General features: G+C 58.5%; 56 protein-coding genes and 1 tRNA gene (2 of these 57 only partly in view). 29 read left to right on the forward strand and 28 right to left on the reverse strand.

What is annotated here, in order from left to right; all coding sequences use genetic code 11:
- The 8 genes from ACR0AD_RS05585 to ACR0AD_RS05620 all read left to right on the forward strand — a co-directional run.
- Positions 1 to 264: the end of a YceD family protein gene (locus ACR0AD_RS05585; protein ID WP_480480538.1), read on the forward strand. It extends 273 nt beyond the left edge of the window; the window shows 264 of its 537 coding nt (coding positions 274-537); its start codon lies beyond the left edge, outside the window; its stop codon occupies positions 262 to 264.
- A 205-nt stretch (positions 265 to 469) separates the two neighbouring features.
- A complete protein-coding gene (gene rpmF / locus ACR0AD_RS05590) occupies positions 470 to 676 on the forward strand; it encodes a 50S ribosomal protein L32 (RefSeq protein WP_008756996.1) in 207 nt (68 codons plus the stop codon).
- A gap of 24 nt (positions 677 to 700) precedes the next feature.
- Positions 701 to 1,789: a phosphate acyltransferase PlsX gene (gene plsX, locus ACR0AD_RS05595; RefSeq protein ID WP_209503675.1), complete on the forward strand. Its 1,089-nt coding sequence runs from the start codon at positions 701 to 703 to the stop codon at positions 1,787 to 1,789.
- Between the two features lie 22 nt (positions 1,790 to 1,811).
- The gene (locus ACR0AD_RS05600) at positions 1,812 to 2,783 is read left to right on the forward strand and encodes a beta-ketoacyl-ACP synthase III (protein ID WP_209503674.1); all 972 of its coding nucleotides are present in this window, start codon (positions 1,812 to 1,814) and stop codon (positions 2,781 to 2,783) included.
- 96 nt (positions 2,784 to 2,879) lie between these two features.
- Positions 2,880 to 3,182 carry an integration host factor subunit alpha gene (gene ihfA / locus ACR0AD_RS05605; protein ID WP_209503673.1) on the forward strand — a complete coding sequence of 101 codons (303 nt, stop codon included), beginning with the start codon at positions 2,880 to 2,882 and terminating at the stop codon, positions 3,180 to 3,182.
- Between the two features lie 17 nt (positions 3,183 to 3,199).
- Positions 3,200 to 3,805 carry a MerR family transcriptional regulator gene (locus ACR0AD_RS05610; protein WP_480485377.1) on the forward strand — a complete coding sequence of 202 codons (606 nt, stop codon included), beginning with the start codon at positions 3,200 to 3,202 and terminating at the stop codon, positions 3,803 to 3,805.
- Positions 3,806 to 3,866: 61 nt separating this feature from the next.
- Positions 3,867 to 3,943 (forward strand) — tRNA-Pro (locus tag ACR0AD_RS05615).
- A gap of 61 nt (positions 3,944 to 4,004) precedes the next feature.
- Positions 4,005 to 5,084, forward strand: a complete 1,080-nt coding sequence (locus tag ACR0AD_RS05620; RefSeq protein WP_480480530.1) for a 2'-deoxycytidine 5'-triphosphate deaminase — start codon at positions 4,005 to 4,007, stop codon at positions 5,082 to 5,084.
- Between the two features lie 93 nt (positions 5,085 to 5,177).
- Here the strand turns inward: ACR0AD_RS05620 and scpB are convergent, their stop codons facing one another.
- From scpB to ACR0AD_RS05650, 6 genes are all read right to left on the reverse strand, one after another.
- Positions 5,178 to 5,825, reverse strand: coding sequence for an SMC-Scp complex subunit ScpB (gene scpB, locus ACR0AD_RS05625; RefSeq protein WP_480480528.1), 648 nt, complete (start codon positions 5,823 to 5,825; stop codon positions 5,178 to 5,180).
- Positions 5,818 to 6,612, reverse strand: coding sequence for a segregation and condensation protein A (locus ACR0AD_RS05630; RefSeq protein ID WP_480480526.1), 795 nt, complete (start codon positions 6,610 to 6,612; stop codon positions 5,818 to 5,820). Before ACR0AD_RS05630 ends, scpB begins: the two co-directional genes overlap by 8 nt.
- Positions 6,602 to 7,609 (reverse strand): beta-N-acetylhexosaminidase, encoded by a 1,008-nt coding sequence (gene nagZ / locus ACR0AD_RS05635; protein WP_480480524.1) that lies wholly within the window; start codon positions 7,607 to 7,609, stop codon positions 6,602 to 6,604. The genes ACR0AD_RS05630 and nagZ overlap by 11 nt, the downstream gene beginning before the upstream one ends.
- Entirely contained in the window at positions 7,606 to 8,670 is a 1,065-nt protein-coding gene (locus tag ACR0AD_RS05640; RefSeq protein WP_480485375.1) for an SPOR domain-containing protein, read from the reverse strand. The genes nagZ and ACR0AD_RS05640 overlap by 4 nt, the downstream gene beginning before the upstream one ends.
- Positions 8,671 to 8,758: 88 nt before the next feature.
- Positions 8,759 to 10,504 carry an arginine--tRNA ligase gene (gene argS, locus ACR0AD_RS05645; RefSeq protein WP_480485373.1) on the reverse strand — a complete coding sequence of 582 codons (1,746 nt, stop codon included), beginning with the start codon at positions 10,502 to 10,504 and terminating at the stop codon, positions 8,759 to 8,761.
- Positions 10,505 to 10,756: 252 nt separating this feature from the next.
- Positions 10,757 to 11,896: a deoxyguanosinetriphosphate triphosphohydrolase gene (locus ACR0AD_RS05650; protein ID WP_480485371.1), complete on the reverse strand. Its 1,140-nt coding sequence runs from the start codon at positions 11,894 to 11,896 to the stop codon at positions 10,757 to 10,759.
- Positions 11,897 to 11,972: 76 nt separating this feature from the next.
- Between ACR0AD_RS05650 and ACR0AD_RS05655 the strand changes: the two genes are divergently transcribed.
- Positions 11,973 to 12,296 (forward strand): HesB/IscA family protein, encoded by a 324-nt coding sequence (locus ACR0AD_RS05655; RefSeq protein ID WP_480480516.1) that lies wholly within the window; start codon positions 11,973 to 11,975, stop codon positions 12,294 to 12,296.
- A 280-nt stretch (positions 12,297 to 12,576) separates the two neighbouring features.
- A complete protein-coding gene (xth, locus tag ACR0AD_RS05660) occupies positions 12,577 to 13,356 on the forward strand; it encodes an exodeoxyribonuclease III (protein ID WP_480485369.1) in 780 nt (259 codons plus the stop codon).
- 4 nt (positions 13,357 to 13,360) lie between these two features.
- Here xth and ACR0AD_RS05665 read toward each other — a convergent pair whose 3' ends face one another.
- A complete protein-coding gene (locus tag ACR0AD_RS05665) occupies positions 13,361 to 14,509 on the reverse strand; it encodes an FAD-dependent monooxygenase (protein WP_480485367.1) in 1,149 nt (382 codons plus the stop codon).
- Positions 14,510 to 14,580: 71 nt separating this feature from the next.
- On the reverse strand, positions 14,581 to 15,003 hold the full coding sequence (gene dksA, locus ACR0AD_RS05670; RefSeq protein ID WP_209504868.1) for an RNA polymerase-binding protein DksA: 423 nt from the start codon (positions 15,001 to 15,003) through the stop codon (positions 14,581 to 14,583).
- 381 nt (positions 15,004 to 15,384) lie between these two features.
- On the opposite strand from dksA, the gene ACR0AD_RS05675 reads away from it, so the two are divergent.
- The 7 genes from ACR0AD_RS05675 (at position 15,385) to ACR0AD_RS05705 (ending at position 21,005) form a co-directional block, all read left to right on the forward strand.
- Positions 15,385 to 16,230, forward strand: coding sequence for an AAA family ATPase (locus tag ACR0AD_RS05675; RefSeq protein ID WP_480485366.1), 846 nt, complete (start codon positions 15,385 to 15,387; stop codon positions 16,228 to 16,230).
- 109 nt (positions 16,231 to 16,339) lie between these two features.
- On the forward strand, positions 16,340 to 16,789 hold the full coding sequence (locus tag ACR0AD_RS05680) for an N-acetyltransferase family protein (protein ID WP_480485364.1): 450 nt from the start codon (positions 16,340 to 16,342) through the stop codon (positions 16,787 to 16,789).
- A complete protein-coding gene (locus ACR0AD_RS05685; RefSeq protein ID WP_480485362.1) occupies positions 16,786 to 18,153 on the forward strand; it encodes a DUF2927 domain-containing protein in 1,368 nt (455 codons plus the stop codon). The genes ACR0AD_RS05680 and ACR0AD_RS05685 overlap by 4 nt, the downstream gene beginning before the upstream one ends.
- Positions 18,154 to 18,160: 7 nt before the next feature.
- Positions 18,161 to 18,331 (forward strand): hypothetical protein, encoded by a 171-nt coding sequence (locus tag ACR0AD_RS05690; protein WP_209503658.1) that lies wholly within the window; start codon positions 18,161 to 18,163, stop codon positions 18,329 to 18,331.
- Positions 18,332 to 18,335: 4 nt separating this feature from the next.
- Positions 18,336 to 19,520 carry a vWA domain-containing protein gene (locus tag ACR0AD_RS05695; protein ID WP_480485360.1) on the forward strand — a complete coding sequence of 395 codons (1,185 nt, stop codon included), beginning with the start codon at positions 18,336 to 18,338 and terminating at the stop codon, positions 19,518 to 19,520.
- Positions 19,521 to 19,621: 101 nt separating this feature from the next.
- Positions 19,622 to 20,218, forward strand: coding sequence for an NAD(P)H-dependent oxidoreductase (locus tag ACR0AD_RS05700; RefSeq protein WP_480485358.1), 597 nt, complete (start codon positions 19,622 to 19,624; stop codon positions 20,216 to 20,218).
- 100 nt (positions 20,219 to 20,318) lie between these two features.
- Complete coding sequence (locus ACR0AD_RS05705; RefSeq protein WP_480485357.1) at positions 20,319 to 21,005, forward strand: M48 family metallopeptidase; 687 nt, start codon at positions 20,319 to 20,321, stop codon at positions 21,003 to 21,005.
- Positions 21,006 to 21,076: 71 nt separating this feature from the next.
- Here the strand turns inward: ACR0AD_RS05705 and ACR0AD_RS05710 are convergent, their stop codons facing one another.
- From ACR0AD_RS05710 to ACR0AD_RS05730, 5 genes are read right to left on the reverse strand one after another with little or no spacing between them, the layout of a single operon-like run.
- A complete protein-coding gene (locus ACR0AD_RS05710; RefSeq protein ID WP_480485356.1) occupies positions 21,077 to 21,619 on the reverse strand; it encodes an RSP_2648 family PIN domain-containing protein in 543 nt (180 codons plus the stop codon).
- Positions 21,616 to 22,818 carry an RSP_2647 family RNA methyltransferase gene (locus ACR0AD_RS05715; RefSeq protein WP_480480496.1) on the reverse strand — a complete coding sequence of 401 codons (1,203 nt, stop codon included), beginning with the start codon at positions 22,816 to 22,818 and terminating at the stop codon, positions 21,616 to 21,618. Before ACR0AD_RS05715 ends, ACR0AD_RS05710 begins: the two co-directional genes overlap by 4 nt.
- A gap of 38 nt (positions 22,819 to 22,856) precedes the next feature.
- Entirely contained in the window at positions 22,857 to 23,129 is a 273-nt protein-coding gene (locus ACR0AD_RS05720; protein ID WP_209503652.1) for a hypothetical protein, read from the reverse strand.
- Positions 23,113 to 25,908, reverse strand: coding sequence for a bifunctional [glutamine synthetase] adenylyltransferase/[glutamine synthetase]-adenylyl-L-tyrosine phosphorylase (locus ACR0AD_RS05725; RefSeq protein ID WP_480485354.1), 2,796 nt, complete (start codon positions 25,906 to 25,908; stop codon positions 23,113 to 23,115). Before ACR0AD_RS05725 ends, ACR0AD_RS05720 begins: the two co-directional genes overlap by 17 nt.
- Positions 25,909 to 25,957: 49 nt before the next feature.
- Positions 25,958 to 26,341, reverse strand: coding sequence for a nuclear transport factor 2 family protein (locus tag ACR0AD_RS05730; RefSeq protein ID WP_348540311.1), 384 nt, complete (start codon positions 26,339 to 26,341; stop codon positions 25,958 to 25,960).
- Between the two features lie 148 nt (positions 26,342 to 26,489).
- Here ACR0AD_RS05730 and ACR0AD_RS05735 point away from each other — a divergent pair, with 148 nt between their 5' ends.
- The 4 genes from ACR0AD_RS05735 (at position 26,490) to ACR0AD_RS05750 (ending at position 28,707) form a co-directional block, all read left to right on the forward strand.
- On the forward strand, positions 26,490 to 26,912 hold the full coding sequence (locus tag ACR0AD_RS05735) for a DUF2852 domain-containing protein (RefSeq protein WP_209503649.1): 423 nt from the start codon (positions 26,490 to 26,492) through the stop codon (positions 26,910 to 26,912).
- A 66-nt stretch (positions 26,913 to 26,978) separates the two neighbouring features.
- Positions 26,979 to 27,410, forward strand: coding sequence for an RDD family protein (locus tag ACR0AD_RS05740; protein ID WP_209596678.1), 432 nt, complete (start codon positions 26,979 to 26,981; stop codon positions 27,408 to 27,410).
- Positions 27,411 to 27,485: 75 nt separating this feature from the next.
- Positions 27,486 to 28,310, forward strand: a complete 825-nt coding sequence (locus ACR0AD_RS05745; protein WP_480485352.1) for an arginyltransferase — start codon at positions 27,486 to 27,488, stop codon at positions 28,308 to 28,310.
- A 7-nt stretch (positions 28,311 to 28,317) separates the two neighbouring features.
- Positions 28,318 to 28,707, forward strand: a complete 390-nt coding sequence (locus tag ACR0AD_RS05750) for a VOC family protein (protein ID WP_480485350.1) — start codon at positions 28,318 to 28,320, stop codon at positions 28,705 to 28,707.
- Between the two features lie 134 nt (positions 28,708 to 28,841).
- Here the strand turns inward: ACR0AD_RS05750 and ACR0AD_RS05755 are convergent, their stop codons facing one another.
- The 3 genes from ACR0AD_RS05755 to ACR0AD_RS05765 all read right to left on the reverse strand — a co-directional run bounded on the left by ACR0AD_RS05755 (position 28,842) and on the right by ACR0AD_RS05765 (position 33,345).
- Entirely contained in the window at positions 28,842 to 31,196 is a 2,355-nt protein-coding gene (locus ACR0AD_RS05755) for a TRAP transporter large permease (RefSeq protein WP_480485348.1), read from the reverse strand.
- 17 nt (positions 31,197 to 31,213) lie between these two features.
- Positions 31,214 to 32,140 carry a TRAP transporter small permease subunit gene (locus ACR0AD_RS05760; RefSeq protein WP_267363848.1) on the reverse strand — a complete coding sequence of 309 codons (927 nt, stop codon included), beginning with the start codon at positions 32,138 to 32,140 and terminating at the stop codon, positions 31,214 to 31,216.
- A 122-nt stretch (positions 32,141 to 32,262) separates the two neighbouring features.
- Entirely contained in the window at positions 32,263 to 33,345 is a 1,083-nt protein-coding gene (locus ACR0AD_RS05765; protein WP_480485346.1) for a TRAP transporter substrate-binding protein, read from the reverse strand.
- Positions 33,346 to 33,590: 245 nt separating this feature from the next.
- Here ACR0AD_RS05765 and ACR0AD_RS05770 point away from each other — a divergent pair, with 245 nt between their 5' ends.
- Entirely contained in the window at positions 33,591 to 35,024 is a 1,434-nt protein-coding gene (locus tag ACR0AD_RS05770; protein WP_209596684.1) for a cache domain-containing protein, read from the forward strand.
- Positions 35,021 to 35,668 carry a response regulator transcription factor gene (locus ACR0AD_RS05775; protein WP_267363844.1) on the forward strand — a complete coding sequence of 216 codons (648 nt, stop codon included), beginning with the start codon at positions 35,021 to 35,023 and terminating at the stop codon, positions 35,666 to 35,668. The genes ACR0AD_RS05770 and ACR0AD_RS05775 overlap by 4 nt, the downstream gene beginning before the upstream one ends.
- A gap of 104 nt (positions 35,669 to 35,772) precedes the next feature.
- Here ACR0AD_RS05775 and ACR0AD_RS05780 read toward each other — a convergent pair whose 3' ends face one another.
- Positions 35,773 to 36,618: a HalD/BesD family halogenase gene (locus ACR0AD_RS05780; RefSeq protein ID WP_480485344.1), complete on the reverse strand. Its 846-nt coding sequence runs from the start codon at positions 36,616 to 36,618 to the stop codon at positions 35,773 to 35,775.
- 420 nt (positions 36,619 to 37,038) lie between these two features.
- Between ACR0AD_RS05780 and ACR0AD_RS05785 the strand changes: the two genes are divergently transcribed.
- The 3 genes from ACR0AD_RS05785 to ACR0AD_RS05795 all read left to right on the forward strand — a co-directional run bounded on the left by ACR0AD_RS05785 (position 37,039) and on the right by ACR0AD_RS05795 (position 40,452).
- Entirely contained in the window at positions 37,039 to 38,790 is a 1,752-nt protein-coding gene (locus ACR0AD_RS05785; RefSeq protein ID WP_480485342.1) for an acetolactate synthase 3 large subunit, read from the forward strand.
- 68 nt (positions 38,791 to 38,858) lie between these two features.
- Positions 38,859 to 39,419, forward strand: a complete 561-nt coding sequence (gene ilvN, locus ACR0AD_RS05790) for an acetolactate synthase small subunit (RefSeq protein WP_209503637.1) — start codon at positions 38,859 to 38,861, stop codon at positions 39,417 to 39,419.
- A 313-nt stretch (positions 39,420 to 39,732) separates the two neighbouring features.
- Entirely contained in the window at positions 39,733 to 40,452 is a 720-nt protein-coding gene (locus tag ACR0AD_RS05795; RefSeq protein WP_480480478.1) for a helix-turn-helix domain-containing protein, read from the forward strand.
- A gap of 9 nt (positions 40,453 to 40,461) precedes the next feature.
- Here the strand turns inward: ACR0AD_RS05795 and ACR0AD_RS05800 are convergent, their stop codons facing one another.
- The 4 genes from ACR0AD_RS05800 to prfB all read right to left on the reverse strand — a co-directional run bounded on the left by ACR0AD_RS05800 (position 40,462) and on the right by prfB (position 44,606).
- Positions 40,462 to 41,247, reverse strand: coding sequence for a DUF2189 domain-containing protein (locus tag ACR0AD_RS05800; RefSeq protein WP_480485340.1), 786 nt, complete (start codon positions 41,245 to 41,247; stop codon positions 40,462 to 40,464).
- 22 nt (positions 41,248 to 41,269) lie between these two features.
- Positions 41,270 to 42,670: an amidase gene (locus ACR0AD_RS05805; protein WP_480485338.1), complete on the reverse strand. Its 1,401-nt coding sequence runs from the start codon at positions 42,668 to 42,670 to the stop codon at positions 41,270 to 41,272.
- Between the two features lie 102 nt (positions 42,671 to 42,772).
- Complete coding sequence (locus ACR0AD_RS05810; RefSeq protein ID WP_480485337.1) at positions 42,773 to 43,477, reverse strand: M50 family metallopeptidase; 705 nt, start codon at positions 43,475 to 43,477, stop codon at positions 42,773 to 42,775.
- Between the two features lies 1 nt (position 43,478).
- The gene (prfB, locus tag ACR0AD_RS05815; protein ID WP_267364019.1) at positions 43,479 to 44,606 is read right to left on the reverse strand and encodes a peptide chain release factor 2; all 1,128 of its coding nucleotides are present in this window, start codon (positions 44,604 to 44,606) and stop codon (positions 43,479 to 43,481) included.
- A gap of 77 nt (positions 44,607 to 44,683) precedes the next feature.
- On the opposite strand from prfB, the gene ACR0AD_RS05820 reads away from it, so the two are divergent.
- On the forward strand, positions 44,684 to 45,514 hold the full coding sequence (locus ACR0AD_RS05820) for an aminoglycoside phosphotransferase family protein (RefSeq protein ID WP_480485335.1): 831 nt from the start codon (positions 44,684 to 44,686) through the stop codon (positions 45,512 to 45,514).
- On the opposite strand, the gene ACR0AD_RS05825 is transcribed toward ACR0AD_RS05820, so the two are convergent.
- From ACR0AD_RS05825 to ACR0AD_RS05835, 3 genes are all read right to left on the reverse strand, one after another.
- The gene (locus ACR0AD_RS05825) at positions 45,508 to 47,997 is read right to left on the reverse strand and encodes a penicillin-binding protein 1A (protein WP_480485333.1); all 2,490 of its coding nucleotides are present in this window, start codon (positions 47,995 to 47,997) and stop codon (positions 45,508 to 45,510) included. The genes ACR0AD_RS05820 and ACR0AD_RS05825 overlap by 7 nt on opposite strands.
- Before the next feature lie 94 nt (positions 47,998 to 48,091).
- On the reverse strand, positions 48,092 to 49,312 hold the full coding sequence (locus ACR0AD_RS05830) for an N-acetylmuramoyl-L-alanine amidase (protein ID WP_480485332.1): 1,221 nt from the start codon (positions 49,310 to 49,312) through the stop codon (positions 48,092 to 48,094).
- Positions 49,313 to 49,378: 66 nt separating this feature from the next.
- A complete protein-coding gene (locus ACR0AD_RS05835) occupies positions 49,379 to 50,542 on the reverse strand; it encodes a pyridoxal phosphate-dependent aminotransferase (RefSeq protein WP_480485331.1) in 1,164 nt (387 codons plus the stop codon).
- Here ACR0AD_RS05835 and ACR0AD_RS05840 point away from each other — a divergent pair.
- Positions 50,541 to 51,923: a M48 family metalloprotease gene (locus ACR0AD_RS05840; protein WP_480480464.1), complete on the forward strand. Its 1,383-nt coding sequence runs from the start codon at positions 50,541 to 50,543 to the stop codon at positions 51,921 to 51,923. The two genes, ACR0AD_RS05835 and ACR0AD_RS05840, sit on opposite strands and share 2 nt — an antisense overlap.
- On the forward strand, positions 51,920 to 52,678 hold the full coding sequence (locus tag ACR0AD_RS05845) for a DsbA family protein (protein ID WP_480485329.1): 759 nt from the start codon (positions 51,920 to 51,922) through the stop codon (positions 52,676 to 52,678). Before ACR0AD_RS05840 ends, ACR0AD_RS05845 begins: the two co-directional genes overlap by 4 nt.
- Before the next feature lie 57 nt (positions 52,679 to 52,735).
- Here ACR0AD_RS05845 and ACR0AD_RS05850 read toward each other — a convergent pair whose 3' ends face one another.
- The 4 genes from ACR0AD_RS05850 to hemA all read right to left on the reverse strand — a co-directional run.
- Complete coding sequence (locus ACR0AD_RS05850; RefSeq protein ID WP_480480460.1) at positions 52,736 to 53,554, reverse strand: DUF2189 domain-containing protein; 819 nt, start codon at positions 53,552 to 53,554, stop codon at positions 52,736 to 52,738.
- Between the two features lie 165 nt (positions 53,555 to 53,719).
- On the reverse strand, positions 53,720 to 54,841 hold the full coding sequence (ispG, locus tag ACR0AD_RS05855; RefSeq protein WP_209503626.1) for a flavodoxin-dependent (E)-4-hydroxy-3-methylbut-2-enyl-diphosphate synthase: 1,122 nt from the start codon (positions 54,839 to 54,841) through the stop codon (positions 53,720 to 53,722).
- 71 nt (positions 54,842 to 54,912) lie between these two features.
- Entirely contained in the window at positions 54,913 to 56,118 is a 1,206-nt protein-coding gene (locus ACR0AD_RS05860) for a helix-turn-helix domain-containing protein (RefSeq protein WP_267364006.1), read from the reverse strand.
- Between the two features lie 129 nt (positions 56,119 to 56,247).
- Positions 56,248 to 56,687, reverse strand: the 3' end of a protein-coding gene (gene hemA / locus ACR0AD_RS05865; RefSeq protein ID WP_480485327.1) for a 5-aminolevulinate synthase. 784 nt of this gene lie beyond the right edge of the window; 440 of the gene's 1,224 nt are visible here — the last part of the coding sequence; the start codon falls outside the window, past its right edge; it ends in the stop codon at positions 56,248 to 56,250.

Genomic DNA, 56,687 nt, shown 5'->3' on the forward strand with positions numbered 1-56,687 from the left:
CTTGCGGATTGGGCGGACCCTGATGATCCAGAGTTCGAGATCCCGGAAGATGACGAATCTGAACCTTTGGGACCTGAAATCGATCCGGCCCTTGTCATGATCGAGACCCTGTCTCTGGCTCTGCCACAATATCCACGGAAAGACGGCGCGGAACTGGGTCAGGCTGCCTACACAGAACCGGGCAAACAGGCGATGACGGATGACGATGCCAAACCCTTTGCAGGGTTGGCAGGATTGCGCGACGTGCTAAAAAAAGACGAGTGACAGGTGCCGGATTTCCTGTCATAGCAGGCGGTCAGAAAAATCGCTTGAACATGCCGAGAATCGCAGTATTTTCGCGCGCTCATCGGATTTTGGGTTGGACATTGCGGGGCCCGTCGCCTAAACGCGCGTCAAACCACGATAAACGAACTACGAAACCCGGGTCGGCAGCGAATCTGCGGCCCCCAGTCAGACAAAGGTTGAGACCATGGCCGTCCAACAGAACAAAGTTTCCAAGTCGCGTCGCAACAACCGCCGCGCACACGACGCTCTGGTTGCTGCAAACCCGAACGAATGCCCGAACTGCGGCGAGCTGAAACGCCCGCACCACGTTTGTGCATCTTGCGGCCACTATGACGATCGCGAAGTCGTCGCGCAGGCCGACGAAATCGATCTGGACGAAGACGCAGCCTAAGCCTGATCGAGCGCAGGCCAAGGCATGAACGATCAGCCCACGCACGCCGGACGGATCACCATCTCGGTTGACGCAATGGGAGGGGACGCAGGTCCCGCTGTCGTCGTTGCAGGTCTGGCAAAATCGGCTGGCAAGAACCCGAATATCGGGTTCCTGCTGCACGGGCCCGAACAGGTATTGCGCAAGCTGGTTGCTAAACGACGTGTCCTTGAAGGGCGCGTCGTTTTTCGTGATTGCCCCGACGTTGTCACGATGGAGGACAAGCCCAGCCAGGTTGTGCGCAACGGCAAGCAGACCTCAATGTGGTCCGCGCTGGAAGCGGTTCGTCAGGGCGAAGCTCATGGCGCGGTGTCCTGCGGGAACACCGGTGCCCTGATGGCCCTGTCAATGATGCGTCTGCGCAAATTGCCGGGTGTGAACCGCCCCGCAATCGCGATCCTGTGGCCTTCGCGCAACCCGCAGGGGTTCAATGTGATGCTGGACGTGGGCGCCGATGTGCGCGCCGACGCCAAGGACTTGCTGCAATTCGCCCTGATGGGCGCGTCTTATGCGCGCAACGGCATGGCCCTGAACCGACCCCGGATCGGGCTGCTGAACGTTGGCACAGAAGAGCATAAAGGCCGCGCGGAACTGAAAGAAGCACACGCCTTGATCTCGGATTTCGCGGAACAGGCGAATTTCGAATTTGTTGGCTTTGTCGAAGGCAGCGACATTCCCGGTGACAAGGCAGATGTCATTGTTACCGATGGGTTTACCGGCAATGTCGCGATCAAAACGGGTGAAGGCACCGCCGGCCTGATCGGAGATCTTCTGCGTGAGGCGTTCAAATACTCTCCGTTGTCCCGATTGGCTTCGGTCCTGGCCATCACGTCGCTGCAGCGCCTGAAAAAGCGCATTGATCCGCGGCGCGTAAACGGTGGCGTGTTTCTGGGTCTGAACGGGACAGTTATTAAATCCCATGGCGGGGCAGATGCGACCGGAGTGTCGGCGGCGATCAAATTGGCCTTTACCCTGGCACAGTCCGGCTTTGCCGAAAAATTAGCTGCGCGGGTTGCATCCACGGCCCAGCTTGCACAAGATGCCGCGCAAGCTGCGCCGCAGACCGATAAATAACAAAAAAGGCAGTACCTCAAAAATGGCAGGCCGTTCAGTTGTAGTAGGTGTCGGGCATTATTTGCCGGAACGTATTGTTCCAAATTCCGAGTTCGAGAAAACGCTGGACACGACGGATGAATGGATCAGAACCCGGTCGGGGATCGAACGCCGTCACTTTGCCGCCGATGACGAAACGACGTCGGACCTGGCCACCAAAGCTGCCGAGGCTGCGCTGGCCGATGCGGGCCTGACAGCGGATGATATCGACGCGATTGTCCTGGCGACCTCGACGGCGGACCTGACCTTTCCTTCTGCCGCGACCATGGTTCAGGCCCGGCTGGGCATGACAAAGGGGTTTGCTTTCGACGTACAGGCTGTCTGCGCGGGATTCGTTTTCGCGCTCAGCAACGCAAATGCGTTGATCCTGTCCGGCCAAGCCAAACGCGTGCTGGTCATTGGTGCCGAAACCTTTTCCCGGATTATGGACTGGACCGACCGCTCGACTTGCGTTTTGTTCGGGGATGGCGCCGGCGCATTGGTGCTCGAAGCGCAGGACGGCGAAGGCACCGCTGCGGATCGCGGCATACTCGCAACCGATCTGAACTCGGATGGGCGCTACAAGGACCTGCTTTATGTCGATGGGGGTGTTTCGACCCAATCCACCGGGCATCTGCGGATGCAGGGCAATCAGGTCTTCCGACATGCCGTTGAAAAGCTTACCAAAACCGCTGAGACGGCCCTGAGCCGCGCCGGGCTGAGATGCGCTGACGTCGACTGGATTGTTCCTCATCAGGCCAATATTCGCATCATTCAGGGCACGGCCAAAAAGATGGGCCTGCCGATGGAAAACGTGGTTGTGACCGTTCAGGATCACGGCAACACCTCGGCTGCATCGATCCCATTGGCATTGTCGGTTGGTAAACAACGCGGGCAGATCAAACCCGGCGACCTGATCGTGACCGAAGCGATTGGCGGCGGTCTGGCTTGGGGCGCGGTGGTTCTGCGCTGGTAACCGGCGCAATCCAGCTTACACAGCTGCTTGCAATTCATTGATATTGACAGCGAATTTGCCATACCCATATGCTTTGACAGCAACAGGGGAAATGACATGGGCGACAATACACTGACTCGAATGGATCTGAGCGAGGCCGTCTTTCGCGAAGTCGGGCTTTCACGCAACGAAAGTGCGCAGCTGGTCGAAAGCGTTCTGAACCACATGTCCGACGCTCTGGTGCGCGGTGAGCAGGTGAAAATTTCGTCCTTCGGTACATTCAGTGTTCGCGACAAGACCGCGCGAGTCGGTCGCAACCCCAAAACCGGCGAAGAAGTTCCGATACAGCCCCGCCGCGTACTGACCTTTCGCCCGTCGCATCTTATGAAAGATCGCGTCGCCGTCGGGAATCGCAAGTAACCCAGGGTCACGCGGATATGAGCAAGTCTCCCGACGCGTTTCGCACGATCAGTGAAGTAGCGGATTGGCTTGGGGTTCAGGCCCATGTTTTGCGATTCTGGGAAAGCAGGTTCGCTCAGGTCAAACCGGTCAAACGCGCGGGCGGGCGCCGGTATTATCGCCCCAATGACATGCGTCTTTTGGGGGGCATCAAGAAACTGCTTCACGAAGACGGGACCACAATCAAGGGCGTACAGCGAATCCTGCGCGAGCAAGGCGTCGCACATGTCGCAGCACTGTCTCCGCCTCTGGACGAACCGGGTCCTGCCCTGATTGAACCCGTTCAAGGTACTGTGGTGCCGTTCGAACCCAAACCCGCTGCCGCCACCGAACAAATCCCTATGGATCTGGACGGACCGTCCGAGCAGCCGGCGAATGAATGCATGCAGGCCGACGCACTTCCCGCGGCTGTGTCAGAACAAGAACCAGAGTCTGACCTGAACACAGCGCCCCTGATGGGCGGAATTGCTTCGCTGGCGTGGAAGCGTGCCGAGTTTGACGACGAACTTCTGCGCCAAATTGCACCGATTGCAAAAGACCTGCGCCGCTGGCTGGATCGGGTCGAAACACAGGCGACGGGTTAGGAAAAAAGGCAGTGTTTTCCTCTTGCCCCTGCCGGGAAAATCTTTATGAACGGCCCAACGTCGGGCTATGGCGCAGCCTGGTAGCGCGTCCGTCTGGGGGACGGAAGGTCGCAGGTTCGAGTCCTGCTAGCCCGACCAAATCACACCGACGTTTATGGCACAAAGGCCAGATCCCGCTCTGGCACATGAGGGGATCGAGATGACAGGTGTTTGCGCGAACCAGCAAATCGAAGCGATGATCGCGCGCGGAGAGATTGCCGCCAACCCCGATGTTCTGCCAGCGCAAATTCAACCGGCCAGCCTTGATTTGCGTTTAGGAACAGTTGCTTACCGAGTGCGTGCCTCGTTCCTCGCGGGCGAAGGACAGACCGTTACGGATCGCTTGGCCGAGTTTGAAATGCACCGCATCGACATCTCGGACGGCGCTGTTCTGGAAAAGGGCTGCGTCTATCTGGTGCCTCTGATGGAATCGCTTGCCCTGCCCCGCGACATGACCGCCGTCGCCAATGCCAAAAGCTCGACCGGACGGCTTGACCTTCTGACCCGTACCATCACCGATGGTGGCACCGAGTTCGATCGCGTGCCCGCAGGCTACAAAGGCCCGCTGTACGCCGAGATCTGTCCACGTTCGTTTTCGGTTCTGGTCCGACCCGGTATGCGTCTAAACCAGATTCGTTTCCGTCAGGGTCAGGCCGTCTTGTCTGACGCCGAACTGACCGCCCTGCACGCCGAATCGCCGTTGGTGGACGGGCCTGCTGTGATTCATGATGGTCTTGGCTTTTCGGTCGATCTGCAACTGCCCGACACCGATCTGGTCGGCTATCGCGCCAAGCCCCATACCGGGGTAATCGATCTGGACCGAATTGGCGAATACGACCCCCAGGACTATTGGGAGGAAGTGCGCACCAAGGACGGTCGCATCATACTTGACCCCGGCGCATTCTATATCCTTGTCAGCCGCGAGGCGGTCCATATCCCGCCGATGTATGCCGCCGAAATGGCACCTTATCTGGCGATGGTTGGTGAATTCCGAGTGCATTATGCCGGGTTCTTCGATCCCGGCTTTGGCCATGCAGCCGCCGGGGGTGCCGGGTCACGTGGTGTGCTCGAGGTGCGATGCCACGAAGCGCCTTTCGTGCTGGAACACGGACAGGTGGTCGGGCGTCTTGTCTATGAGAAAATGGCTGAGATGCCCACGCAGCTATATGGTGCCGGGATTGCATCGAACTATCAGGGGCAAGGCCTGAAACTGTCCAAGCACTTCAAAGCGGCCGTCTGATCCTCAGAATTTCTTTCAACGGTGCATGCGTCGGATAACCCGCGTTTACTGCCGCAGGATCCGCGCCTGACCTGTAGCGACCTGTCCGGGTTATTATTCCTCAAACAGTTCCGACTGGTCCTCGTCCACTTCGTCCTCGCGCCCCTCGCCCAGCGGGATCGTCCCCGGTGGAGGCCGGTTTTCCAACAATCCCGCAGCCCTCAATTCCTTGAGACCCGGCAGATCGCGGGCGTTCTCCAGCCCAAAATGATCCAGAAATTCGGACGTCACCACAAATGTCACCGGACGACCCGGTGTCATGCGGCGACGGCCCAACCTGATCCACTCCATCTCTAGCAATTGATCAATCGTCCCGCGAGAGACTGATACGCCGCGAATTTCCTCAATCTCGGCGCGGGTGCAGGGCTGGTGATAGGCCACGATCGCCAATGTCTCAATCGCGGCGCGGCTGAGTTTGCGAGTCTCAACCGTTTCCTTCTGCATCAGAAAGCCCAGATCAGGGGCCGTACGGATCGCCCATGCCTCACCAACGCGTACCACGCGCACGCCGCGCCCCTCGTAACGCCTTTGAAGCAGTTCAACGGCTTGCGCGGCGTCGCTTCCATGCGGCATCCGCGCCTCAAGGTCGGCAATCGTCACCGGATCGGCGCTGGCAAACAAAACGGCCTCGACCATACGCTCCTGTTCCGCCAAGGGTGGCGCCTCGAACAGGGTGCCGGTTTCTTCTGGGGCGTCAGTCACGTGTCTGGGTCCTCTTGCGCAATTGGATCGGCGCGAATGTCTCGCTCTGCTTGATCTCCATATGTCCTTCTTTCACCAGTTCCAGCGAGGCCGCAAAAGTCGCAGCCGTCGCCGATCTGCGGCGCACCGGGTCAATATCCCAACCATCGGGCAGATAGGTTTCCATATCGGTCCACGTCCCCGCAAAACCGATCAGCGGGCGCATCCGCTCCAGTGCCTGCTCCATCGTGAACACCGCATCGCGGTCCATCACAAAGGGGCGGAATTCGTCACGGGTGCGGATACGGGCATAACCCTGCATCAGGTCCAGCAGCGTGGCAGAATAAGTCACGGTGCGAATGCGGGTGACGTCCTCGCCCTGCCCGCGTTTGAAAAAATCACGCCCCAGTTGGTCGCGGGCCATCAACCGTGCAGCGACGTCACGCATCGCCTGCAGGCGTTCAAGTTGAAACGCCAGATGCGCGGCCAGCTCTTCACCCGATGGCCCGTCGTCATCGGGGTCTGGCGGTAGCAGTAGACGGGACTTGAGAAAGGCCAGCCACGCCGCCATGACCAGATAATCGGCGGCCAGTTCAATGCGCAGCGCACGTGCCTTTTCAACAAAGGCCAGATATTGCTGCGCCAGCGCAAGAACCGAGATCTTGCGCAGATCCACTTTTTGCGTGCGTGAAAGGGTCAACAAAACATCCAACGGGCCTTCGAACCCGTCGACATCAACAATCAGCGCTTCGGCCGCAAGACGATCCGCGACCGAGACAGGGTCTTCGCTAAAAAGATTATCGTTCATATACCTGCCCGCCCATTAGGGCAGATAGTTCCGCTTCGGCGGCTTGGATGTCAAGTTCCCGCGGGCGTTTGCGCGTCGCCAGCGCCCGTTCTGCGCGGGCTTGTGCCACATCCGACATTTCTCCGGCAGTTTCCATTACAGCGGCACGTTCAGAAAAACTGCCATTGCAATGCAGGACTACATCGCAGCCCGCCTGCAAAGATTGGCGAGTGAGGTCCGTCAACGCCCCACTGAGCGCCTTCATCGAGATATCGTCGGTCATGATCAGGCCGCCAAAGCCGATATTGTCTCGGATCAGGCCCATCATGGCCGCAGAAATGGTGGCTGGCCGGGGATCGATCTGATCAAAGACCAGATGCGCCGTCATCCCCATCGGCAGGTCGTTCAAGGCGCGGAACGGCGCGAAATCGCTGTATTCCAACTCTACCAGCGGCAAATCAACGTGCGGAAGGTCATGGTGACTGTCCAGAGTGGCCCGGCCATGGCCGGGAATGTGCTTGAGAACCGGAAGAACGCCCCCGTCCAACAGGCCCTGTGCCACGGCCCTGCCGACCCTGGAAATCTGTTCGGGGTCAAAGGCATAACAGCGGTTTTTCAGAAACGCATGGGTCTCGGGCCGCGCCACATCGACCATGGGGGCACAGTTGCTGTCGATGCCCAGACCAAACAGCTCATCCGCAATCAGGCGGTACCTGAGGTACATGGCGCGTTCCGCTTGATCACCCGCCCTGATCACATGATCCAGCGGCGGCAGCCATTCGCGAGCCAAGGGTGCGCGCAAACGCTGTACGCGCCCACCTTCCTGATCAATGGTAATGGGACAGTTGCGCCCAACGGCCTCGCGGAAATCATCACACAAGGCCCGCACCTGATCGGCGCTTTCAATATTGCGGGAGAACAGGATGAACCCAAACGGGTTCATCTGGTGAAACAGGTCTCTTTCCTCCTGCGTCAGGCGCAGTCCTTCAGCATCTGTGATCGCTGCTCCGAACTTCACCTCACGGCCACCGGGATACAATCAGCGCCTTGCGCGACCAGAGCAGCGCAGAACTGGCGCGAGTCGCTCAGGTCTTCGAACCCCAGAACACGCAGGCGGTAAAAGGTCCGTCCACCACTTGAGGTTTTCTGGATAACTCGTTGTTTTCCCGACAAATAATCACCAAACTGACCATTCAATCGGTCCCACTCGGCCTGTGCCACTTGCGTGCTGTCATAAGCTCCAAGCTGCGCCAGCCGGGTTCCCTTTGCCAGTGTATCCGGATCAACATCCACCCCGACCGCGGCTTTCACCGCTGCATTGATGGCGTCTTCGGAATTCTCGCTGGGCGCGACCTGACTGCGGGTGGACCGTGCCGGACGCGTCACAGGGCGCAACGATCGGCGCACACCCGGCAACTCTGCGAAGCTCGGGTCCGGCAAGGCCGCAGCAAAATCTGCCGGGTCAATGGCGGGTTCTTCATCAGGGGTGGTCAGCGATGCCAGTTGCACACCGTCTTCGAACTCTTGCTGCGTTTCTGCTGCCGCACCCGCCAATTCCGCAACCAGCGCATCTACTGCGTTCTGGCGCAGGCGCGCGGCCTCCTGCGTGGTGATAGGTTCTTCGACAACATGCAGCGCAGGGGTCGGCTTCAGTTCTCCGGCGGGCAGATCTTCGTCTGTCAAGGACACCGGGCGCGGTGCAAGGATCAACCGGTCGGCCGGCGCCGCAGCGCTGCCTTCGGCGGCGACGGCATTCACGGCAAAGCCCTGATGATCGGCGGGTGTTCCACCCGGATTTTCCGGCTGTACACGCATCGGCCCTTCGGCGGCGCGAACAACCGGCACGCCACTGACATCGCGCATGATCAATTGATAGCCCCAGACCCCGACACCGGCGACCAGCGCCAAGGATGCAACAGCCCCCAGGAAATTGACCGCCCTGCCCAGACCAAACGAGCCACGCGGCGCGTCATCTCCCTGCATGTCTTCGGGAAAATCATACACATCATCAGAATGCGCTTGATTCGGGTAATGAATCTGCCCGGGGCTTTGGTGCCCCGAGTAATCGTAACTCGCCATGTCCGCCTCACTGCCCGTTTCGCGCCTGAAAATAAGGCCCGCGGGTCATTTCTTGCCTACCTCGTACCGGCGGTTCGGGCGATATTCGTTACCGCATCTCCTGCGCCGGAGTAACGCCAAGAATACCCAAGCCCGCTGAAATCACAACAGAAACGGCCCGGGCCAAAGCGATTTTTGACTGGCTTGTGGCAACATCGCCATCCTGGATGAAACGCAATTGCGTCTCGTCATTGCCCTTGTTCCACAACGCGTGAAAGTCGCCTGCAAGTTCATAGAGATAAAAGGCGACCCTGTGCGGTTCATTGGTTCGGGCCGCAATCTCCACCAGCCGTGGCCATTCTGCCAGCTTCTTCGCAACAACCAGTTCCGAGACATGATCGTTCCTGCTCAGGTCAGCACCCGCAAGGATCGCATCATCAGCCGCAATTCCAGCCTCGGCCGCACGACGCAGCACGCTCATGACACGGGCATGTGCATACTGAACGTAGAACACGGGGTTCTCGCGGCTTTGTTCCAGCACCTTGTCAAAATCGAAATCCAACGGCGCGTCGTTCTTGCGGGTCAGCATAACAAACCGCGTCACATCCGGGCCCACCTGATCGACCACATCGCGCAGCGTGACAAAGTTCCCTGCCCGCTTGGACATCTTGAACGGCTCACCATTCTTCCACAGCTTCACCAGCTGTGTCAGCTTGATATCAAGCGGCACCTTACCGTCGGACAGTGCCGAAACAGCCGCCTTCATCCGTTTGACATAGCCGCCATGGTCGGCGCCAAACACGTCGATCAGCGCGTCAAAGCCACGGGTCACCTTGTCATAGTGATAAGCAATATCCGGGGCAAAATAAGTCCAGCTGCCATCCGATTTCTTGACAGGGCGGTCGACGTCATCGCCATGTTCGGTCGATTTGAACAGGGTCTGTTCGCGTGGCTCCCAATCCTCGGGCTTTTTGCCCTTCGGCGGCTCGAGCACGCCTTCATAGATCAGGCCCTTGTCAGTCAGCGATTGCAATGCGGCCTCAATCCGACCAGTGCCATAGAGAGATTTTTCCGAGAAGAACACGTCCATCTCAACGCCCAGCGCTTTCAGGTCAGCGCGGATCAGATCCATCATCGCGTCGGTCGAGAACTCACGCACCTCTTCCAGCCAGTCACTTTCCGGCTTGTCGATCAGGCTGTCGCCGTATTTCTGTTTCAACGCCTCACCGATTGGGATCAGATAGTCGCCGGGATAAAGACCTTCGGCAATTTCGGGGCTCAGACCATTGGCCTCGCGATAGCGTTCGTAAGCCGAGCGCGCCAGCACATCCACCTGCGCGCCGCCGTCGTTGATGTAATACTCGCGGGTCACATCATGGCCGGAATAGGCCAGCAGGCTTGCCAGAGCGTCACCGAATACCGCACCCCGTGTATGACCCACGTGCAGCGGTCCGGTTGGGTTAGCCGAAACATATTCCACGTTGACCTTCTGCCCGTGGCCCATAGTCGAGCGGCCATAATCGGTGCCCTTCTCCAGCACAGCCGCCAGCACGCCTTGCCAGACCGACGGTGCCAGCCGCAAATTGAGAAAGCCCGGACCTGCCACATCGGCGCTGGTGATCCGGTCATCCGCTGCCAGCTTCCCTGCCAATACATCGGCAATGTCGCGCGGTTTCATCCTGGCCGGTTTTGCCAGCACCATCGCGGCGTTTGTCGCCATGTCGCCATGCGCCGCATCACGCGGCGGTTCGACCGCCACGTTGTCAAAACTCAGCCCATCGGGCAACGCGCCTTCGGACTGCATCTGCGCCAGCGCGTCCAGTACGAGGCTGCGGATCTCGGAAAACAGGTTCATTTCGGATGTCCTTTTGCTTGCCCGGCGGTTTACCATGCATCACGGCAAGGTCAATGGACGCCTATTGTTTGGACATGGTTTGCGCCCAATGTCTGCCAATGGCGCCCAGATATCCTCTGTCTGAGATTTCAAGTACCCTGCGCACTGTCCGTCGTACGGCTTCTGATCATCGCTTCCCGCCTGCGCAAGGTACCAATCAACCCGCAATAAAGGTCGCAAACATGGACCATTACCCGTTTCATTGCGGCGCAATCAGCCCGTCAGCCGGGCGTGATCCTGCAAAGCGAAGCGGTCGGTCATTCCTGCAATATAGTCCGATACGATCCGGGCCAGAGCAGTCTCGTCCGCCGCAGCTTCAATATCCTCGTGCCAGCGTGCCGGCATCTGTTTCGGATCGTTCAGGTAGATCGGGAACAGGTCTTCGACAACCGTTGCAACCTCGGCCCGCACCTTCATGACGCTGGGCGCGCGATACATCCGGGTGAACAGGAACGCCCTGATTTGTTTCAGATCCGCCCAAGTCCCGACCGAGAATTGGATGACAGGATGCCCAAGATGGCGAATCTCTTCGACCGACTGCGCGCCCGAGGCCGCGATCAAGTCGCGCGACGTTGTGATGACGTCCGCCACCATGACCCCAAAAACCCTCCGCAGTGCTTCATGACGCCGCCGATACGGATCAAGACCGGGGTATTTCGCATCCACATCTGCGTAACACGCCCCCACGATCGGAAGGTGGCGCAGATCATCATCTTCAAACAACCCCGCACGCAACCCATCCAGAAGGTCGTGATTGTTGTAAGCAATGTCATCAGACAAGGCCGCCACCTGCGCCTCGGCACTTGCATGGGTATGAAGTTCAAGATCAAAGCCCTGGTTGCATTCAGCCAGGGCCCAGGGCAGATCGCCAACAACCGGACCGTTATGCTTGGCGATACCCTCCAGACATTCCCAAGTCAGGTTGCATCCGTCAAACCCGGCATAATGCCGCTCCAGCTTGGTTACGATCCGAATGGCCTGCGCGTTGTGATCAAACCCCCCGTAAGGTGCCATCAGCGCGTGGAGGGCGTCCTCACCCGTATGACCAAAGGGCGTATGACCCAGGTCGTGCGCCAGCGCTACAGCTTCGGTGAGTTCAGGATTCAGGCCCAACGCCCCTGAAATTGTTCGCGCGACCTGAGCAACTTCGATGGAATGGGTCAGCCGTGTTCGATAACTGTCACCTTCATGCTCGACAAAGACTTGCGTCTTGTGCTTGAGCCGCCGAAACGCACTGGCGTGAATGATCCGGTCGCGATCACGCTGAAAGCTTGACCGGAAGCTGCTCTCTTCCTCTGGCACCAGCCGCCCCCTTGCGCGGTCTGGGTCCGAAGCAAAACCCGCTCTGTCCAAAGGCCTTGTCCTTGTCGCCTGTCTTTTGGTTTCATATATTGTAGGACGCTTGGGAAATAAACCTTTGGAGACCGGCATGAATCTGCCCCCATCAGTCACCGAACGCGCCTTTGACCGCCTTGCCGAAATCGGTGCCGCGGAACAGGGGCAAGCCCTGCGTGTCGCAGTGGAGGGCGGTGGATGTTCCGGTTTTCAATATGAAATTGCTCTGGATACGCCAAACTCCGACGACCTCATTCTTGAAGGCAAAGGGCAGAAAGTCATCGTCGACCCTGTCTCTCTGCCCTTTCTTGAAAACGCTGTGATCGATTTCACTCAGGAGCTTATCGGTGCACGGTTTGTGATCGACAATCCCAACGCCACCTCGTCCTGTGGCTGCGGCACGTCGTTTTCAATGTAACCGGTGGGGGCTTTGCCCCCACACCCCCAGGATATTTTCAGCCAGATGAAGCAGGAATCCACTCTCTGACCATAACGACCAGAGAGCTTCACCTGGCGAGGTCATCGGCGTCCCCGCCTGTACCGCCCTTTCAAGTATCGAGAAAATGGTTAAGGATCCGTTTCTTCATCTGGCTAAAAATATCCCGGAGCGCGAGGCAGAGCCTCGCTAGTCCGATCTCCGACTTGCCGCTGGGCCCGTTCTGAGCGATAGGTTGCCACAAGGCTTCGGAGGATCGCGCATGAAAATCGCCACATACAACATCAATGGCATCAAGGCGCGAACCGAGGCGCTGCCCCGCTGGCTGGACGATGCCCAACCCGACGTTGTTCTTCTTCAGGAAATCAAATCCGTCGACGAAAACTTCCCCCGCGAGATGTTTGAAGATCGCGGATACAACGTGGAAACACACGGGCAAAAAAGCTTCAATGGTGTCGCGATCCTGTCGAAGCTTCCGCTGGAGGATGTATCACGCGGCCTTTCCGGCGATGACAATGATGAACAGGCACGCTGGATCGAGGCGACCGTCGTGGGCAAAAAGGCCCTGCGACTCTGTGGGCTGTATCTGCCCAACGGGAATCCGGCACCCGGACCGAAATACGATTACAAGCTGGCCTGGATGGAACGGCTTTACGACCGCGCCAAGACCCTGATGAAGTCAGAGGAGCCGGCCCTGATGGCTGGAGACTATAACATCATCCCACAGGCCGAGGATGCCAAACGCCCCGATGCCTGGCAGGAAGACGCGTTGTTCCGCCCGGAAAGCCGGTCCGCCTTTCGAAAAATCCTGAACCTTGGCTTTACCGAGGCCTTCCGCGCGACAACGCAGGGTCCAGACCACTATTCTTTCTGGGATTATCAGGCTGGCGCGTGGAACCGGAATGACGGAATTCGGATTGATCATTTCCTGCTAACGCCACAAGCCGCCGACCTCATGCGGGATTGCCAGATTGATGCCGCTGTTCGGGGGCACGAAAAGCCATCCGATCACGTTCCTGTCTGGATTGACCTGGATATTTGAGGCCCTAAGCAGCCGTGACGTCGTGACCGTAGATCCACTCATAGCGTTGGGACAACCGGGCGCCAACGACCCTCAACACACATTGCGCAGCCAATCGGGCTGGACCGCGCAGATGAAAGTTCCGCGCATTTGATCCGGCCGCCGCGACAACGCGCTGCGCCCTTGGTTTGCGAGTTGTTTCATAGGTTGCCAGCGCGCTGGTGATACCCGATCGTTCGTCAAACGCGCGCGCCAGCACCCAGGCGTCTTCAAGCGCCAGACATGCACCCTGTGCCATGAATGGCAATGTTGGATGGGCCGCATCCCCTAGCAGAACCAATCTGCCATTCTGCCAGTTTTGCGCGACAGGCCGAAGAAACAATGCCCACAGGTGCACATCCGTGACTTTCGATAGAATGTCGCGCACGGGGCCACCGAAATCTGCAAATCGCTTGCGCAGCTCTTCAGGGTCGCCCGTCTGACGCCATCCTTCTTCCCGCCAGTCCGAACGTTCTTCGACCGCGACAATGTTCATCATGCTTTCGTCGCGCAACGGATAGGTCACCACATGCCGCCCCGGCCCCATGGTCAGGGACGCCGAAACCGGGTCGCGATCGGGCTGCCAGGGGATGGTGGCGCGCCACGCCACCTGATGCGTGAACTCCGGCGTCTCTGCCCCGTTCAGAGCCGGGCGGAGCACGCTGCGGCCGCCATCGGCCGCAATGGCGCATTCTGCGCGAATTCGCTCGCCTGACGCCAAGACCACCTCTGCCTCGTTGGGGTGCTTTTGCACATGCGAAACTTTGGCACCCAAGCGGATATTCACGCCTGCGTCACAAGCCGCATCATGAAGAAGGTTCAGAAGGTCGGCACGGTGGTAGTAATAAGTCGGACCAGCTGCAGGGCCCGGCAGGTGACTGACCACGCGCCCATTTCGGTAATCGCGCAAGACAGTTCCATGGGACTTCTGCCCGACAGAAAGACCTGTGACGCCAAGTGCATGAAGAACGCGCATCCCGTTCTCGCTGATCTGCAAACCAGCGCCAACTTCGGTCAGGGCCGGGGCTTGCTCCAGAAGCGTGACATGCGCCCCACGGTGTTGCAGCGCCAGAGCCGAGGCCAGGCCGCCGATTCCACCGCCAATGACACAGAATTTCAATCCATCTATCTTCATGGCATCCGCATAACGCAAAAACGCCGGAGCCACAGGCCCCGGCGTTTGGATTTCTTACACATACCCGGCGATTAATCGTCGCGGTGGACCTTTTCGCGACGCTCATGGCGCTCTTGTGCTTCAAGTGTCATGGTTGCAATCGGTCGTGCGTCCAGACGCTTCAGCGAGATCGGATCGCCCGTCATTTCGCAATACCCGTATTCGCCATCATCAATCCGGCGCAGGGCCGAGTCGATCTTTGCGACCAGTTTTCGCTGACGATCACGGGTCCGCAGTTCCAGCGCACGGTCAGTTTCTTCACTGGCGCGATCCGCGACGTCCGGAATGTTACGGGTGTTGTCTTGCAGCCCTTCGATGGTGTCGCGGCTACCAGCCAGTAACTCTGTCTTCCAATCCAGCAGCTTGCGACGAAAATACTCAAGCTGACGATCATTCATGAAAGGCTCATCTTCGGCCGGACGGTAATCTTCCGGCAGAAAAACTTCCTGCTTCATATTTGCTCCCTCGGTATGGCCAGTAACGTCGTTCGAGGCTGTTTCAGCTGACATTTGGCTCTCCCTTCTGCGCAGCGTTTAGCCGACGGGCGGTGGAATGTCACTACACAAACGTTGCGCAACAGTGCACCCCTGCGGATTTGTCTAACTATGAGACAAACATCAACAAAACCTTGTATTTCTATGAAATTTGACAGGCTTTTTTGGGGCGAGAGGCACGGCGCCCGGGATTGGTCTATATCGGAATCAAGCAAAAGGGCTTGGAGTTGCAGCACAATTCCCGCCGGGCGACGCAGGGACGCGGGTTGTAAAAAACCTTGCCGCTCTGTAACCCGGAAACCACAACCTGCCCGTCCAACACAATATACGTACGAGAGGCCCATGACCGCACGTTTCCAAGGTACAGCCGAATATGTCGCCACCGACGATCTGACTATTGCCGTGAACGCCGCTGTCACGCTGGAACGCCCCCTGCTGGTGAAGGGCGAGCCCGGTACCGGCAAGACCGAATTGGCAAGGCAAGTGGCCGGTGCGCTGGGGCTGAGAATGATCGAGTGGAATGTGAAATCCACCACCCGCGCGCAGCAGGGTCTTTATGAATATGATGCCGTCAGCCGCCTTCGTGACAGCCAATTGGGCGAAGAGCGTGTCCATGACGTGTCGAACTATATCCGCAAGGGCAAGTTGTGGCAGGCCTTTGACGCCGACGAAAAGGTTGTTCTGCTGATCGACGAAATCGACAAGGCGGATATCGAGTTCCCCAATGACCTGTTGCAGGAACTCGATAAGATGGAGTTCCATGTCTACGAAACGGGCGAGACGGTCCGGGCCAAGCACCGCCCCATCGTCATTATAACTTCGAACAACGAAAAAGAGCTGCCCGACGCCTTCCTGCGCCGCTGTTTTTTCCACTATATCCGCTTTCCGGACGAGGCGACGATGCGCCGGATCGTAGATGTGCACCACCCCGGCATCAAGGACGCACTTCTGACCGCCGCGCTGACGCAATTCTATGAAATCCGCGAGACGCAAGGGCTCAAGAAAAAACCCTCGACCTCGGAGGTGCTGGACTGGCTGAAGCTGTTGCTGGCCGAAGACCTGACGGCCGAAGACCTCAAGCGTGACGGGGCCAGCGCGCTGCCGAAGCTGCATGGCGCTTTGCTGAAAAATGAACAGGACGTGCATCTGTTCGAACGTCTTGCTTTCATGGCGCGTGGCAAACGCTAGCCTGCGTGTGAACAATCTGTGATCACGGCTTGCCATTGGGTATCTCGGGTGTCAGCATCGAGATACCTGACGCAACCGCGTTTCGAAGCAGCAATATTGGGGTCATTACTTGGCGAACGCTCTGACAATCCGGACCCTGCGGGCCGAGGACAAAGATCAGTGGGCCGAAATGTGGCGGGATTATCTGGCGTTTTATGAAACCACCCTGCCTGAAAACGTGTATGAATCGACCTTTTCCAGATTGTTGGGCGACGACCCGCAGGATTTTTCCTGTTTCGTTGCGGAACAGGCGGGCGTTTTGGTCGGGCTGACGCATTACTTGTTTCATCGCCACGCCTGGAAAGTGGAAAAGGTCTGTTACTTGCAAGACCTGTTCGCCCGACCTGAAACCCGAGGAACGGGCGTCGGTCGCGCTTTGATTCAGGCGGTTTATGAAGAGGCCGATCGCCAGGGCGCCCCATCCGTTTACTGGCTTACGCAAGAGTTCAACACCACGGCACGCCACCTTTATGATCGCATCGGCACCCTGACACCGTTCATCAAGTACGCCCGCCCATGATGCGTTTGGGCGCCCTTTTTCTGGCGCTGGTTATCGCTGGCTGCACGTCTGTCGAGACAATCGAACTCGGGAACGATGCCCCATATGTCGAAGTGGCGTTGCCGCCGGCCAAGTCTTTTGCGGCACCCCGCCCTTCGCCACCGGCACGGTCCAATACGAACATCGCGTCGGATTTCCTGTCCCTGCATTTCGAACTGGAAAGCGGGGCCGCCCTGCCCGTTTTCACCCGGTTCGAAACGCCGATCACCGTTCGCCTGACCGGATCGCCGACACAAAGTATGCAGCAGGATCTGACCCGCCTGCTGAACCGCCTGAAGCGCGAGGCAGGCATCAACATCCGACAAATCAAAGACGGTCAGGCCAATATCACGATCGAAGCGGTCAGCCAGAAGGACATTCTGCAAATTCTGCCAAACGCGGCCTGTTTCGTGGTGCCAAACGCGTCCAGCCTGGCTGAGTATCAGCGCGACCGCCGCAAACCCAAAAGCAGTTGGGTTGAGCTGCGCCAGCGTGAAAGATTGGGGATTTTCATCCCCTACGATGTAAGCCCGCAGGAAATGCGCGATTGTCTTCACGAAGAACTGGCACAGTCCCTTGGTCCTCTGAACGACCTCTATCATCTGCCGGATTCGGTGTTCAACGACGACAATATTCATACGGTCTTGACCGGGTTCGACATGCTGATCCTGCGCGCGGCTTATGCGCCTGAACTGCACACCGGCATGACCCGCGATCAGGTCGCTGCCGTCATCCCCGGAATTCTCAGCCGTCTGAACCCACGCGGCGACCGACTAGCTGCGCAACCCCCCACAAATACCCCCCGAGAGTGGATCAACGCGATCCAGAAATCACTTGGACCGGGGCCGGGTTCCCCCCGACAGATGCGCGCCGCGCAAAAGGCAGCCCGCATCGGGCAGCAACTGGGATGGACAGACCACCGCCGCGCCTATCCCCACTACCTGATGGGCCGGATGGAGCAGTTTCGTGACCCGGCAGAAGCCCAGCGGCAGTTCAAGATCGCGCAACAATTTCTTCGCGCGACGCCCGGAACCGAGGTTCATCAGGCTTATGTCTCAACCCAGACCGCAGCCTTTGCGCTTGCGCAGGATCGCGGGCCCGAGGTCCTGCCCGAACTGGATCAGGCCATCGACGTGATGACCCGCGCGGAAAACGCTTCGCTGCTGGCAACGTTGCTGCTGTTGAAATCCGAGGCCTTGAAACAGGCCGGTCAATTGCAGCAGGCACGTGCCGTCAGGCTGGACAGCCTTGGATGGGCGCGATACGGGTTCGGTTCGGATTTGGTGGCTCAATCTCTGGCTCAAAACAGTAGCCGACGCCCCGCTGACAGCACGAAAGACGGATGAAACGCATATGTTGCTAGTACTGGGAATGGCGATACTGGGTGCAATCCTGGGTGCTTTGACCGCAAAAAAACGCAATGGAAACGGCGCCGACATGGCGCAGTATGCCGCCGGATATGGGATCGCTTTTGCGCTTGTGGGTCTGGTGATCTCGCTGGTTCTGCTTCGCATGGTGGCGTGACGCGATGTTCCTGCCCTTTTTCGAAAACCTCCGCAAAGCGGGCATCCCGGTATCGCTCCGGGAGTATCTGACTTTTCTGGAAGGCATGAAAAAGGGTCTTGTCACCTATGATGTCGAAGCGTTCTACTACCTTGCCCGCGTGTCGATGGTGAAAGACGAGCGCAATATCGACAAGTTCGACCGCGCCTTTGCCGCCAGTTTTGAGGGCTTGGGCGAGATCAGTTTCGATCAGGTGTTGGAAGCTGTCGATATCCCAGCCGATTGGCTCGCCAAGATGGCCGAGAAACACCTGTCGGACGAGGAGAAGGCAGAGATCGAAGCGCTCGGCGGTTTCGACAAGCTGATGGAAACGTTGCGCGAGCGCCTCAAGGAACAACAAGGCCGTCACCAGGGCGGTAACAAATGGATTGGTACCGCAGGAACCTCTCCGTTCGGGGCTTATGGGTACAACCCTGAAGGCGTCCGTATCGGACAGAAAGAAAGCCGCCATCAGCGTGCCGTCAAGGTCTGGGACAAGCGGGAATTCAGGAACCTCGACGACACGGTTGAACTGGGCACCCGCAACATCAAGGTCGCCTTGAAACGCCTGCGCCGCTGGGCGCGGGAGGGAGCAGCTGAAGAGCTGGATCTGGACGGCACCATCCGTGCCACGGCCGAGCATGGCTATCTGGATGTCAAAACCCGGCCCGAGCGCCACAACGCGGTGAAGGTACTGTTGTTTCTGGACGTCGGCGGCTCGATGGACCCTCATATCAAAGTGGTTGAAGAGTTGTTTTCCGCTGCAAGAACCGAGTTCAAGCATCTGGAATATTACTACTTTCACAATTGCCTGTATGAAGGGGTCTGGCGCGACAATCGCCGCCGCTGGAACCAACAGACCCCGACCCACGAAGTGCTGCGCACCTATGGATCCGACTACAAGTGCATCTTTGTCGGCGACGCCTCGATGAGCCCCTATGAAATCGCCTATCCCGGCGGTGCCAATGAACATTGGAACCAGGAAGCCGGGCAAGTCTGGCTGCAACGCGCGCGCGAACAGTGGGCGTCAAACCTGTGGATCAACCCGGTGCCCGAGAAATACTGGGAATATACCCATTCCATCAGCATGATCCGCGACATCTTTGAAGATCGCATGGTGCCCATGACGCTGGCTGGTCTGGAACAGGGAATGCGCGAGCTGACGCGCTGACACACCCCATCAGATACTCCTGCTGATTAATACCTTGACCTCAAGCAGGGTTGAGCTTTCACAGTAACCCGGTTGCCGTTTGAAAACCTGAGGAGCTTACTGTGCATCTGCTGACAATCCTGGATCACCCAAAGCCGAACTCCTTTACGGCCGCCGCTGTCGCCAAACTCTGCGAAGGCGCAAAGGCGGCTGGCCATACTACCGAGATTGCGGATTTGCATGCAGAAGGGTTCGATCCACGCTGGTCAATGGCGGACATAGAAGGCGAAGCAGGCACTGGCGCACCGCAAGACATACTTGCGGAACAAACACGGATTGCGCGCGCCGATGCAATCTGCCTGGCCTTTCCGTTGTTCTGGTGGGGAATGCCTTCGATGATGAAAGGCTGGGTCGACCGCGTGTGGATGTGGGGCTGGGCCTACGATCAGTTGGACGATCCGGAAAAGTCCCTCCAGAGGTCCCGAACTGGGTTATTGTTGGTGCCAGCCGGTGCGCGTTCTGACGAAATGGAAGCCAAAGGATATACCGACGCGCTTGAGACACTCTGGACGAATGGCACGTTTGGGTATTTCGGGTTTTCACCCCGGAAACTCGAGCTGTTGCATGGTGCGACCGGGTCAGCCCTGCGTCGACAGGCGCTTTTGGAACGTTGCTATGAAATTGGACTTACGCTTCCGCAACCTGAAAGCGATCCATGAACACGGTTACATCGACAGCCTCACTTCGAAATGAAACAGAACAGAGAAAAGCTGTTATTTTCCATTTGCTCTTGGGGTGTTGAAAACCCATATCTAACCCATGCTTCGCCTGACCCCTATCCTACTGGCCATTGCCTATGGAATTGTGATGTACCGGATTTCCGTCTGGCGCACCCATCGGGAACTGGACGCAAAGTCGACCGAGCTTGTTGACCCGGCCCTCAAGCGCATGACCGACCGGTTGGCTGCCGCGCTCGAGATCGAGCGGGTCCCGGTTTATATCTACGAGATCGACCCGGTGAACGGGTTGGCCGCACCGGACGGGCGGATATTCATCACCCGGGGATTTTATCGCAAATTCCGCAACGGCGAGGTTTCGGCTGAGGAAATGGCCAGTGTAATCGCGCATGAGTTGGGCCATGTAGCGCTGGGTCACGCGCGGCGGCGGATGATCGATTTTTCGGGGCAAAATGCGATGCGAACAGCACTGATCATGGTCCTGAACCGGTTCATCCCTTTTGTCGGGGCGATGATTGCCAATGCGTTGACCGCACTGATCGCCTCGCGCCTGTCGCGGGGGGATGAGTATGAAGCGGATGAATACGCAGCCGCTTTGCTGACAAAAGCCGGTATCGGAATAGGCCCGCAGAAATCACTGTTTCACAAGCTGGAAGAGTTGACACAGCGGCGCGCCGGGGTGGTCCCGGCATGGCTGATGAGCCATCCCAAGACGGATGAACGTGTTGCGGCGCTGGAAAAGCTTGAACAGCGTTGGGCACAGCGGTGATGCCTGTGCTGCGAGAGGCCAGCCTCTCGCGCTCTCCGGGATATTTTTGGCCAGATGAAGCTGGACCCCACTCAGGTGGCGAGTGCCTTGCCCAATCGCGGAAGCCGGGCTTTTTTCATGAGCGCGCGGAGCGTCCATTGTTCGGCTGAGAGGCGATTGGCTTCGGCAAGGACCTGAGTGGCAAGTGTGCCCATTCCCTCTGGATTGAATCGCCAGAAGCCGTACAGCAGGCTGTCGGGATCTTTCCGGTCAAGCCCTTCATCTGTCAGGATAATTTTGGGGAAATCCTTGGCATTTACCGTGACAATCAGATCAGCGGAAGCCGCGATTGCTGTGGCCAGCACATGGATATCTGCTGCGTCCGGAAGCCACAGGCGGTTTTGAAGACCCTCGTTCGCTGGACGTTCGGCATCCGGCCAGGCCGCTTGCACCAGCGCGATCTCGGCGCGCGCCTGGGCCTCACCCGTCGGGCCCAGCTTGCGGGCGGCGCGGGCCCATTCTTCGAGGATGCGGGCGGACCAGATCGGGGTGAAATGCCCCAATCGCGCGGCGCCCAACAGCATCTCGCGCATGACCGTTGGATAGAGGACACAAGTGTCGAGAACAGCCTTCATAGGCGGTAGAACACCGCTTTGAGGTAGCCGCTTTCCGCCAGTTGCGGCAGTTGAGGATGATCCGGCCCGGCAAATCCGGTGTGGATCAGTTGCGCCTGTCGGCCCGCGCGGCCAATCCCGCGGGAGGAGGCATCGCGGAACCGCCCCAGATCGGCGGCATGAGAACACGAGCACAGCCCCAGATAGCCGCCGGATTTGACCAGAGGTGCGGCAAGCCGCGCGATACGCTCATAAGCGCGCAATCCCGCATCCAGTGCTTGTTTTGACGGGGCAAAGGCAGGTGGGTCACAGATGACCACGTCAAACGCCGCACCCTCGTCCCCCAATTGGGTCAACACATCGAACGCATCGCCCTGCCGTATCTGGAACCTGTCGCCAAGGCCCGAAGCCTCGGCACCTTTGGCGGCCAGTTCCAGCGCGGCAGCAGACCCATCGACGGACAGGGCTTGTCCGGCTCCTGCGGCCAGCATCGCCAGGCCAAAGCCGCCAACATGGCTGAACACGTCAAGCACCTGCGCTCCGGGATGTACCAGCCGTGCGGCAAAGGCATGGTTGGGGCGTTGATCGTAAAACAGGCCGGTTTTCTGACCTCCGGTCAGGTCGGCCATATACGTGGCACCATTCATCGGCACAGGCAGGGGTGCGTCGGGTGCGGTGCCGTGCAAAGTCAGGTTCTCATCGTCCAGCCCTTCCAGCCCGCGCGTGCGTCCCGAGGCGTTTTTCAGCACCGTCGTCACGCCTGCGACCTTGACTAGCGTTTCGGTGAGCGTATCCAGATGCACCTCGGCCCAGGCCGCGTTGGGCTGGATGACACAGCTATCGCCAAACCTGTCGATGATCACACCGGGAAAGCCATCGGCCTCGGCATGGACCAGACGGTAGAAAGGCGCATCAAACAAGCGTTCACGCAATGCAAGGGCGCGGCTAAGGCGGGTTTCGAACCAAGTATTGTCCAATTGTGCGGTGGTATCACGATCCAGCACCCTGCACATGATTTTTGAGTCAGGGTTGACCGCCACCAGCGCAAGCGCCGCGCGGTTGTCATCCTCGAGAATCGCCAGTGCGCCCGCGGGGATCTTGCGCGTGCGGCGGTCTGTGACAATGTCATTTGCATAGACCCAGGGGAAGCCATGGCGCAGCCCGCGCGCGTTGGCTTTGGGTTTCAGGCGGATACGGGGGCGGTCGGCAGTTTGGGTCATGGCGCTCTCTTAGTCGCGAATGTGCCGATGGAAAAGCCCTAGCGGTTCCGAGAGCGCCAGCCGCCACGCCGTTTCGGGGTTTGGGCCCCCTGAAGGCCCTCGGACAGAACCTGAGTCATGGGATGGTCCGGGCTGTGCAGCGCGTATGCCGCATGCAACTCGGTCAGCGCCGTGTTCTGGTCACGCTCTTCGGGCAGGCTGAGCGCCCAGTCCAGAAATATGCTGCGGCATTCCGGCAAGGTGATGCCTTCGATGCGATAGGCTTCCTGGATCAGACCTTTGTGGTCATTGGGATCAGTGCTGCGTGCCATCTTCGCCCTCTTGGATCACGCTGCCGATCAGGTCGGCCGCGGTTGTGTAACTCTTCTGTAATGCCCGTTGCAGTGCATCGACCTGTTTAAACCCGGTGGCACGGCACAGGAAATCCACACCTCCTTCACCGATCTGCTCCGCCTCGATGACTTTGCCCGATAGAAGCCGGGCCGCACATTGCACCGACCAGCATAGGCTGTAGCAGTCTTTCAGGGATTGCGCCTGCGCGACATCCAGCAACCCGGCAGCGACGGCACCATCGAGGCCCGAGGATACGTCGCGGGCGGTAGTCCCTGCCAGCAAGGCACCGGTTTCGGCCATCAGTTCGATATCCATCAGGCGGCCGGGCCCGTTTTTGGCATCCCAGATCCCGGCGGGTGCCTTGGCTGCGGCCAGACGCGTTCGCATCTCGGCGACTTCGCGCAAGACATTGTCCCGCTCGCGTGGGCGCGACAGAAACCCGGCGCGGAACGCTTCGATATCATTTGCCAAACCGGCATCACCCGCAACGACATGAGCACGGGTCAGGGCCAGATGTTCCCACACCCAGGCCTCATTCTGCTGATAATTGGTAAAGCTGGCCCAACTGGTGGCGACTGGTCCCTGATTGCCGGACGGGCGCAGTCGCATGTCGACCTCATACAGCCGCCCCTGTGACATCGGAGCCGAAAGTGCCGTGATCAGCGCCTGCGTGAACCGCGCATAATAGGTGCGCGTGGCCAAAGGACGCGGACCATCGGACATGTCCTGATCCTGCGGATCATAGATCACAATCATGTCCAGATCGGATTGCGAATTGATCCGTCCTGCGCCCAGCGATCCCATGCCCAACACCGCCGCTCCGCGTCCCGGTGCGGGACCGTGTTTACGGGCGAAATTCTCGGTAACATAGGGCAGGATGGCGGCAATCACCGATTGTGCTAGCTCTGCATATTGCCGGCCTGCCTGTGCCCCGTCGATCAGACCCCGCAAGTGGTGGACGCCGACCCGGAAATGCCATTCCTTACACCAGCGCCGCGCAAAGTCGAGCCGGGTTTCATAGTCAGACTCTTCCGCCAGCGCACGGGCCAGTTCGACCTGCAATTCCTTCTGCCCCGGCCAATCGGCAAAGAAACTGCCGCCGATCACCGCGTCGAAAACCGAGGCATTGCGCGACAGATGCGAGGCCAGAGCGTGAGACGTACCAACGATATCGACCAGTAGGTCGATCAGTTGCGGATTGGCCTCGAACAAGGAAAACAGCTGAACCCCGGCGGGAAGGCCAGACAGAAACCCATCCAGCGCCATCAACGCCTCATCCGGTTTGGCTGTCTTGGCAAGACGCGACAGCAACTCGGGCCGCAACCGTTCGAATATCCGCGACCCGCGCTGGGACCTTAAGGCCGGATATGTCGTCCACCGGGCCAGAACACTCTGGTCAAATTCTACATCCTGCGCCGCCACAGGTGCAGGACCGGGCCCGGGCGCAAAAAATCCTTCGGTCAGTTCGTGCACTTCGGTCAGGCGGTTTTTCACGTCCTGTTTCAGTTCATCACTTTCGATCCCCATCAGACAGGCGATACGTTCAATGCCTTCAGGTGATTTCGGCACCTTATGCGTCTGTGCATCATGAACCATCTGAATGCGGTGTTCGACTTCGCGATGCGCCCGGTAATGATCGGTTAGTTTGTCCGCAACATCCTGCGGCACCCAGCCTTTTGACGCCAACGCCGCCAACCCCGGAACCGTTCCACGCACCCGTAAATCCGGATCGCGACCGCCTGCGATCAACTGACGGGTCTGGGTGAAGAACTCGATCTCGCGAATACCGCCCTGCCCCAGCTTCATGTCGTGGCCCGGGATCGACAAGACCCCGCCCGTACCTTTGTTTTCGCGAATCCGCAGACGCATATCATGCGCGTCCTGAATGGCGGCAAAATCCAGATGGCGACGCCAGACAAAAGGGCGCAGACTGTCCAGAAACCGCTGCCCCGCGGCCAAGTCTCCGGCGCAGGGGCGGGCCTTGATATATGCCGCGCGTTCCCATGTGCGGCCAAGGCTTTCGTAGTACCGTTCAGCGGCCTCCATTGCCATGCAAACCGGTGTTACGGCGGGGTCTGGCCTCAGCCTCAGATCTGTACGGAAAACATAGCCATCGGCAGTCTTGTCGCTGAGCGTCGCGCAGAAGTTCCGCGTTGCCCGCACCATGCCCTGCCGGGCCTCGTAGAAGTCATCCGGGTCAAACCGTGTCTCATCAAACAGCACAATCAGATCGATATCCGAGCTGTAGTTCAGCTCATGCGCGCCCATCTTGCCCATGGCCAGAATGACCATCCCGGCGGCAGTTTCGATAGCATCCTCGGTCATACCCGGCAATTTGTTGCGCCGGATCAACATGGCGATCTCGGCCTTGGCCGCAACATCCGCGGCCAGTGCTCCGAAATCGGTCAGCGCCGCGGTGACTTTCTCAAGCGGCCAGGCACCTGCAATGTCGGCAAGCGCGGTCAACAACGCCACACGCCGCTTGGCCTGCCGCAATCCGGATTTCAGCTGATCCGGCGGCAGCTCGCGCGCATCCGCCATGACTTCAGACAGAGCCTGATCCGGGCGCATTATGGCATCAGGCAGCCATTCCCTTTCACGCTCGATCAGGCCTTTCAGATATGGGCTGGACCCGGCTGTTCCCGCCACCAGCTCTCCCATCTCCTGCGACAGATCAGGTATCAGAGCGCGGGTTTCATCGCCCAGAGACGGATCAAACGCACGCGGAAGGCGGGTAATGGCAAGAGCGTCAGTCATGCGCGCACCCTGCGCATTGCGGGGCGCAATCGTCAATGGGGCATTCTGATTAGGTTTCCTGAACCGGCGTATCCTGACTGAAGCTGTTGATCCATACGTCGTTTCTTCTTTCCCACAAAGATGAAATCAGCATTGCCTCGCGCCGATCTGCGCCCGGGCGCAGGTAATCGGCGCGGTAGGACAACAAGACGATATCCGGGGTCAGAATGCGTAACCGGGCGTCACTCAGATCAAACTCGGCCATCGTTGGCGCATCTGCAAATTGCCCGACGTGATCGTCCCGATTGGCAAACCCCGTGGGATAAACGCCCAGAAAATCCGCGCTCAGCAAGGCGCGGTCGGCGCTTGCATTGCCTTCAACCAGCGCCACCCAGACCTGTGTTTCCAGTTCAAGTATGTCCTTTAGTGCAGGGGCAGCTTTGTTGTCCGTCATATCCATACTCCGACCCTGTGGGCCAGTTCCTGAAACGTCAACCGGATTGCATAATGTAAATCTTTTTCACATTACCCCTTGCACCCATCCAAACGGTACCCCATCTATGCAATGTGAATAGAGTTTACATCAACCCTGGAGAGCTCAAATGACCGCATTGTCCGACCCCGCCGTCCCCGCGAATCCGGGATGGCTTTATCGAACCGAAGCCTGGCTGGATGACAAAGGCAAAGGGGCCTGGATCGCCGCCATGGTTCTTGGATTTATCTTCTTCTGGCCCGTTGGCCTTGCCCTGCTGGCCTATATGATCTGGAGCAAACGCATGTTCAGCAAATCCTGCAACCGCCGCAAATCCTGGCACAGCCACATGAGTGCAATGAAGCCCTCGGGCAACAGCGCCTTTGACGCCTACAAAGCAGATACACTGGCCCGCCTGGAACGCGAACAACAGGATTTCGAAGCCTTCCTGCGCCGCCTGCGTGACGCCAAGGACAAGGCCGAATTCGACCAATTCATGGATGAACGCGCCCGCGAGAACCATGACGAAGACGGCAAGGGCGAGCCCGCCTGATTGACCTTGCCCTGCCCCGGTGTTTCGGGACAGGGTGCCCCTACCCCAGTTTTTCGGACCTATCGAATGAACCATCTGCCCAACCCGGACACCCAACCCGATTTCTATCGTTCCGTGACAACCAAACGCTTTGTCGCCTGGCTGTTCGATATCGCCTTCATTTCGCTGCTTTGCACGGTGGCAATCCTCTTTACTGCGTTTCTGGGTCTGTTTTTCCTGGCCCTGATCTACGCCGTTGTCAGTTTCGTCTACCGGGTGGTGACCATCGCCAACGGCTCAGCCACGCTGGGAATGCGCTTTATGGGGATCGAGCTGCGTGACGCGTTCGGAGAACGAATGGACTTGGGCAAGGCGCTTGCCCACACTGCCGGCTATTTTGTCAGCATGGCCTTTCCCGTGGTCCAGATCATCTCGGTCATCATGATGATGACCAGCGCCCGTGGCCAGGGTCTGACCGACAGTTTTCTGGGCACCGTGATGATCAACCAACGGGCCTGACGCAAGGTTGCGTGAAACACTTGGCGGTCTCGGGAACGGTTGCTATCATCCCTCCCGAGGTTGGATGGGGATTTCATGCGACATACGCTGCCAATTGCGCCACAATTCTATGTCACGGCACCGCAGCCCTGCCCTTATCTTGGCGGCAGGATGGAACGTAAACTGTTCACCGCCCTGCAAGGCGAAGGGGCTGAACAGCTGAACAACTCCCTGTCTCAACAAGGATTTCGCCGGTCTCAGAATGTACTCTACCGTCCTTCGTGTACGGATTGCGCAGCCTGCCTGTCGGCCCGGATCGATGTTTCAGCCTTCAGGCCGACCAAAAGCCAGAAGCGCGCAACAAGGCGGAATGGTTACCTGGAACGCCGCGCAACCTCGCCATGGGCCACGGATGAGCAATACGAGCTGTTCCGCCGTTATCTTGATACCCGTCACGCCGATGGCGGCATGGCTGACATGGATGTTTTCGAATTCGCCGCGATGATCGAGGAAACACCGATCCGCAGCCGCGTTGTGGAATATGCCGATCCTGAAACGGGCGAGTTGATCGCCGTCAGCCTGACCGATGTGCTCGATGACGGGCTAAGTATGGTCTATTCTTTCTACGACCCGGAACAGCCGCAAAACTCACTCGGCACCTACATGATCCTCGACCATATCGACATCGCACGTGAGGCGGGCCTGCCCTATATCTATCTGGGGTACTGGGTCCCCGGCAGCCCCAAGATGGGCTACAAAGCCAAGTTTTCAGGGCTCGAGGCCTATATTCAGGGGGGCTGGCAAAAAATCAGCGATCCGGATGCCTATACTGGCACATCGCATCACCCCTTGTCGGCGCCGCCAATCGCCGAACAGGTCGCCAATATCCAGCTCCCTGACCGGCACCCGACCAAAGGCTGACCGCGCGATGAAACAAAGCCTGCATGCCGTCACCCTTGTGGTGCCGGATTACGACGACGCCATCTTGTTTTATACAAAGACGCTCAGCTTCCAACTTATCAAGGACATCGACCTCGGCAATGGCAAGCGCTGGGTTCTGGTCGCGCCCCCCGGTTCAGACAGCGGCTGCCTTCTTCTGGCAAAGGCTGACGGACCTGAACAAACCGCCGCCATAGGCAACCAGACCAGCGGGCGCGTTGGGTTCTTCCTGCAAACCGATGATTTCTATCGCGACCATGCGAACATGCGCGCCAGGGATATCCACTTCGAAGAAGAACCCCGCCACGAATCCTATGGCGTCGTCGCTGTCTGGCGTGATCCCTTCGGCAATCGCTGGGACCTGATCCAGTTCACCTGATCCGCATCTTCATCTGGCCAAAAATATCCCGGGGATGAATTGGCCGCAGGCCAAGAAGGGGCTGGCCCCTTGCCCGAAATAAACAGAAAAGGGGGCCAATCGGCCCCCTTTGCAATATTCTCTTCCGGATCGGATCAGTTTGGCATCAGGTCCGGAACGATCGTGACAATCGTCGGGAAGAACCACAAGATCGCGATCCCCATCACCTGGATCAGAACAAACGGAACGATCCCGCGATAAATATGACCTGTAGTAACCTCCTTCGGCGCAACCCCCCTAAGGTAGAACAACGCAAACCCGAAAGGTGGCGTCAGGAACGACGTCTGAAGGTTCACCGCCACCATAATCGTGACCCATTTCGGATCGAACGAGCCGCCATAGATCACAGGGCCCACGATGGGGATCACGATGTAGATGATCTCGAGGAAATCCAGCACGAAACCCAGAATGAACAGCACCAGCATCACGATCAGGAAAACCGTGAACTCGTTGTCAAAGCTCTTCAGGAATTGCTGGATATAATGCTCCCCTCCGAATGAAATCACCACGAGGTTCAGCAACTGCGATCCGATCAGGATGGTGAATACCATCGAGGTCACCTTGGCCGTCTCGCGCACCACCGGAGTCAATACACCGCTGGAATACAGCACCCAGCACCCGTAAAGCAGACCGAACAGGGCGTACAGGTAGGCCGCATAGGCAATGATGAAGGCGATCCAGCTTTCCACCGTCACATTGCCTTGATTGATACGCAGGTCAAAGTTGACCCCCATCAGCAATGCAATGACAACGGCGAAAGTCGACCAGATGACGACTTTGCCCGAACGACCCTGATCCTGCAGCTTGCGGTAGGCCGCCAGCATGATCGCGCCACCCGCACCCAGCGCAGCCGCCGGTGTCGGATTGGTGACACCTCCCAGGATCGAGCCCAGCACCGCGATGATCAGAACAAGCGGAGGAAAGACCACGCGGATCAGATCGTTTGTGGCACAGCGGGCCGCAGCCTCTTTGCAGCCATACATGGCCAATGCGAACGGCAGGGCGAGCAGCACGAAAGTCACGCCAGAGGATGTGGTCGGCGATATCATCAGGATATCGACCAATGCCATCATCAACAGCCCGATCGCGCCAAGGATCAGCGGCTGCGGTGACCGCGACGGTGCGATACCACGGCCCAGAACCAGGGTCAGCCCCAGCAGAACAAGGGTAACCGCCACACCAGTGCCAATCGGCGCCGCGTCGGCAATCCTTTTTTGCTGTTCGGCGGCCAGTTCCTCTTCTGTCAGGCGATGCGCTTCGGTTGTGCCGCCAGCGGCATCAATAGCCTCCTGCTCGGCAACAGCCTGATCCCAGGCAACTTGCCCGTGCAGATCGATCATCGACGCCTTGCACTCTGCCGAAACGTTGGTCCTCAGCGACGCACCCTCGCCGATATCCGAGAAGGCCGAGACCGAGATATTCTGGCTTCCGATCACACCGACATTGCCCAAAAGGACCGCACCGACGATCAGGGCTACAGGCGCACCCAGCAACCATGTCAGGCCTTCTGACCGCGTAATGGGTTCCCCGGAACCACCGGACACAGCCACAGCGGGCGCTTTGTGTGGATTCAGCAATGCATAACCAAAGGCATAGAGCGCATAGAGCAGCGCCAGCATGATCCCTGGCAACAGCGCAGCCTGGAACAATGTCCCGACCGAGACAACCGCAGGCTCACCCAGATAGGTCAGCGCGTCGGTACAACCGGCTTCAACAGCCCGGGTTTCCTGCGCTGTCGAATACAGATCCCCCGCCAATGTGCCCAGCAGGACGATCACGATCGACGGTGGAATGATTTGCCCCAAGGTGCCCGATGCCGCGATCACACCGGTCGCCAGTTCCGGCGAATAGTTGTTGCGCAACATGGTTGGAAGCGCCAGCAGGCCCATCGTCACAACGGTCGCGCCAACGATACCGGTCGAAGCCGCCAGAAACGCCCCCACAACCACAATTGACACGGCCAGACCACCCGGAAGCGGGCCAAAAACACGTGCCATCGTCGTCAGCAGATCGTTGGCAATCTTTGAACGTTCCAGCGTGATGCCCATCAGGACGAACATGAGCACGGCCAGAAGGGTCTCGATGGATTGCCCGGCCAGCACGCGCTCGTTCATTCGGTTCACGATGAACGACACGTTGCGGTCCAGCGCGGTTTCCCAGCCCGAGGCAAAAACAGGTTCGGCGAGCCTTGGCAAATCCGGGTATCGGAACACGGATATGGTGTCCGGCTTGATCCCGGAGTTCACAAGGTCCCGATAACTTTGCGATCCGACGTCAATCGCCTGGTGGATCAGCAACCCCGCGCTGTCCAGCGCGGCGATGATGCCAAAGGATATTATCCCTGCCCCGCCGATGGCAAAAGCCACCGGAAAGCCGGAAAGAATGCCCCCGAAAAGGCAAAAGAATACGATAATGAGGCCTATCTCGACGCCATCAAGTCCGAATAGCATTGTCTTTGTCTCCGCCCTTAATGCGCGCCTTCATAGGCTTCTTCACCCTCACCAAGGCTGTCCTTGTCGAGGTATTTTCCAACGCTGTCCGGTCCTTCCACGTATTCCAGATACGACCGGTACAAAAACGCGATGGCGTGCAGGAACACCATGGCTGCAAACGCCACCAGCAGGATCTTGAACAGGAAGTAAGCATTGAACCCGTTGGGGCTGAACCCGATGGTTTCCACGTTCCAACGCAGGGCGCGGGATTTGGCAACCAGACGGTCCAACGCATCACTGGCGGAAGGGTTCGGCACGATCAAGTGACGCCACAGGAAGAACCAGCCGTACATCCAGGTCAGCACCGCCATTGGCATCATGAACAGCAACGCGCCGCACATATCGACCACACGCTTGGCGCGGTGGCTGATACCGGCATAGATCAGATCAACGCGCACATGCCCGCCCTGCACAAATGTGTAGGTACAGCACAGGCAGACGACCATGGCGTTATACAGTTTCAGCTCTTCCGCGAACCAGCTGATATCCATCTGGAACGGTATGCCCAGACCGAAGGACATATCAGGACGGGTAAAGACCCGTTGCATGAATACGATGACAATTTGCTGAATCACCATCAGCAGCCCCGCCCAGGCAAAGAACCGCCCGGTGGTGTTTGCAAAACCTTCAAGGCCGCGCACGATGGCCCACATGAAGTTCCGGTAATACAACCCGACGGCTGTCAGAACCAAAAAGAAGGTGAACACCACAAAGAAGAACTCGACCGAACCGCCGTAATACACAAAGCGCATGATCGACGCCTTGTCAGACCAGTCCAGCCAGAGCTGCGGATGCGTGATCGCATATCCGAAATTATAGAAGGCTTCGGCAATGTTCTGAATGAACCAGACCAGTCCATTCCACAGGGCGCCGAAGAACGAGATACCGTTTTCGTCCTGCATGTTGTCCCCAGGTCGTCTCAGTTGCGCGCAGGCCTATTGTGGCTTGCCCAAGTCCTTTCACGCAACGGGAAAGGTTTCCCCGCAAGGTGCGGGGAAACCGTTTTTCCTTTGATCAGGAAGGATTAGCCGCGAACACGGTCACGCTGTGCGGTGTAGACACCCGACGACAGGTTGTTCCATGCCGACGAAGCCGCCATCGACGACATTGCGCTGTCGTGGATCTTCTTGAACAGCTCATCGCCCATGTTCTCGTCCAGAACTTCCTGGCTGGCCTTGCCGAACGCATCCCAGACACTGTCAGGGAATTCCAGGACCTTGACGCCACCGGCCTGCAGGCGCTGCAGCGCTGCGCCATTGTTGGCCAGGAACTGCGCCAGGTTCCACTGGTGTGCTTCTGCGGCAGCGATCTCGATGATCTTCTGCTGGGCCGGGGTCAGTTCATTGAACACGTCGCGGTTGGTTGCCAGCGACAGACCTGCGCCCGGCTCGTGGAAGCCCGCAGTGTAGTAGGTCTTGGTGATTTCCTGGAAGCCCGCCTTTTCGTCGGCCCAGGGTCCGATCCACTCGGTTCCGTCAATCGCGCCAGACGACAGCGCCTGATACACTTCGGAACCGGGGATGTTCTGAACAGACGCGCCCAGTTTGCCCAGTGCTTTGCCGCCCAGACCGGGCATACGGAACTTCAGACCATTGAAGTCTTCGGGGCTGTTGATTTCTTTCGAGAACCAGCCGCCCGCCTGCGCACCGGTGTTACCGGCCAGGAAGGACTTCAGGCCAAAGATTTCGCCCAGCTCATCATGCAGCTCCATACCGCCGTCATGATAGTACCAGTTCACCAGTTCCTGTGCGGTCATGCCGAAGGGCACGGCCGTGAAGAACGCATAGCCTGGGTGCTGACCCACAAAGTAATAGTCAGCGGCGTGATACATGTCGGCCTGACCGGACGAAACCGCGTCAAACACCTCGAACGCGCCAACCAGTTCGCCTGCCGCCTTGATTTCAACATTCAGGCTGCCATCCGACATGGCGTTGATGCTGTCGGCACAACGCTGCGCGCTGTCAAACACGCCAGCCAGACCACGACCCCACGAGGTCACCATGGTCAGTGTGCGCTGTCCCTGTGCATAGGCCGGAGCCGCCAGAGCGGTTGCTGCAGCTGCCGAACCGCCCAGCGCGGATTTTTTCAGAAATGAACGACGATCCATATGAGTGTTCCTCCCCTTCATAGTCACGATCCGGCAGAACCGGACCTGTCGCATTCAGTGCGCGTCAGCCTAATGTGAGCGAAGCGAAAGGGAATACCTACTACTGCGTAGAGAATCGATTTCTTTTGGGGATGCGGTGAAATTTCCGAACGAAAACTCCAACAAAAACGGCCCAAACACCGGAATTTCACAGACCAACGCCAATCTTTTTGCATTTTTGACGCCGCTTGCGTATCGATTCGTCCATGCAAAGACTTCGACATCTTGTCTCGCTGACCTATGCGCAGAAACTGTCGCTGGTGGCCGCAATCCCGCTGGTTGTGGCCGTGGCCGCAATCGCTGTGCTTGTAGCCTATGAGGCACGTGCGACCGCCGAGCGCGAGATCGAAGCCCTGGAGCGCAGCCTGATAGAAGCCAAGAAAGAAGAACTGCGCAACTACGTGACGCAGGCGCGCAATGGTTTTGCCTATATCTATGGCCGCGCTGAACCGGATGACGAGGTATCAAAGAACCTTGTCTCGCAGATACTCTCGGCAATGATCTATGGGCAGGACGGGTTCTTTTTTGTTTACGACTATGATGGCAACAATCTGGTCAGCCCCCGTCAGACACAATTTATCAACCGCAACTGGGAAGGTCTGACCGACAGCGATGGCACGCCCATCGTTGACGAGTTCATTAGCCTCGCCCGTCAAGGGGCCGGGTGGCACAGCTTCATGTGGGAGAAACCCTCGACCGGCGATGAGGCGCAGATGATCGCCTATGTCGTCGGGTTGCAGGACTGGCGCTGGGTCGTGGGTACCGGGGTCTTCATTGACGACATTGTCGCCACGGTCGCCAACGCAAGGGCCGAGGTCGAGGCCCGCGTGCAGCGCACCTTCATGTATATCGGCGCTATTGTCGTGGCCGCCGTTCTGATTGTCTTTGCCTCGGGCATGTTGCTGAACATTCGCGAGCGACGGTTGGCAGATGCCAAGCTGAAGGAACTGACGCAACGTGTCTTCGACGCGCAGGAAGAGGAACGCGGCCGGGTTGCCCGCGAACTGCATGATGGCATCAGCCAGATCCTTGTGGGGGTACGCTATGCGCTGGACAATGCGCGCCGCCGTCTGTTGCGCGGCGATGATGCAGGTGCGCGCGATCCGCTGGACAAAGGCATCGACCATCTTCGCACCGCCATCACCGAGGTCCGTCGCATCAGCCGCGACCTGCGCCCCGGCGTACTGGACGACCTTGGTCTTGGGCCTGCGCTGAAGGCTCTGACCGACGATTTTCGCGAACGAACCGGGATCGAGACCGAATTTTCCACCGTCGTTTTCCGAAACCGGCTGGATCAGGACAGCAAGATCGCGCTCTACCGCATCGCACAAGAGGCGCTGACAAATATCGAACGCCACGCGGATGCCTCTTATGTTACAATTGACCTGCGCGGCCACAAGAAAGGCGCAACCATGCGGATCACGGACAATGGCCGTGGGTTGCGCGCAGAATCCGGGACCCCGACCACCGGCATCGGCCTGCGCAACATGCAGGAACGAATTGAACAACTTGACGGATCGCTGCGTATTCTGTCATCACGCGGACCGCGCGGCGGAACGGTGATCGAGGCCAGTCTGCCGCTGAGCCACCTGTTGCCACCGCAGGAAGACGCAACTCCGAACCGAAAGGCCGGTACATGAGCGCCAAAAACATCCGAGTTCTAATTGTCGACGATCATCCCATGGTGGCCGAGGGCATTCAGTCGATCCTTGAAAGCTACGACGATATCGAAGTGGTTGGAACACTCGGCAGCGGTCAGGCCGCGGTGGATCAGGCGGTTGGCCTCGCCCCGGATGTCATCCTGATGGACCTGAATATGCCTGGCCTCGGCGGACTCAGCGCCACGGAGATCATTCTGGAACGCCTGCCCGATACGCGCATCCTGATCCTGTCGATGCATGACAGCCCCGAATACATTTCGACCGCGCTCAGCCACGGCGCAAAAGGCTATGTTCTCAAAGATGTCCCAACCGAAGAGATCAAGCAGGCCATCGATGCGGTCATGCGGGGTGAGCAGTATCTGTGCACCGGTGCCAGTGGGTCCCTGAAACCCAAAGGCGACAACGCACGCGAGGCGCTGACAGGGCGCGAGCAAACAATTCTGCTGGAACTGGCGCAGGGCAAATCAAACAAAGAGGTTGCGCAAAAGCTGGATATCTCGGTGCGCACGGTTGAAACGCATCGCAAGAACATCAAGCGCAAACTGGGAATTTCCTCGACTGCCGGGCTGACCCGCTACGCGCTGGAACATGGCATGCTGCAAGGCACCGGGGTCGGTTTCTGATCCTTGCGCAACCGCAGCGCGCAGCGCTGCCCGGCCCAACCAGAGAAGACGCGCCACAGGCGCGTTGACGGCGGGCGGGAGCGTTCACCTCCGGTAGTGCCCCTTCAATCCAGCAACTGATCCCTTCGCAAACCCGCGCGCTCATAATGATGCGGCAACACGCGTCCATAAAGCTGCTGCGTCCGTTCGATCCCGCCGCACATGCCTTCGGCCTCGACAAATGAAAAGATACCCACATACCGCCGCCGCGTGCCCTTGACCGGGGCGACCCTGTGCAGGGAATAGCGGCCTTTGAATATCTGCAAATCCCCAGGTCGCAATTCCAGCCGATGAACATGCGCCGTGTTTCCATCCAGAACCGAAGCGACCTGATCGAAATTCTCATCCTCGGCTGAGCGCAGATTGGGCGCGTATTCGAATGCACCGCCCTGCTCGCCATTCTGGATCGCCAGTGTCACGGTGTAGTTGTTGGTGTCGAAATGCCAGGGAAAGCCCTGCCCCTCTTCCACGACATTGATGATCACGTCTGCCAACGGGTCGTCGTAACGAAAGAAGCGGTCCTCAGGCTCATCCAGCGCATCCCGAATGAAGGGAAGAAATCCGCTAAACTCGTAAATCCTGCGTAAAGGACCGGAATGCGCAAAATTGTCGGCAGGAACAAACGCGTTCGACCGGTCATAGAACCGTCGGATCGGATGGGCGGCGTCGAACCGTGGGTCGTCCTTGGTGAAATAGGCATTTGTGCGATTGAAAGACCGGTGTGCATTGGGCGCCACCTCATCTGCCTCCTGCACCAACAGCTCGATCCCTTGCGCATGTGCGAAACCCGGTAGAACCGCACATCCGTCCTGTTCCAACTCGCGCCGCAAATCCTCGATCAATCGCCTGTAAGCTGGCGAATCCGGGCGATCGATCGGATATCGTCCCAGATCTACCAGGTCCTGTAACATGCTCCGCCTCCCTCATTTGCGACCACAAGGTCAGCGTGACCCAGACAAAACACCGGATCATGCCAGTTTCAGACATCGGCCTGACGCATTCAGACCTTCATACTTGTCCCGCCCTCAGGAAAACGACTGCCCTTTTCCCGGAAATTCCCGGCATGCGGCAATCTGCGCAACAAAATTTCGCAAAATACCGCCATTGAGATAGAAAATTGGTGGATTTGCCTGTTGACGCTCCTCCCCCCCGACCATAATGTCCCCTCCAAGCAAAAAGGAGCCTCTGGCGATGAGAACGCTAGTCGTAATCGTAGGAACTACGCGCATGGGCCGGTAACGGTAAACCATAATCGAACCCATGCGCCTCCGAAAATTCGGGGGCTTTTTTTTGTCAAACGCAAGACACATGTCGCGAACGGAGCAAAGCAGATGACACGTGAGATGACCGGCGCAAAGATGGTGGTTCAGGCCCTCAAGGATCAGGGCGTGGACACGGTATTCGGATACCCCGGTGGCGCCGTCCTACCGATCTATGACGAGATCTTTCTGCAAAACGACATTCGTCACATTCTGGTGCGTCACGAACAGGGTGCGATCCACGCCGCCGAAGGCTATGCGCGGTCGACCGGCAAGCCTGGTGTTGCGCTTGTAACCTCTGGTCCCGGTGCCACAAACGCCGTTACCGGCCTGACCGATGCGTTGCTGGATTCGATCCCGATTGTGGTTCTGACCGGACAGGTCCCGACCTTCATGATCGGATCGGATGCCTTTCAGGAGGCCGACACCGTTGGCATCACACGCCCCTGCACCAAACATAACTGGCTGGTAAAGGACACGAATTCGCTGGCCGAAACGCTGCACGAGGCTTTCCATGTGGCCAAGTCGGGCCGTCCCGGCCCGGTTCTGATCGACATTCCCAAGGATGTGCAGTTTGCCACGGGTGAATACAACAGTCCGAAACCTTCGACCTCGCACTACCAGCCGGTGCTGAAAGGCGATCTGGAGGAAATCAACGAGCTTGTTGCAGCCATTGAAAAAGCCAAGAAGCCGGTTTTCTATACGGGCGGTGGTGTCATCAACTCTGGCCCCGCAGCCAGCCAGTTGTTGCGCGAACTGGTGGATTCCACCGGCTTCCCGATCACCTCAACCCTGATGGGTCTGGGCGCTTATCCCGCGTCGGGCGAAAACTGGTTGGGTATGCTGGGGATGCACGGCCTTTACGAGGCGAACCTTGCAATGCATGGCTGTGACCTGATGATCAACATCGGCGCACGGTTCGACGACCGGATCACAGGGCGCATTGACGCGTTCTCTCCAAAGTCCAAGAAAGCCCATATCGACATTGATCCGTCTTCGATCAACAAGGTCATCCGTGTGGACATCCCGATTGTCGGCGACGTGGCGCATGTACTGGAAGACGTTCTGAAGGTGTGGAAGTCACGCGGGCGCAAGACCGATGCGGCAGCCGTCAAGAAATGGCAGGCACAGATCTCTGAGTGGCGCAAGATCAACTGTCTGTCCTACACCAACAGCGAAAAGTCGATCAAACCGCAATACGCGCTGCAACGTCTTGAAGAGCTCACGAAAAAGCATGATCGCTATATCACCACCGAGGTTGGGCAACATCAGATGTGGGCGGCACAATATCTTGGGTTCGAAGATCCCAACCGCTGGATGACATCGGGCGGGTTGGGCACTATGGGCTACGGCTTCCCCGCCTCCATCGGTGTGCAGATGGCACATCCGGACGCGTTGGTGATCAACGTCGCCGGTGAAGCCTCTTGGCTCATGAACATGCAGGAAATGGGCACGGCCGTTCAGTACCGCCTGCCCGTCAAGCAGTTCATCCTGAACAACGAGCGTCTGGGCATGGTCCGGCAGTGGCAGGAACTGCTGCATGGCGAGCGCTATTCGCACAGCTGGTCCGAAGCCCTGCCCGATTTCGTGAAACTCGCCGAGGCGTTTGGCGCCAAAGGTATCCTGTGTTCCGACCCCGCCGATCTGGACGACGCGATCATGGAGATGATCAACTACGACGGTCCGGTAATCTTCGACTGTCTGGTTGAAAAGCACGAGAATTGCTTCCCGATGATCCCGTCCGGCAAAGCGCATAACGAGATGCTTCTGGGTGAGGCCGAAACGCAGGGCGTGATCGACAGCAAAGGTTCGGTTCTGGTCTGATACCGTCCGAGGATTACCGCCGGGCGACCATTGCGCCCGGCAAACACAGGATGATGAAAGGGACATAAATGTCTGCCCTACATATCAAAAAAGGCTCCAATCGCCATTCGGCCTATAACCTACGGCCTACCTTCTCGGACGTGCAGGAACGCCACACCATTGCCGTGCTGGTCGAGAACGAACCCGGTGTCCTGGCCCGTGTGATCGGTCTGTTCTCGGGGCGCGGATACAACATCGAAAGCCTGACCGTGGCCGAGGTGGATCACACAGGACACCTGAGCCGCATCACCATTGTCACTACTGGCACACCGCAGGTGATCGAACAGATCAAGGCGCAGCTGGGCCGGATCGTGACTGTCCATGACGTGCATGACCTGACGGTCGAAGGCCCTTCGGTTGAACGCGAACTGGCCATTATCAAAGTCGTGGGTGAAGGCGACAAACGCGTCGAGGCGCTGCGCCTGGCTGACATCTTCCGTGCCAATGTGGTCGACAGCACCCTGAACTCTTTCATCTTCGAGATCACCGGTGCGCCGGACAAGATCGACGCTTTTGCTGACCTGATGCGCCCGTTGGGCCTGATGGAAATCGCCCGCACCGGCGTGGCGGCCCTGCTGCGCGGCGACTGAACAATATACCCGCCTTGGGGCTTTTCCTGCATCCAAGGCGGGAGCACATCTTTGAGTTGGTGGGCATTTGCAAAATCAACCCACACGTCCTTCTATGCGCTAAATTTGCCATAGGGTAAGCTTTTCCGGGTAAAGATTAGGCATTTTCAGATAAAGCCTATTGCCATTGCGCTTTATGGCATTAGCCTCAACGCGCAACGCGACGTGGGGATACGTTGCTTGGGGTCAATCTGTACGATTTTTCAATGCGCGCCGGGGCTTGGTTCCAGTGCTGCGATGGTTTTTCAGGAAACTTAGCAAGGCGTGGGCATCCATGACCGACGACATTCGCAGCCCGGCTGAACTTCGCGCTATGTTTGGCGCGAATCTGCGGCAACTGGCACGAAGGTATCGGTCGGTCTCGGCACTGTGCCGCAAGCTTGGCGTGAATCGGACGCAGTTCAACAGGTATCTTTCGGGCGAAAGTGTTCCACGGCCGGATGTTTTGGATCGCATCTGCCGGTTTTTCGACGTGGATGCGCGCATCCTCCTGAAGCCCCTGGACGAAATTGAAAAGATCGAGGACCACCCCGCAGCGGCGGCCTTGACTGAGTTTCTGGGATCAGGTGTGGACATGATCGCCAGAACTGCGTTTTCTCCGGGGTTTTATGCCGTGATCGAAAGCGTCTCGGCCTCGCACCGCATGACCTTGCTGCACGCCCGACCACTGGCCCAATGCACATTGATACGCGGATATGTCTCGCGCGCCGCGATGCCCGAAGCAACGCCGCAGGCGCGCGAAATACAAGGGATCGTCGCCTGCACCGGCAGTTCCGTCTATATGCTGACCTCTCAGCGAGCGGGTCAGAACAGCCGCGTTTATATGATTTCACCCGATCCCACGGGAACAGCGGTTCAGTGGCGCGGCACGGTCATAAGCCCGGCCGCCCCTGAGGCACCGGAACCCGTGGTTCTGAAATATCTCGGGCACGATGCAACGGCGATTTTCGCCGCTGCGCGCTTGTCGACCAACAATCCGGCACAGTATCCCTGAGCGGTTTTCTCAGGACGATGTGCCCTCCCCTTCGACTTGGGTGATTTGCCTATACAGGTGCCAACTGGCATGGCCTAACAGTGGCAGAACCACCAAAAGGCCCAGAAACCAGGGCACCATGGCCAGGAACGTCAGAACAGCGATGATTACCCCCCAGGCAAGCATCACCGGAAAATTCCCGGACACATAGGTAAAACTTGCAATCATTGCCGTGACAAAATCCAGTTCGCGATCCAGCAGCAGTGGGATCGACAATACGGTGATCATATAGAGAACGGTTGCGAATACCGCCCCAACCACCGTGCCCACAGCCAGCATTGTCAGGCCATTCGCCGTCAGAAAGACCTCAAGCGAGGATGACACGTTAGTCATCGTGGCCAGCCCAAGGAACAGGGCAAAGATCATGTGCCCCAGGAAAAACCAGAACAGAAACACCACGACGATGATGGCGCAAATCGACGGCAATTGCCGGCGGCTTTGTTGCAGCACGACACCAAAGATTGCACCAAGATCCAGCGGTTCGCCCTGTTCCAGCCGGTGCGACACCTCGTAAAGGCCAACAGCGGCAAACGGGCCGATCAGTGGAAAGCCGATAGCTGCCAGAACCAGCCAGAAGGTTGTACCAGTCTGGATGGTGACCCATGCCATCGCCCATCCCGCAAGCACGTAGAACCCGGCAAAGATCAACCCGAACTGCGGCGCGCGCCGAAAGTCGGCCCAGGCGCGCTTCAACGCTGTGCGCAGCATGGCTGTATCTACCGGACGCATGTCCGGAACGCCAAATGGCTTTTCCATTTAGTCTCCTCCCTGATCGGCGTTATGACATCGCCGGCCTCTTGTTAGGCCAGTCGGTTTCGGTGTGATACGCCGCCCCGACCGACAGTAATTTCTGATCCGATCCTTTTGGTCCAAACAGTTGAAAGCCCATGGGCAGGCCCTGCACACCAAACCCGGCGGGCGTGGCCAGACAAGGCAAGCCAATCAGGCTGACCGGTACCGTGACATGCATCCAGCGGTGATATGTATCCATTGCGCGGTCCGCGATCCGGGTGGGGTAAGGTGTTTCGATCCCAAACGGCCAAACCTGTGCGGATGGCAGGACCAGGGCATCAAACCGCTCGAACAGTTCCGCCGCGCGCCGGAACCATTCTGACCGGATTACGCTGGCGTGATGCACATCCATGGCACTCATCGTCAGACCCCGGTCCAGCTCCCACTGGGCTGTGTCTTTCAGATGGTCCCGTCGTTCAGCCAAAGGTTCCAGCCCTGCGGCGACAGTCCAGGACCGCAGGGTGATCCAACTGGTCCATAACCGTTCGGCATCGAAAGGCGGGGCGACATGTTCAACACGCGCGCCCCGCGCTTCGAACACCTTCAACGCATCCCGGCACAGCTCAAGGATTCCGGCTTCAACTGGAAAGGCCCCGCCCCAATCGCCCAGCCAGCCAATGCGCAACCCGTTCAGATCTGCTGCGACCACCGGGGAAACCCGTGCGTATTCTCCGACCAATGGCAGGCGCGGATCGGGCCCCGAGATCACGTCGAGCAGGATACCCAAATCTTCAGGACTGCGCGCCATCGGCCCCAGCGTGGACAGTTGATGCAGGAAACTGTCACCCACAGGATCAGACGGCACCCTGCCCCAGCTTGGGCGAAAGCCGTAGACGTTGTTCCAGGCCGCCGGGTTGCGCAGGCTGCCCATCATGTCAGACCCGTCGGCCAATGCCACCATACCCGTTGCCAAAGCCACTGCCGCACCACCGGATGAGCCACCGCAGGTGAAACTGGCGTCATACGGGTTGCGCGTCGCACCATAGACCGGGTTGAACGTGTGCGAGCCCAGCCCGAATTCCGGCGTATTGGTCTTGCCGATCAGGATGGCGCCCGCGGCCCGCATCCTGGCGGCAATCAGATCATCCCTGTCAGGGACGGCATCCCTGAAAACAGGCGATCCGTGCGACGAAACAATACCTGCCACATTGACCAAATCCTTGACCGCAATTGGCAGGCCGTGCAGCGGGCCAGTGACAGGACCGCTGTCGCGGGCCTGCGCTTCGGCCATCAGCTCGCCCTTGTCCCGCAGCGCCACGATGGCGTTCACGTCACCGTTGACTTTGGCAATGCGATCCAGCGTGGCCCGCATGACTTCTGTGGCCGAAACCTGCCGGGTAGCCAGTTGGTTCAGAAGCTCTGTGGCAGATATCCGGGTCAGGTCCATAACACGCCAGTCTGTTGTTGGTCTTCAACAGCCTAGCGAGCGGTTCACCTCATTTAAACCCACTGTTTAGATGTATCTTTTCTTGTCTCACAAACAACAACATCACAACGCTCTGCGGTGCAATGGCAGGTTGCTGTCCCGGCCCAACCAATACCGTAGACAAAGGGCAATGGCGCCACCACTCAACACCAGCCAGACCCCACCCCACAGCATCGCGGTGCCGCCGAATTCCTCGGCCAACAAGAACGCGTCCGAGCGTGCGCCGGATCGTCGGATGGTGTCATCAAAGATATCAAACGGCACGTAGATCATGCTGGTCAGCCCGACAACGCGCAGCACCAGATCACTGACCTCGTGGCTCACGAACCACGCTGTCGCAATCATTGCGGCCCCGACGCCTGCGCAAAACAGCAAGGCGAAAGCATCGCGTATGTACAGCAGTGCGATCAGACACATGATTGCGCCGAAAACAGCCAAAACAGCCCGGTCAGCATTTGTCCTCAAGGCAATGATCAAAAGCGCAATACCAAACACAAGCGAGCCGAGATAGCCGGCGGACAGGCTGAGAAACCTGCTGCCGCCCAGGCCGATCACCATTCCGCCTTGCTGGGGTGAGATCGTGAAACTCTCGACCGAGCCGCCAGTCAATAGGATTGTCACGGCATGAGACAGCTCATGCAGAAAGACAACCAGAATTTTTAGCGGAACAACAAACGGCGTGTTCCAGAGCGCAAAGACCAGACCGGTGATCAGGATTAGCTGCCAGTGCCCTTTCAGCAGGTCCGGAAAGGAACGCTGGCGTGTCACCTTAGCTGTCGCCCTGCGCCTCGGATCGGCTTTTGCCTGCCACGTTCAGGGCCAAGGTTGCCGCCATGAATCCGTCCAGGTCCCCGTCCAGAACCCCTTTGGTATCCGAGGTTTCGTGATTGGTTCGCAGGTCCTTGACCATCTGATAGGGCTGCAAGACGTAAGACCGGATCTGGTTGCCCCAGCCCGCATCGCCCTTAGCCTCGTGCGCCGCGTTGATATCCGCGTTGCGGCGATCCAGTTCCTGCTGGTACAGGCGCGATTTCAGGGCTTTCATGGCAATATCACGGTTCTGGTGCTGCGACTTTTCCGAGCTGGTCACAACAATCCCGGTCGGGATGTGCGTGATCCGAACAGCCGAGTCGGTGGTGTTCACGTGCTGGCCGCCAGCCCCCGAAGAGCGGTAGGTGTCGATGCGAATATCGGCCGGGTTCACCTCGATCTCGATATTGTCGTCGACCACCGGATAGACCCAGACCGAACTGAAAGACGTATGGCGCTTGGCAGCCGAGTCATAGGGCGAGATCCGCACCAGCCGGTGCACGCCGCTTTCCGATTTCAGCCAGCCATAGGCATTGTGACCGGAAATCTTGTAAGCTGCGGATTTGATCCCCGCTTCTTCGCCCGGTGTCTCGGATTGCAGCTCGACCGTGTAACCCTTTTTCTCGGCCCAGCGCACATACATGCGCGCCAGCATCGACGCCCAGTCGCAGCTTTCGGTTCCCCCCGCGCCCGAGTTGATTTCGAGGAACGTATCATTGCTGTCGGCCTCACCGTCCAGCAGCGCCTCAAGCTCTTTTTTGGCGGCTCTGGCTTTCAGCGTCTTGATCGCGGCTTCGGCATCCTGAACGACTTCTTGGTCTTCCTCCATCTCGCCCAACTCGATCAGTTCGATATTGTCGTTGAGGTCGGTCTTGATGGATTCATACGTCTCGATTGCATCGACCAGCATCTGCCGCTCGCGCATCAGTTTCTGCGCGTTTTCAGGGTTATCCCAAAGGTTGGGGTCTTCGACGCGCGCGTTGAATTCCTCAAGGCGATGCGGTGCGGTTTCATAGTCCATACGCTGCGCCAGCAGCTCCAGCGACTTTTTGATATCCGCCACGATGTTCTGGGTTTCGGCGCGCATGGTCTTGTCCCAACTTGCTCAATCAGGCCTGCGTGATAGCAAGAGGTGCGAGACACCACAAGACAGGCTGGACCTGAATGCAAAACACAGTCGAAGAGTTTCTGGGCAGATGGGATTTGCACTTGCCTGAACTGATTGCGGACACCGGCCATGCAAGAGTGTGGAAAGTACAATCCAATTGCGGTCCGGCTGCCTTGAAGCTTTATCGCAGGCAAGATCGCGGGAACGAAAAACCGGGCACAAACTTGTTGGTCGGGTGGCGCGACAGGGGCGCTGTTCGGATTCTGGAAGAGGCACGGAGCGCCGTACTGATGGAGTGGTTGGATGGGCCATCTCTGGGAGATATCGCCCGCGCGGGCAGGCCCGAAGACGCCGTCAAGACACTTGCGGAAACAGCAGCGTGTTTGCACGCAGGGGACCCGGTCAGCGCCACTGGAATGAAACCCTTGCAACAGGTGTTCGGCCCTTTGGCTGAATGCACCTTTGCGGCCGAGTGCCCCGCCCAACTGCGTAACGCGGTGAAGTCAGCGATTGCACTAAGTGAAGACCTGTTAGACAGCCAACCTTCACCCGTACCTCTTCACGGGGATTTTCACCCAGACAATGTCATTATGACACTATCAGGACCCCGGATCATCGATGCAAAAGGTTATCTAGGCGATCCCGCTTTTGAACTGGCCAACGCGTTGCGACACCCTAAGGGAATGCCGGATCTTGTGCGCCAACCCCTGCAAATCGAAACCTGTCTGTCGGAGTATTCCAAAGCAATGAGTGTTCCACGAATACGGCTGGCTCAATGGGCTGCCGCGAAATGCGCATTGTCCATCTACTGGCGATCTGACGGCCCGATCTGCGGTGACGCAGAAGCTGATCTACTAAACCTGTTTCTGAAAGCGGCCGGTCAGTAAAGCCCACCGGTGCTCAGGTCCCCTTGGGAAGCTTTCGGTCCAACGGTCACGGTCTCGCCCGTTGACGTCTGGACCTGAACCCCCGCGCGCTGGACTTCTTCAAACAATGGCAGGTCCGATCCGATGGCAAAACCACCATCATAGACACGGTCGATGAAACCATCGACACCGTCGCGGAAGAATTCGGCCACGACATAGTCACCGGTGGCATCATCGGGCAGACGGGCCCCGCTGAAGCGGTCGATCTTGATGAAATGGCCGCCTTCGGGCACTTCGAACGGACCGCCGCCGTATTTCTCGACCGCTTTTTCCATGAAGCTCTGGAAGACCGGGCCGCACAGCGTGCCACCATAGGCCCCACGTCCCATCGGACGCGGTCGATCATAACCGATGTAGCAACCGGCCACGATATTCGACGTAAAGCCGATGAACCACGCATCCTTCGAGTCGTTGGTGGTTCCGGTTTTGCCCGCTGTTGGCACAGGCAGATTCACAACGCTGGATGCCGTCCCGCGATCGACCACACCTTTCATCATCGATGTCAGCTGGTAGGCGGTGATCGCATCCATGACCTGTGCGCGATCCGTGACAAGCGTCGGCGATTCATCTGGTTCCAGCCAGGTCGAGTTACAGTCCAGACACTGACGGTCATCGTGGCGATAGATGGTTTTTCCGAACCGGTCCTGAATGCGGTCGACCAGAGTGGGCTCCACACGCTGGCCGCCATTGGCGAACATCGCATAGGCCGCGACCATCTTGTAAAGCGTGGTTTCCTCGGCCCCCAGCGAGTTGGCCAAAAACGCGCCCATCCTGTCATAGACACCGAACCGTTCCGCGTAGCCCGCAACGACAGGCATTGTAACTTCCTGCGCCAGACGGATGGTCATCAGGTTCCGCGACTGTTCGATCCCTGTGCGCAAAGGTGTGGGGCCGTAGAATTTGTTGGAAGAGTTCTTGGGGCGCCACAGCCCCTGCGGCGTGTTCACTTCGATCGGCGCATCGACGACGATTGTCGCGGGGCTGTATCCGCTGTCCAGCGCAGCAGCATAGACAAATGGCTTGAAGGACGATCCCGGCTGGCGCTGTGCCTGTGTGGCCCGGTTGAACACGGTGTCCTGATACGAGAACCCGCCCTGCATCGCCAGAACGCGACCCGAGTTCACATCCATCGCGACAAAGGCACCCTGCACCTCTGGCACCTGGCGGGCCGACCATTGCCCATCTTCACCCGCAACAACAAGAATGACATCGCCGCGCTTGAAGTTGGCCGCAAAATCACCCTGCATCCACTTGATGTCCGCGCGCGGGATAATCCCATCGGCAGGACCTTCTTCGACACCAACTGTCAGTTGCTGGTCGGTCATGCCCAGGACCACGGCGGGATACCACCGGGTTGGCAGAATGACGTCGCGCGGAACTTCCACGGCCGCCAGCGCCTCGCGCCATTGCGCCTCATCCGCCAGTTTTTCTTCCGGGATCACGTCACCTGTTCCACGCCATTTGCCACGGGAGCGGTCATATTTCTCGAGCGCCTCGCGCAGGGCACGTGCGGCCTCAACCTGCATTTCCTCATCCACCGATGCACGCACGGTGAAGCCGCCGGTAAAGAACTCGCCCTCACCAAAATCTTCGCTCAGCTGGCGACGGATTTCGTCGGTGAAATAGTCGCGGGGCGGCAGGGCTGTACGGAAACTTTCAAAATCTCCGTTCTGGACCGAGCGCAGTGGCAATTCGACCTCAGCCTCATAAGTCGCCTGATCGATGTAACCGTTCTGCTGCATCTCGCGTAACACGTAATTGCGCCGGGCCAGAAGGCGCTCTTTTTGCCAAACGGGGTGGTAATCTGACGGCGCTTTGGGCATGGCAGCCAGCATGGCGGCCTCATGCGGGGCAAGTTCCTGCAGGGTCTTGTTGAAATAGGTCTGCGCGGCGGCAGTCACACCGTAAGAGTTCTGGCCCAGAAAGATCTCGTTCATATAAAGTTCGAGGATCTGTTCCTTGTCCAATGTATCCTCAAGCCGGGTCGCAAGAATGATTTCCTTGATCTTACGCTCGGCCCGGCGGTCACCGGACAGCAGAAAGTTCTTCATGACCTGCTGCGTAATAGTCGACGCACCGCGAACGGTTTCGCCCTTGGTCCGCACCGCCTCGACCCCGGCGGCAATGATGCCGCGCGGGTCATAGCCCTGATGGTTGTAGAAATTCTTGTCTTCCGCCGAAATAAACGCCTGCTTCACCAGATCCGGGATTTCCTCGGACGGGGTAAACAGGCGGCGTTCCTGCGCGAATTCATCGATCAGCTTGCCTTCACCCGAATAGATCCGGCTGATCGTGGGTGGCTTGTACTGTGCCAGCGACTCGTGGCTGGGCAGATCGCGCCCATACATCCAGAACACCGCACCGATCACCAGCGCGGCCATGAAAATACCCAATGTCACGAGGCTGAAAATCGCCCCGAAAATCGAAAGAATGAACCGGATCACGTTACTGCCTTTTTCTCGCGGTGCCGCCTATATAGTGATGCGCCGCCCAAGGGTCAAAACACCGAGCGTATTCTAGCCGTTTTGCGCCGCAAGGTCACTGGCCAATAAGGGATTTGCGGATCACATCCTGCTGGCGCCAATCTTCAAGCCCCCGATGAATTCCCAGCGCCATTCTCGCCCGCCAATCAGGATCATTGAGGTTCTTCAGGTCTCTGGGGCTGGACAGAAACCCAAGCTCGACCAGAACCGACGGGATGTCCGCCGCCTTGAGTACTGAAAAAGACGCGGTACGCAGGGGTTTGCCGTTCATCGGCCCCCCTTGTTGTGCCAGACCGTTTGCAATGGCCTTGGCCAGCGCGCTTGTGCGTGGCATCGTTTCCTGACGGGCCATGTCCAGCAGAACATCCGTGATCTGATCATCTGCCCCGTTCAGATCGACACCGGAAATCAAATCCCCGCGGTCATGCCGTTCCGCCAGCTTCGCACTGGCCACATCGGAGGCATCGTTGGACAGGGTATAAACCACCGCGCCATGCGCCCGCCCTTCGGACAGGGAATCAGCGTGCAGCGAAATGAACAGGTCCGCACCGGCCCGGTGCGCCAGCGCAATTCGGCGCTCCAACGAGACGAACTGATCGTCGACCCGTGTCAAAACCACCTCGTACCCGCCTGATCTTAGAAGGATTTCGCGCAGCTCACGCGCGAAAGTCAGCATCAGGGTTTTTTCATCAATCGCGTCAGTCTCGGCCCCCGGATCAATGCCTCCGTGGCCCGGATCCAGCATGACACGCAAGGGTCGGTCGGCACTGCGCACCGCGGCTTGCGGCACATCCGCCGGTTCCGGCAAGTCCCAGCCCGGGTTTCGCGGCGCACCTGCCGAGGCGTTGAAAGCATCGAAATCCGTCCCCTTGAGGTCGAGCGACAACAATGCAGCCCCCGAATCCTCTGCCACCGACATTTCTGCTTTCGTCACTGCCATCGGCGCACCCAGTTCCAGCACCAGACGTGACCAACCCGGAACATATGCGCCGAACTGCACGCCGCTGATGCGATTGGATTGCAGGAAGTCTTCGCGGGTCAGCCCGGCCCAATCCACTTCGTTGAAGTCCAGAACCATACGGTAGGGATCCTGCAAGGTGAAAATCCTGTAGGGAACGCCCTGACTGAGGGCGATGTCCACCCGAACACCGGTACGCCCGACATCCGTAATACGGCTCTGGTCAGGCTGGACACGCGCCAACGCGCTGAAATCCTGCGCAATGGCACCACCAGCCAACGCCCAACACAGCGCAATGCTAAAGAAGATCCTGCTCATGGCCTCAAGTTATCCCGAGATCGTTTGTCCGGCACCCTATACCACAAGGGGCGGTTTGTGAACGGCTCAGGCCGGTTCCCTGACTGCGCCGCGCCGCGTCATAAACAGGCGCAAACGCTCAAGCCCTTCCTGAATGTCATCCGTCGCGCGCGCATAGGAAAATCGCAATGTGGTATGGCCGCGCTGTGGGTCAAAATCCAGCCCAGGTGTCACGGCCACACCGGCATGCTCCAGAATCTCGGCCGCAAATGCGCGGCTGTCATCGGTCAGATCAGACACATCGGCATAGACATAAAACGCCCCGTCGGGTGGCGCGATGTTCGAAAACCCGGCTTTGGGCAGCCCGTCCAGCATCAGCGCGCGATTGCGGCGGTACACGTCCAGATTGGCTTGCAATTCGTCATCGCAATCCATGGCAGCCAGCGCTGCGACCTGACTGGCATGGGGGGCGCAGATGAACATGTTCTGAGCGATCCGTTCGACCACGCGCACCTGATCCTCGGGCACCACCATCCAGCCTACGCGCCATCCGGTCATCGAAAAGTACTTCGAGAATGAGTTGATCACATAGCATTCATCTGTCAGTTCCAGCGCCGTCACGGCCTTGGCTTCGTATTCCAGCCCGTGGTAAATCTCGTCACTGATGAACGACGCGCCCTGCCCGTGCGCCGCCTCGATCAGGGCGCCCATGGCGGCCCGGTCCAACATCGTACCGGTCGGATTTGCAGGTGAGGCCACCATCAGCCCCTTCAGATCCATCCCCTGAATATCCGCCGCCACGGGCTGCAACCTGTTTTCCGGCGCGGTCGGCAGGTCGACCGGAACCAGACCCAGTGCCTTCAGGATCTGGCGATAGGACGGATAGCCGGGCGCGCCGATACCGACACGGTCGCCACTGTCGAACAATGCGGTAAAGGTCAGCAGGAATCCGCCGGACGAGCCAGGTGTGATCACCACCCGCTCGGGGTTCAGATCGACATTGTACCAATCGCCATAAAGCCGGGCGATCCGCTGCCTCAGGGCGGGCAGACCCAGAGCAACCGTATAGCCCAGCGGGCCTTGCTCCATCGCTGCGGCCAAAGCTTCGGTCGCACCCTTGGGCGCGCCGGTTCCGGGCTGGCCGACTTCCATGTGGATCACGTGGCGACCTGCCTCTTCGGCCTTGCGTGCCGCCTCCATCACATCCATCACGATGAAGGGATCGACCCCGGACCGGGTTGAGTTTCTCATGCCCATCTCCCATGTTGCAGTCATGGCTTTTGAGCGCGTATCCCGGTTGGCGTCAATCCCGGCCCTGATGGTTGCCGTTGTCGTCTGGCTGGCGGCAGCGGTTCAATCGCACGCGCAAAGCCTGATCCGCGACCCTGATATCGAACATGGCCTGCGTGAACTGGCCTTTCCGGTGTTGCGGGCTGCGGGGCTGAACACGAACCGGGTTCAGATTCTGGTCGTAAACGACAACACGTTCAATGCATTCGTCATCGACTACAACGCGATTTATGTGAACTACGGGCTGATTCTGACCGTCGAAAGCCCCGAGATGTTGCAGGCTGTCATCGCCCACGAGGCCGCACATATCTCGAATGGTCATCTGGCACGACGGGCTGAGAACCTGAAAGCGGCGCAGCGCAACGCCAGCCTCGGCACGGCTTTGGCCCTGCTGGCAGCTGCGGCAGGTGGGGGCGAGGCCGCCATCGGGATCGCTGCTGGCACCCAAGGCGCAGCAATTCGCGGTTTTCTGGGTCACACCCGCGCGGAAGAGGCATCCGCTGACCGCAGCGCCGCAAGTTACCTGCGATGGGCCGAAATCTCACCCAGCGGGATGGTGGAACTGCATCGGAAGTTCGCCGGTCAGGAACTGCTGAGTGTCGCCAATCAGGACCCCTATATGCGCTCACACCCAACAAGCCGTGATCGTCTGCGCGCCGCCGAGGCGTTCCTGGACGAGTTTGGCGACCGCGCCGTTCCAAACCCCAATTCGGATTACTGGTTTGCGCGGGTTAAAGGCAAGCTGTCGGCCTTTCTGCGGTCACCCAGCTGGACCTTGCGGCGTGCCGGTGAAGAACCCTATCGCGACATCCGCCTGATGCGAGAGGCTTCGGCCTATCATCAGAACCGCGATCTGTCCCGCGCCCGTGCCGCGATAGACGCGGCACTTGCCGAACGTCCTGATGACCCGTTCTATTACGACCTAAAGGGGCAAATCCTGTTGGAAAACAGAAGGGTAAGCGAGGCTGTTAAAGCCTATGCAAGCGCTGTTGAAAAGGCCCCGAACAATGCGTTGATCCTTGCGGGCTATGGGCGCGCCCTGCTGGCGCAAGGGGAAACAAAACAGGCATTGAATGCATTGGAACAGGCGCGTGCGCGCGACTTTCGTAACGCACGCCTGATGCAGGACCTGGGTGTGGCTTACGCGCAGGTCGGAAATAACGGTATGGCTTCGACCGTGACGGCAGAGCGTTACGCGCTGCAAGGTCGGATGGAGGATGCCGGAATTCACGCGAAACGGGCCGTGGCGCAATTGCCCGAAGGCTCTCCGGGTTGGCAAAGGGCACAAGACGTGCTGATTGCCTCAGAACGACTCAAGAAAGACAAAAGGAAACGGAAATGATCCTCAGACATGCTGCACCTGCCCTTCTGGGGCTTTCCATGGCGGCGACCTCAGCACAGGCGCTGGACCTGAACGCGATGAATGATGCCGAAAAGGCAGAGTTTGGCGCTCAGGTACGCGAATACCTGCTGGAAAACCCCGAAGTCATTATCGAGGCAATCAATATCCTCGAACAGCGAAACGCAGTGGCCGAAGCGGCCGCCGACAAAGAACTGGTCGCCGCCAATGCGGAAGAACTGTTCGACGATGGCTATAGCTGGGTCGGCGGCAACCCGGACGGCGATATTACACTGGTCGAGTTTATGGACTACCGCTGCGGCTATTGCCGCCGCGCGGTGCCCGAAGTGGCAAACCTGCTGGCCAGCGATGGCAACATTCGCTTTGTGATCAAAGAACTGCCAATTCTGGGCGACGCATCTGTTTTGTCCTCGCGCTTTGCCGTGGCCACCAAACACGTCGCTGGTGGTGACGCCTATAAACAGGTTCACGATGCCCTGATGGCCTTCAACGGCGAACCGTCCGAAGTTACCCTGCGCCGCATCTCTGACGGGCTGGGCCTGGACAGCGACGCGATCATCGCCGCGATGGACAGCGACAGCGTCACGGATGAGATCAGCCGCACCCGTGCCCTGGCGCAACGGATGCAGATTTCGGGCACGCCCTCATTCGTGCTGGGAACCGAGTTGCTGCGCGGCTATCTGCCCGCCGATCAGATGCAGCAGATTGCAGATGGCGTTCGCGCAGAACAGGGTTGATAGGTATTGGGGGCGGCACAGCTGCCCCCAGACAAAAAGGCGGACTGATCACTGACCTCAGCCGTCTGCCGGTTCCACGGCCCGTTGATAGAGATGCCACGTTGTATGGCCAAGGATCGGCAAGGTAAAGATCAAGCCCATAAACGCCGGAACCATCGACAACAACATTGTGACCGAGATGATCGCTGCCCAGCCAAGCATGACCACAGGGCTTTCCGAGACGACGCGTAAGGACGTCAACATGGCTGAAACGAAATTGGTTTCCCGGTCCAGAAGCATGGGCATGGCGACGACAGTTACCGAAAACAGGACAGCCGACAGAAACGCTCCGACACAGGTGCCGATTGCAAGGAATGTCCACCCCTGCGGAGTGAACAAGATGATGTTCAAGAATCCATCGAAATCCGAAAAGGATGAATTCTGCAGGATGATCGCAAGCCAAAGCCGGACCTGATAAACCCAAACCCAGAAAATGAACAGCGTGACAAAGGCCATCCAGCCCATTTCGCGCTTGCGTTGATCGGCCATGACAGTGAGGATTTCATACCAGCCAAAACTCTCGCCCTTCTGTAACCGCCGGGACATCTCATAAAGTCCTGCAGCGGCGAAAGGCGCGACCAGAGGAAATCCGACAATCGCAGGAATGATCATCCAGATCTTGCCAAGCCAGACCAAGCTCCAGACCATCAGGATTCCGAAAGCTGCATAGAAAAGCCCGAAGAAACCGCTCATGAAGGGGCGCGCCAGAAAATCGGAAAACCCAGCTTTCAGTGACGCCTTTATATCATCCGAAGTAACACGATTGACCTTGGGCATGGCCTGCTGGTGTGGCGTCAGGTTCTCGGGTGGCGTAGGGCCTGCGGTCTTGGATGTCATGACACACTCCTCCCAAAGCATGGGTCCGCGCTGGTCTGCTTACCGACGGAACCAGCGGCGAAACAGGCAAGTTCAGTCACGAAACAAGTTAGCAACAGCTCAGGCACTGGGGCAAGGGATGAGTAAGGTCGCTATGCCTGCGTTACCGACACAGCCGACCCCACACTACTCTGCCGCTTCCGCAGCCGCGTCCAATTCAGCCGCTTTCTTTTCGACCTGTTCCACGATGTGGTCGATCATCTGATCGTTGGACATCTTGTGGCTGGCCTTGCCCGCCAGATAAACCATCCCGGATCCTGCCCCGCCACCGGTAAACCCGACATCGGTCATCAGCGCCTCGCCCGGTCCGTTGACCACGCAACCGATGATCGACAGGCTCATCGGTGTCTTGATGTGTTCCAGACGACGTTCCAGCGCCTCGACGGTCTTGATAACGTCAAACCCCTGTCGCGCGCAGGACGGGCATGAGATGATATTGACGCCCCGGTGGCGCAGACCAAGGGATTTGAGGATTTCAAAGCCGACCTTAACCTCTTCTACCGGATCGGCAGACAGGCTGACGCGGATCGTGTCACCGATCCCCATCCACAGCAGGTTGCCCAACCCGATGGCAGATTTGATGGTGCCGGACACCAGTCCGCCCGCCTCGGTGATACCCAGATGGATGGGCGCATCAGTGGCTTCGGCTATGCCCTGATATGCGGCGGCGGACAGGAAAACGTCGCTGGCCTTCACACTGATTTTGAACTCATGAAAATCATTGTCCTGAAGGATGCGGATATGTTCCAACCCGCTTTCGACCATCGCTTCGGGGCACGGTTCGCCATATTTCTCAAGCAGGTGCTTTTCCAGACTGCCCGCATTCACGCCAATGCGGATCGAGCAATTGTGGTCGCGCGCGGCCTGAATGACTTCTTTCACCCGGCGTTCATCGCCGATGTTGCCGGGATTGATGCGCAGACAGGCAGCGCCTGCTTCGGCCGCCTCGATACCACGGCGATAGTGAAAATGGATGTCCGCAACGATGGGCACCGGGCTTTCGCGCACGATCTCTTTCAATGCCTTAGCCGACGCCTCATCGGGGACTGAAACGCGCACGATATCCGCGCCAGCCTCGGCTGCGGCCTGAACCTGCGCCACTGTTGCCGCCACATCGGTGGTCAGGGTGTTGGTCATGGTCTGAACAGCGATCGGGGCATCGCCCCCGACAGGGACGTTGCCGACCATGATTTGACGGGATTTACGACGATAAATGTCGCGCCAGGGGCGCACGTGATTAAGGGACATAAGGACGGATCCGCGTCTGCCTGAGTTGCGACAGTAGATAGTCCGGCAAAGGGGTTACCGCAATGGCAAGATCACTCGGCGGGCGCTTCTGTCGCCGCGGTTTGCAGTTCAGCCACCAGCTGCTTGAGCGCGCTGTTCTGATCCGCTTCAAGATCAGCAACGGCATAAACTTCCGAAACTGCGTCTTTCGAAAGGATCACCCCTTTGGCAACCGTGCCGGGTGCCCCTGCCGGGCCATAGTGCTCGCCGTTCATCGAGAAATAAACCGATCCCGACGCCCCTGCCCGCAACAGCGGCGGTTCTTCTGTCAGCGGAACCTCAAAGACACTGCCTTGCTCGACCGTTCCAAGCGTCCCTTCGAAAATGACACTGCCATCTGCCGCCGTTACCCGCATCCAAGAAGGATCGACAGCAACGATTTTCAGCGTGGTATCAACCTGTTCCACGACCTGAGGCAAAGCTGGTCGTTCAACCGTGTGCACTTCGGCAACTTCGAACTGCGGCAGGCTTGGCGGGCGGAAGGTTCCGACATCACGCGGATCAAGGGTCGAAATCGGCGCATCGCGGGCAACCAGAACCGGAACATCCAACGCCTGCGGACGATAGAGACGGTCCAGTGCCTCGGTATTCGCCGCAGCAACCACATCATCGACAACGCCGCCGCGCACGGCATCCAGCGGATCAAGGTCGGACAGCACCACAGGCGCTTGTTCAACCGGGCTGACCTGCACCTGCTGGATCTTGTTCAGAACGGCCCACCCGCCATAGCCGATGCCGCCAATTACCGCCAACAGCACCAGCGACGAGCCGATGGCGCGCGGTTCAATCTGACTGACCAGAGATTCCTTGCCCGGAATGTACGGCGTATTGGGCGAGATGAAGGGATCGCGCCCCATTGGCCCACGCGCCGGAAGCGCACCGGTCGGCTTTCGCACCACCGAGGCCTCGGCCGACATGCCATGCGCGACCGAAAAACCGCTTTCCGCGCAGAAAGTCGAGAATGTTTCATCCGGGTTCATACCCAGATAACGCGCATAAGAACGCACATACCCGGCGATAAAGCCGGGTGTGTCAAAGGCGTCGGGATCCGCGTTTTCGATGGCAGCAATGTAGTTGGCTTTGATCCTCAACTCGCGCTGAACATCCAACAGGGATTTGCCCATGGTTGCGCGTTCGCCGCGCATCTTGTCACCAAGGCGTACCTCGTAGTCATCAAACCCTTTGGGTCTGACATCTACGTCCTCATCAGATTCGCGCTGTGATCTGCGCCCAATCATTCCTGCTGCCCCATTCTGCCTGTCGCGTGTTTCGCGTTAGCGGCGAATCATCCCCAAAACGATTCGTCTGCCAATTTTGTTAGCGTAAGCTTAACACGCGGCAAATACGTTGCACACTTTGGCGTGAGGTTAACCGGCAAGTTCGGCGCGATTTAGCGCACAATGTGACCAAAGTTCGTCCATCGCCTGTACCAGACGGTTCATTTCGTCAGGTCCATGCACCGGAGAAGGAGTAAAGCGCAGACGCTCGGTTCCGCGCGGAACGGTCGGGAAATTGATCGGTTGCACATAAATGCCGTAATCATCCAACAGCATATCGCTGAGCTTCTTGGTATGGACCGGGTTTCCGACGATCACGGGCACGATATGGCTTCCGTGGTCGATCAGCGGCAGTCCCATCCCCTTCAACCGCAGCTTGAGGATTTTGGCTTGCGTCTGATGCTGCTCGCGCAGTTCAGGTGCAGTTTTCAGGTAGGCAACAGATGCGGCAGCCCCGGCCGCAACCGCAGGTGGCAGGGACGTGGTAAAGATAAAGCCCGGTGCGTATGACCGCACGGCGTCGCACATCT

The organism is Ruegeria sp. BH8 (assembly GCF_056538065.1).

Coding starts and splice junctions, on each gene's coding strand:
- rpmF (WP_008756996.1), top strand. CDS start 470: ATGGCCGTCCAACAGAACAAAGTTTCCAAGTCGCGTCGCAACAACCGC.
- plsX (WP_209503675.1), top strand. CDS start 701: ATGAACGATCAGCCCACGCACGCCGGACGGATCACCATCTCGGTTGAC.
- ACR0AD_RS05600 (WP_209503674.1), top strand. CDS start 1,812: ATGGCAGGCCGTTCAGTTGTAGTAGGTGTCGGGCATTATTTGCCGGAA.
- ihfA (WP_209503673.1), top strand. CDS start 2,880: ATGGGCGACAATACACTGACTCGAATGGATCTGAGCGAGGCCGTCTTT.
- ACR0AD_RS05610 (WP_480485377.1), top strand. CDS start 3,200: ATGAGCAAGTCTCCCGACGCGTTTCGCACGATCAGTGAAGTAGCGGAT.
- ACR0AD_RS05620 (WP_480480530.1), top strand. CDS start 4,005: ATGACAGGTGTTTGCGCGAACCAGCAAATCGAAGCGATGATCGCGCGC.
- ACR0AD_RS05630 (WP_480480526.1), bottom strand. CDS start 6,612: ATGAACGATAATCTTTTTAGCGAAGACCCTGTCTCGGTCGCGGATCGT.
- ACR0AD_RS05640 (WP_480485375.1), bottom strand. CDS start 8,670: ATGGCGAGTTACGATTACTCGGGGCACCAAAGCCCCGGGCAGATTCAT.
- argS (WP_480485373.1), bottom strand. CDS start 10,504: ATGAACCTGTTTTCCGAGATCCGCAGCCTCGTACTGGACGCGCTGGCG.
- ACR0AD_RS05655 (WP_480480516.1), top strand. CDS start 11,973: ATGAATCTGCCCCCATCAGTCACCGAACGCGCCTTTGACCGCCTTGCC.
- xth (WP_480485369.1), top strand. CDS start 12,577: ATGAAAATCGCCACATACAACATCAATGGCATCAAGGCGCGAACCGAG.
- ACR0AD_RS05665 (WP_480485367.1), bottom strand. CDS start 14,509: ATGAAGATAGATGGATTGAAATTCTGTGTCATTGGCGGTGGAATCGGC.
- dksA (WP_209504868.1), bottom strand. CDS start 15,003: ATGAAGCAGGAAGTTTTTCTGCCGGAAGATTACCGTCCGGCCGAAGAT.
- ACR0AD_RS05675 (WP_480485366.1), top strand. CDS start 15,385: ATGACCGCACGTTTCCAAGGTACAGCCGAATATGTCGCCACCGACGAT.
- ACR0AD_RS05685 (WP_480485362.1), top strand. CDS start 16,786: ATGATGCGTTTGGGCGCCCTTTTTCTGGCGCTGGTTATCGCTGGCTGC.
- ACR0AD_RS05690 (WP_209503658.1), top strand. CDS start 18,161: ATGTTGCTAGTACTGGGAATGGCGATACTGGGTGCAATCCTGGGTGCT.
- ACR0AD_RS05695 (WP_480485360.1), top strand. CDS start 18,336: ATGTTCCTGCCCTTTTTCGAAAACCTCCGCAAAGCGGGCATCCCGGTA.
- ACR0AD_RS05705 (WP_480485357.1), top strand. CDS start 20,319: ATGCTTCGCCTGACCCCTATCCTACTGGCCATTGCCTATGGAATTGTG.
- ACR0AD_RS05710 (WP_480485356.1), bottom strand. CDS start 21,619: ATGAAGGCTGTTCTCGACACTTGTGTCCTCTATCCAACGGTCATGCGC.
- ACR0AD_RS05715 (WP_480480496.1), bottom strand. CDS start 22,818: ATGACCCAAACTGCCGACCGCCCCCGTATCCGCCTGAAACCCAAAGCC.
- ACR0AD_RS05720 (WP_209503652.1), bottom strand. CDS start 23,129: ATGGCACGCAGCACTGATCCCAATGACCACAAAGGTCTGATCCAGGAA.
- ACR0AD_RS05725 (WP_480485354.1), bottom strand. CDS start 25,908: ATGACTGACGCTCTTGCCATTACCCGCCTTCCGCGTGCGTTTGATCCG.
- ACR0AD_RS05730 (WP_348540311.1), bottom strand. CDS start 26,341: ATGACGGACAACAAAGCTGCCCCTGCACTAAAGGACATACTTGAACTG.
- ACR0AD_RS05735 (WP_209503649.1), top strand. CDS start 26,490: ATGACCGCATTGTCCGACCCCGCCGTCCCCGCGAATCCGGGATGGCTT.
- ACR0AD_RS05740 (WP_209596678.1), top strand. CDS start 26,979: ATGAACCATCTGCCCAACCCGGACACCCAACCCGATTTCTATCGTTCC.
- ACR0AD_RS05745 (WP_480485352.1), top strand. CDS start 27,486: ATGCGACATACGCTGCCAATTGCGCCACAATTCTATGTCACGGCACCG.
- ACR0AD_RS05750 (WP_480485350.1), top strand. CDS start 28,318: ATGAAACAAAGCCTGCATGCCGTCACCCTTGTGGTGCCGGATTACGAC.
- ACR0AD_RS05755 (WP_480485348.1), bottom strand. CDS start 31,196: ATGCTATTCGGACTTGATGGCGTCGAGATAGGCCTCATTATCGTATTC.
- ACR0AD_RS05760 (WP_267363848.1), bottom strand. CDS start 32,140: ATGCAGGACGAAAACGGTATCTCGTTCTTCGGCGCCCTGTGGAATGGA.
- ACR0AD_RS05765 (WP_480485346.1), bottom strand. CDS start 33,345: ATGGATCGTCGTTCATTTCTGAAAAAATCCGCGCTGGGCGGTTCGGCA.
- ACR0AD_RS05770 (WP_209596684.1), top strand. CDS start 33,591: ATGCAAAGACTTCGACATCTTGTCTCGCTGACCTATGCGCAGAAACTG.
- ACR0AD_RS05775 (WP_267363844.1), top strand. CDS start 35,021: ATGAGCGCCAAAAACATCCGAGTTCTAATTGTCGACGATCATCCCATG.
- ACR0AD_RS05780 (WP_480485344.1), bottom strand. CDS start 36,618: ATGTTACAGGACCTGGTAGATCTGGGACGATATCCGATCGATCGCCCG.
- ACR0AD_RS05785 (WP_480485342.1), top strand. CDS start 37,039: ATGACACGTGAGATGACCGGCGCAAAGATGGTGGTTCAGGCCCTCAAG.
- ilvN (WP_209503637.1), top strand. CDS start 38,859: ATGTCTGCCCTACATATCAAAAAAGGCTCCAATCGCCATTCGGCCTAT.
- ACR0AD_RS05795 (WP_480480478.1), top strand. CDS start 39,733: ATGACCGACGACATTCGCAGCCCGGCTGAACTTCGCGCTATGTTTGGC.
- ACR0AD_RS05800 (WP_480485340.1), bottom strand. CDS start 41,247: ATGGAAAAGCCATTTGGCGTTCCGGACATGCGTCCGGTAGATACAGCC.
- ACR0AD_RS05805 (WP_480485338.1), bottom strand. CDS start 42,670: ATGGACCTGACCCGGATATCTGCCACAGAGCTTCTGAACCAACTGGCT.
- prfB (WP_267364019.1), bottom strand. CDS start 44,606: ATGCGCGCCGAAACCCAGAACATCGTGGCGGATATCAAAAAGTCGCTG.
- ACR0AD_RS05820 (WP_480485335.1), top strand. CDS start 44,684: ATGCAAAACACAGTCGAAGAGTTTCTGGGCAGATGGGATTTGCACTTG.
- ACR0AD_RS05830 (WP_480485332.1), bottom strand. CDS start 49,312: ATGAGCAGGATCTTCTTTAGCATTGCGCTGTGTTGGGCGTTGGCTGGT.
- ACR0AD_RS05840 (WP_480480464.1), top strand. CDS start 50,541: ATGCCCATCTCCCATGTTGCAGTCATGGCTTTTGAGCGCGTATCCCGG.
- ACR0AD_RS05835 (WP_480485331.1), bottom strand. CDS start 50,542: ATGAGAAACTCAACCCGGTCCGGGGTCGATCCCTTCATCGTGATGGAT.
- ACR0AD_RS05845 (WP_480485329.1), top strand. CDS start 51,920: ATGATCCTCAGACATGCTGCACCTGCCCTTCTGGGGCTTTCCATGGCG.
- ACR0AD_RS05850 (WP_480480460.1), bottom strand. CDS start 53,554: ATGACATCCAAGACCGCAGGCCCTACGCCACCCGAGAACCTGACGCCA.
- ispG (WP_209503626.1), bottom strand. CDS start 54,841: ATGTCCCTTAATCACGTGCGCCCCTGGCGCGACATTTATCGTCGTAAA.
- ACR0AD_RS05860 (WP_267364006.1), bottom strand. CDS start 56,118: ATGATTGGGCGCAGATCACAGCGCGAATCTGATGAGGACGTAGATGTC.